Origin of the sequence: Streptomyces sp. NPDC015032, from assembly GCF_043080425.1 — a bacterium.
In the GTDB taxonomy this organism is placed as follows: Bacteria; Actinomycetota; Actinomycetes; order Streptomycetales; family Streptomycetaceae; genus Streptomyces.
The window spans coordinates 187,755-245,425 of record NZ_JBIBVN010000001.1; the positions used below are offsets into that span (position 1 = coordinate 187,755).

A 57,671-nucleotide genomic window follows, 5' to 3' on the forward strand; every position below is an offset into this window, starting at 1 on the left:
TCCCGACCAGCTCTCCGGCGGCGAGAAGCAGCGGGTCGCCATCGCCCGCGCGCTGGTCGGACGCCCCGCACTGCTGCTCGCCGACGAGCCCACCGGAGCCCTCGACAGCGTCTCCGGAGCATCCGTCGTCGACCTGCTGCGCACCCTGAACGCCGACGGCACCACAGTCGTCGTCATCACCCACGACCGCGACCTGGCCGCGTCCTTCCCCCGGCGCATCGGCATCCACGACGGCCGCATCGACTTCGACGAACGCGGCGCGCACCCGGCGGGAGCGGCCCTGTGACGTCCACCCTGCGCCGCACCCGGCTGCGTCCGACGGACCTGCTGCGCCTCGGCATGATCGGTCCGCGCACCCGGAAGATGCGCTCCGCGCTGTCCGCGCTCGGCATCTCGCTCGGCATCGCCGCCGTCATCGCGGTGACCGGCATCTCGCACTCCAACCAGGCGCACCTGCTCGAACGGCTCGACCAGCTCGGCTCCAACCTGCTCACCGTCGCCCCCGGCAAGGGGCCCGACCAGAAGCCGGTGCCGCTGCCGCCCACCGCCGAGAAGATGCTCGCCAACATCGCCCCCGTCCAGCAGGTCACCGCGACCGGGGCCACCCGGGCCCACGTCTACCGCAACGATCTCGTACCGGCGGAACGGACCAGCAGCATCAACGTGCTGGCCGCTCGGCTCAATCTGCTCGGCGTCCTGCGCATGGACATGAAGAGCGGGCAGTGGCTGGACACGGCGAGCGAGAACCTTCCGGTGACCGTCCTCGGCGAGCAGGCCGCGCAACGGCTCGGCGTGGGCGCGCCGGGCGAGCGGGTGTGGCTGGGCGGGCAGTGGTTCGTCGTCGGCGGAATCCTGGCGCCGAACGAACTCTCCCCCGAGCTCGGCACCGCCGCCCTGGTCGGCTGGCCACAGGCCACCGCCCATCTGGGCGCGGACGGCACCGCCGCCACCGTCTACCTCAGGACGTACCCGGAACGCGTCCCCGACGTGCAGGCGGTGGCCGGGGCCACCGCGGACCCCGCCAACCCGAGCACCGTCGCGGTCAGTCGCCCGTCCGACCTGTACACGGCCCGCACCGAGGCGAAGAACGCCCTCACCGGGCTGGTCCTCGCCCTCGCCGGAGTCGCCCTGCTCGTAGGCGGCGTCGGCATCGCCAACACCATGGTGGTGGGCGTGATGGAACGCCGTGGCGAGATCGGACTGCGCCGCGCGCTGGGCGCCCGAGGCGGCCAGATCGCCGCGCAGTTCCTGCTGGAGGCCGTCCTGATGGGCTTCATCGGCGGCGTCGGCGGCCTGCTCGTGGGCGGCCTCACCGTCTACGGCTACGCGTTCACCCAGGGCTGGCCGGCATCGATCCCGCTCTACACGGTCGTCGCCGGACCGCTGGTGTCGGTTCTGGTCGCCGCTGTGGCCGGAATCTATCCGGCGCTGCGTGCCGCCGGAGCGTCCCCGACGGACGCGCTCCGCTCGGCCTGACGGCCCGCACGCCGCCCCGGAGGGGCCGGTGCGGACGAGGCCGCACCTCGGCAGAACCTGCCCGACCGCCACCGCGGAGATCACCGCGGTCATAGGGCCTCTCGTTTGGATCAGGCCGGGCTCGCGGGGCCTGGCACGCACGCTCGCCGCGTTGTCGTCACTCGCCAGGGCTCCTTCCCCAAGCTCTCAGCTGCGTTCGAGCAGGGGAGGCCCCATCCGACTCCCTCCTCCGCCTTGCGATCGCACGCACCAGGTCCCGCTCCCTGATCCGGCCTGATCCAAACGAGAGGCCCTAGTCCGAAGGGCTGATCACGTTCATCCACCTCCTGCTGTTAGCCTGCTCTTGCATATAGGTTGCAATAACAACAGGACAGCAGCTGGAGGTTCGACCCCATGGCCACGTACACGCTCCCGGAACTCCCGTACGACTACGCGGCGCTCGAACCGGTCATCAATCCGCAGATCATCGAGCTCCACCACGACAAGCACCACGCCGCCTACGTGAAGGGCGCGAACGACACGCTGGAGCAGCTGGAGGAGGCGCGCGGCAAGGAGGCCTGGGGAGCGATCAACGGGCTCCAGAAGAACCTCGCGTTCCACCTCTCCGGCCACATCCTGCACTCGATCTACTGGCACAACATGACCGGTGACGGTGGCGGCGAGCCCCTCGCGGCGGACGGTGTCGGTGACCTCGCGGACGCGATCACGGAGTCGTTCGGCTCGTTCGCCGGCTTCAAGTCCCAGCTGACGAAGGCTTCGGCGACCACGCAGGGCTCTGGCTGGGGTGTCCTCGCGTACGAGCCGGTCAGCGGAAAGCTGATCGTCGAGCAGATCTATGACCACCAGGGCAATGTCGGCCAGGGCTCCGTCCCGATCCTGGTCTTCGACGCCTGGGAGCACGCCTTCTACCTCCAGTACAAGAACCAGAAGGTCGACTTCATCGAAGCCATGTGGCGCGTCGTCAACTGGCAGGACGTCGCGAAGCGTTACGCGGCCGCCAAGGAGCGCGCCGACGTGCTGCTGCTCGCGCCCTGACGGCGAGGCGCACGAACGTCCTGCCTCGTGATCGTCTTCTCAACCTTCACCGGGCAGGCGGATGAAGGGGGGACCCTCACCTGGACGTGACAGGTGAGGGTCCTTCTGTCGTGTTGTGCGGCAGGGGCAGGAAGTGGGGTCAGAAGGCGGGATCAGGAGTCGGGATCAGGAAACGGGGGCATGCTTCAGCAGCGTGCTCAGCACCGGCTCGGCATGCGTCCAGAGCACCGACCCGCCCGCGTCCGGCACCAGGTGCCGGACGGCGCCCGGGATGCGCGAGGCCAGTCCGGCCCCGTGGTCGGGCGAGTGACCGGTGTCCTTCTCCCCGTACCAGAGGTCCACCGGTACGTCGATGTCCGACAGTTCGATGTCCCAGCGGCCCATGGCCAGAACCGTGTCCCGGGCATAGCCTGCGGCGGCCCCCTGCGCGAAGGCTTCGTCGAGCGCGCGCCGGTAGGCGGCCGCGAACGCGGGCTGCCGATAGACGGCGAGGTCGCACTCGGGACTGCCGGACATGACCATGTCCCACATCGCCTGCGCGGTGAATCCGGCGAAGACCTGCTCGGCGGCGGCCGGGTCGGACACCGCCAGGCCGACGAGGCCCCGCAGGTCGTCCGGCAGCGCGTCGGCGAAACACGGCGCGGCGATCTCGTCCGCGCCGGAGACCACCGCGAGCGCGCCGACCACCCCGGCAGCGGCGCAGGCGAGGGCGAAGGGCGCACCCTGCGAGTTGCCGACCATCAGGGGCCGCCGCCCCAGGCCGCGCAGGGCGGCGAACGCGCGGATGTCGTCGGCGAAGTCCCCGAAGGTGCGGCCGGGCCGGGGCGAGGAGGCGCCCAGACCCGGGCGGTCGAGCGAGATCAGCCGCACCCCGAGACCGTCCACCACCTCACCGCCGAACCCGAGATGCCTGCTGGTGGCCGCCCCCGGCGACAGCAGCACCGGCACCCCGTCCTCCGGCCCCCACTCGGCCCAGCCCAGCAGCCGCCCTCCCGGCAGCTGCTCGGTACCGATACGAACCGGATCAATCACGTGCAAAGTCATATGCCTGATCATGACCGGATCCGCCGACCGCGTCGAAGGGATTTCCGCCGGCCCCGGACCGGTCCGCTTCAGGGGGCGGCGGTGTCCGGCCAGGAGATGTCGGTCTCGGCCGGCGCGGCATAGTCGATGCCGGGCACGGCGAACCCGTACAGGCGCTGCACTTCGGCGTGGAACCAGCCGAGGTCGGCGAGTTCGGTGATGTTCTCGGTGGTGGCGGCGTTCCACCGCTCGGTGACGGCCGCCTGGACAGCGGGATCGAGTTCCCAGGTGTCCAGGCGCACCCGCCCTTCGTCGTCGAGGTCGAGCGGGCGGACACCGGTGAGCCGGTCCCACAGGTCGGTGAGCTGCCCGATCGGCGGGACCATGGCGTCGCCGAGGACGCCGCGGAGCAGCCCGACGTAGAGGGCGATGCCGGGGATCGCGGTCGAGGACTGGGTGACGGCGGCCGCGTTGACCGAGGTGACCGCGCGCCCGTCGACCAGTTTCGCGAGCCGCTCGTCGAGGGTGCGGGCGGTCTGTTCGAGGTGGGACTTGGCGGCGCCGATGGTGCCCTGCCGGTAGATCGCGGCCGTCAGGGGGGAGCCGATGTAGGAAAGAGCGGCGGTGCTGAAGCCGTCGGCGAGCAGCCCGCGGTCGGCGAGATGGTCGATCCACCGTTCCCAGTCCGTTCCCCCCATGACGGCGACGGTCTGCTCGATGTCGTCGCCGTCGGCCGGCTGCGTCTCGGCCTCCCGCACCTCGCCGGCGCCCCGGTCGTCGAAGACCAGGGTCTTGGTGGTGTACGCCTCGCCGACGGGCTTGAGGACGGACGCATAGGTGGTCCCGGTGTCGGGGTCGGTACGGCGCGGGGCGGCCACCGAGTAGATCAGGTGGTCCAGACGGCCGCCGAAGCGCTCCTCCAGCACCTGGGCGACCTGGTGCTTCATCTCGTCGGAGAACGCGTCCCCGTTGAGGAACACCATGTCGTGACCGTGCCGCCGGGCGAGTTCGGCGGTCGCGGCCGTGCGGTACCAGCCGGCCGTACCGGTACGGCGTCCGGGGGCCTTCTCGAAGCAGACCCCGATCCCACGGATGCCTGCCCGGGCGAGACCGGCGATCGTCGCGGCCAGCCCGTACCCGGCGGAGGAGCCGATGACCAGCGCCACGGGCGCCCGGTCCGGCACCCGGGAAGGAGCGGGAACGGCCTGCCACATGTCCTCCACCAGGCGCTCGCAGCCGGCCGGGTGGGAGTCGAGGAAGAGGAAGCCTCGGTTCTTGGGGGCGATGACGCGTTCGCTCATGGGCTCGGGTCCTTCGGGTCGTCACGGACGAAAAGCGGCGGCGACGCGGAGGCCCGCACCACACCCTGCAATTCTGCGACGGCACGAACACGGACGGTTGCCTCGTCAGGCACAGTAATGTCCAGCCGCTCTTGGAGGCTTTCCACCACTCCATGCGGCCATCGCCACGGCGTCCAGCTCGGGGTGGCGGCCGAAGCCGGCAAGCAGGTCCGCGCCGTGCGCCACCGCGTTGAGCCGGCCGGGCGTCTCGTCGTGGCCGCGCGGATCCTGCTCCGCCGGGTACCCGTTCGGGCAGCCGGCGCCCCGCTCGGCGCGCCCTACCGGCCGTCGGTGACCAGCGCCATCATCAGCCCGTCATACCCCTTGCTGCCGACCGTCTGCAGAGCGGTCGCGCTCAACGTCGGTTCGGCCGCGACGAGTTCGGTGAAGCGGCGCACGCCCTGCACCTTCGGGTCCTCGCTCCCGCCGTCGACCACCTCGCCGTCCCGCACCACGTTGTCCGCGATGATCAGGCTGCCGGGCCGGGTCAGCTTCAGTGACCAGGCCAGGTAGTCGGGGTTGCTCGGCTTGTCGGCGTCGATGAACACGATGTCGAAGGGTCCGTACCCCTCCGCCGCGAGTTCCGGCAGCGTGTCGAGGGCGCGGCCGACGCGGATCTCGACGACCTCCGAGAGGCCGGCCCGCTCGATGTTGGCCCGCGCGACCTCGGCGCACTCCGGGTCGAATTCGAGCGTCACGAGCCTGCCGCCCTCGGGCAGCGCGCGGGCCAGCCAGATCGTGCTGTAGCCGCCCAGGGTGCCGATCTCCAGCACGGTGCGCGCCCCTTGGAGCCTGGCCAGCAGGTGCAGCAGCTTGCCCTGGTTGGCGGCGACCTGCATGGCCGGGAGCCCGGCCTCGTCACTGGCCTCGACGGCCGCGTCCAGAGCTTCGTCCGAACCGACCAGCAGGCCGTTGAAGTAGTCGTCGACCTCGGTCCACCGTGCCAGAGTCACGACATGTTCCCCTCTCGAATGCAGGTAAGTTCCTCAAGGGAACTTATCTCATCCGAGGTGAATGCGATGATGGGCGCCATGAGCGCCCTCCCTGCCGATCCCACCGTCCTTCACCCGATGCCGGACCAGCCCCGGGTCGTGCAGCTGAAGCCCCTGATCAAGTCCGAACTGATCGAGGCAGGCGACTACTCGTACTACGACGACCCCGACGACGCGACGGCGTTCGAGACCCGCAACGTGCTGTACCACTACGGCCCGGAGAAGCTCCTCATCGGGAAGTTCTGCGCGCTGGGAACGGGGGTGCGGTTCATCATGAACGGCGCCAACCACCGGATGGACGGCCCGTCCACGTTCCCCTTCCCCAGCATGGGCGGCTCCTGGGCCGAGCACTTCGACCTGCTGACCGGGCTGCCGAGCAGGGGCGACACGGTCGTCGGCAACGACGTCTGGTTCGGCTACAACTCCCTAGTGATGCCGGGCGTACGGATCGGGCACGGCGCGATCATCGGCGCCGGCGCGGTCGTCACCGGTGACGTACCCGACTACGGCATCGTCGGCGGCAATCCCGCACAGCTGATCCGTACCCGGTACGACGAGGAAACCATCGTCCGGCTCCTGGCGGTCGCCTGGTGGGACTGGCCCATGGAGCACCTCACCCGACACATCCGCACCATCATGTCCGGCAGCGTCGACGACCTCGAAGCAGCGGCCCCGGAGGGGACATCATGACGATCACCGTTCGTGAACTGACCTACTACCCGGTCAAGGGCTGCGCCGGAACCGTGGTCGAATCCGCGCAGGTCCTCGGGACGGGCCTCGAACACGACCGGACGTTCATGGTGGTCGACGCGGGCGACGGCGCCTTCCGCAGCCAGCGCACACACCCTTCGATGGCCGCGATCAGGGTCGAGGTCCTGGACGCCGGGGCGGCGCTGGCACTGTCCGCCGAGGGTGTCGAGTCGTTGCGCCTGAAGGTCGACCGGGACGGTCCGCGCCGCGAGGTCAGCATGTTCGACCGCCCGCTCGGCGCGGCCGTCGACCAGGGGGACGAGGTCGCGGAGTGGTTCTCCGACGCGCTCGGTGCGAAGTCCCGCCTGGTACGGGTGGCCCCCGGCTTCGACCGGGACGGCTGGGGCGACACCCCCGGCAAGGTCAACTTCGCCGACGCGCACGCGGTGCTGGTCGCCTCGACGGCCTCCCTGGACGGCCTCAACGCCCGCATCACCGCCCGGGGCGACGCCGCGCCGGTGCCGATGGACCGTTTCCGCCCCAACATCGTCCTGACCGGCGACGACGAACCGCACTTCGAGGACCGGGTGCGCCGGATGCACCTCGGTTCCGTGGAACTCGCCCATTCCGTACGGGCGATGCGGTGCAACGTCCCGCTCGTCGACCAGCGCACCGGCCGCCGCGCGGGCCCTGAACCCGTCCGGACCCTTGCGACGTACCGGCGCGAGCCGGAGTACAAGAACAAGGTGAGCTTCGGCGCGAAGAACGCGGTGGTCCGCGAGGGCGTGGTGAGCGTCGGGGATGTGGTCGAGGTCGCGGAGTGGCTCGGCGCGTGAAGTCCCCGGACTTCGCCGCCCCGGCGAGGCCGTAAGGGCTGTCCGGCGGATCACGGTGTGGAGAGAGCCATGTGATCGTTCATCTGCCCCTCGTGATGCAATGTTGCTCATGGCAACACTTCTTGATAAGGCACAGACGTTCCGCTCCCTGCATGTGCCGGGCACACCGGTGGTCCTGCCCAATGCATGGGACGTGGCGTCCGCCCGGGTGGTGGCGGACGCCGGTGCTCTCGCAGTCGCGACCACGAGCGCCGGTGTCGCCTGGTCACTCGGCCGCGGCGACGGCGACCACCTGACCCGGGACCAGGCGCTTGGCGCGATCGCCCGGATCACGGCCGCCGTCGACCTGCCGGTCACTGCCGACATCGAACGCGGTTACGCGGCCGACCCGGCCGGCGTGGCCGAGACGGTGCGGGGTGTCCTTGCGGCCGGAGCCGTGGGCATCAACCTGGAGGACACCCTGCGTCCCATTGCCGAGCAGGCCGAACGGCTCGCAGCCGCTCGCAGGGCCGCGGACGAGACCGGCGTCCCGCTGTTCATCAACGCCCGCATCGACACGCACCGCCTGCCACCCGGTGACCGCACCGCTTGGCTGGACGAAACGCTCGCCCGCGCCCGCGCCTACGCGGCGGCCGGCGCGGACGGCATCTTCGTTCTCGGCACACCGGACGCCGAAACGGTCTGGACGCTCGTGTCCTCTCAGCCCTTGCCGGTGAATATCCTGGCCGGCCCCGGCTCACTCCCCGTGTCCGAGCTCGCCGAGTCGGGAGCTGCTCGTATCAGCGCGGGGTCCTCCATCGCCGAGGCAGCGTACGGGCTGGCCCGGCGAGCCGCCCACGAGCTGCTGGAGAAGGGCACGACGACCACACTGGAAGGTGGATTCGACTACGCCGTCCTCAACGCGCTGCTCCTTGCCGAACCCGCGCACTGAGACACGGTCAGGAACGCAGCCACGGTCGGATCGCCGCCACGGTGACCGTGCGCTGCCGTCGTACGGCTCGGGACCGGCCAGCCGTACGCCTGCACCGCGCGGGCGGGGCCGCCGTGATCAACTGGTCCGCGCGCCCCATGCGGACCCTGCCCGTGGGGGCGGTCACCACGATTCCTTGTCCTTGTCCTTGTCCTTGTCCTTGCCGAGGGACTCCCCGAGGTGGGCCATGACGGCCCAGATGATCGCCTTCCGGCACGGGTTCAGGCCCTTGGTCTCGATGTACAGGGTGTTGTCCCCGCCGACCCGGTAGTTCTCCCGGCGGCCGTCCGCCTTGAGCTTGAGGCCTTCCATGCGGCGCCGCAGGTGGGGAACGGTGACGCCGACCTGGTGGTCGTCCACGGTCACCCGGGTGACCTCGTCCCACGGGATCTCGTCCGCGGCGCCCTTGACGTACAGGTACGTGTTGCCGATCTCGATGGGGCCGTACTGGACCTTGCCGCTTTCGGTGGCGAGTTCACGCAGGTCGTGCCGTACGCGCGCCTCGACGACGCGGTCGATGATGTCTCCGAACATCGGCGTCAGGCTGCCCGGGGAGCGCAGGAAGGTACGCAGGAGTCCGGCACCGATGTCGGTCAGGAAGTAGTTGCCGGACAGATCACGGGCGCCCTGGCCGGTCGCCGTCCACAGTCGGGCGACGATCCGGTCCGAGACCGGCCGTATGGCGGACGACCCGAGATGGGTGACATGACGGGTCAGGACCACGTCGCGGAAGTCCTCCCAGCAGTGCGCCCACCGCACCTTGCGCCGGCCCCGGTAGACGATTCCGTCCTCATGCAGGATCAGCCAGGAGGCGAGGGAGTGGGTCAGCTCGTACACGCCCCAGACGAACAGCAGAAGGCAGATGATGTCGAATATGAGGTGCCCGGCGCCCGGCATGGAGTCGGGTATGCCACCGAACATCAGGAAGGCCGCCACCGGGACGGCGGTCAGGGCGAGCTTGCCCATGGTCGGCCGTTCCCGGTAGCGCGCGAGGACCGGTCCCAATTCGGCCGGATCGGCCTTCCGGCGCCGTTCATCGCTCCCTCGGCCCTGATCCGCCACGGTGAAACCTCCCTGATGATTCGTCAGACGAATGTGTGGCGCCGGGAGTTGGCAGACCCTTCCCCGTTCGTCACCGCATGACTCCGATGCTCCTCCCGCAGCCTATGCCCGCCCGGGGCCGGCCGGAGGGCCCGCTCCCCCACAGCCGTTCCGCACGGCACCCACCAGCGCGTCGCCCACATCCGTACGGAAGTACAGCACCGACCGCCCCGCTCTGCGGCGGTCGGCCAGGCCGGAGTCCAGCAGGACCCTGAGGTGGCGGCCCACCGAACCCAGCCCCTGGCCGGTCAGGGCCACCAGTTGGGTGGTGCTCTTCGGGGAGGCGAGGAGGACCAGGACCGCCGCCCGCGCGGGGCCGAGCAGGCGGCCCAGACCGTCCGGCACCCGGTCCCGGCCCGCGTCGGCCAGGGTGCCCGAGCACGGGTAGACGACCGCGTACCGCAGGGCGTCGTCATCCCAGGAGACCCAGCCGCTGCGCTGGGTGACCGGGACGAACAACAGCCGCACACCCGACAGTTGCTTCGGCGGGTAGTCGTGCGCGTTGATCTGGAGCCGGCTCCCGCCGAGCCACCGCATTCCCGGACGCAGACCGCTCAGGGCAGCCGCCCAGCCGCCCTGGCTCAGCTGTCCGGTGCGCGCGACGACGTCCGCCTCGATGATCCGGCGGCGGCGCGGCCAGTCCGGCAGGACCGTGTGCCGCCAGACCCAGTGCAGTACGTCGGCGGCGCGCTGCGCCAGGTCGTCACGGTCCAGGAGTTCCGGGAGCGGACGGCCGCCGAGCGACACGGCCAGGTCGGCGCGGGCGCGCTCGGGCGTGGTGGCCCGGACCGGGACCAGCTCCTCCTCCAGGGACGGCGCGCCCTCGCCCGTCGGCGTGGGGGTGATGAAGTCGGCGTTCCAGCTGCCGCCGAGTGCCGCCGGTACCAGGAGGGCGGCGACCGGGTCGGCGGCCTGTCTCGCCCGGTAGGCGGGCAGATGGGCGTCGAGCCATACCCGTTCGCCGGGGTGCTCGGCCCGTCCCCATTCCAGGGCGTTCAGGGCGGAGATGGTCTCGGCGAGCGGCGACACGACAAACCGGCTCCCTGCGAGCGTGTCCGTGTTGATCTGCCACAGGCCCATGACGTTTCGCCTCCCCGCGAAACAATATCGACGTGCGGGAAGGGCCTCCGAGACTCCCCGCATGTACACCTACCGGGAACTCTTCCGTACGCCGCAGTTCGGACCGCTCTTCGCGACCAACGCCGTTCAGGTCGCGGGGTCGACGATGAGCGGGCTGGCCCTCGGCACTCTCGTCTACGCCGCGACCGACTCGCCGCTGCTTGCCGCCCTGTCCATGTTCGGCTCCTCGCTCGCCCAGGTGATCGGGGCGACCCTGCTGATGTCGGCGGCGGACCGGCTGCCGCCACGGGCCGCGATGTCCGGCATGGCGCTCGCCTTCGGGCTGGCCACCGCCGTGCTTGCCGTCCCCGGGCTGCCGCTGCCGGTGGTCTTCGCGATCATCCTGGTCGAAGGTGTGATCGCCGCCGTGGGCGGTGGGGTGCGGTACGGGCTGCTCAACGAGGTGCTGCCCAAGGACGGTTATCTGCTGGGGCGTTCCGTGCTGAACATGTGCGTCGGCCTGATGCAGATCGGCGGGTTCGCGCTCGGCGGGCTCCTGGTGACGACGTTGTCCGCGCGCGGCACGCTGCTGGTCGCGGCCGCCCTGTACCTGACCGGTGCGGCCGTCGCCCGGTTCGGGCTGGTGCGTCGGCCGCCGCGCGCCACCGGGCGGCCGTCGGTCGCCGCGACGTGGCGGACCAATGCCGTTCTGTGGTCGTCCCGGTCCCGCCGCCGGGTCTATCTCGCGCTCTGGGTGCCGAACGGGCTGATCGTCGGCTGCGAGTCGCTGTTCGTCCCGTACTCCCCGGAGCACGCGGGGCTCCTCTTCGCATTCGGCGCGCTGGGGATGCTCGTCGGGGACACGGTGGCGGGCCGGTTCGTCGCACGGCACTGGCGGGGGCGACTGGCCACGCCGTTGCAGCTGCTCCTGGCCGCCCCGTATCTGCTCTTCGCCGCGCGCCCGGCGCTCCCCCTGGCGTTCGCCCTGGCCGTGCTCGCCTCGGTCGGGTTCTCGGCGAGCCTGCTGTTCCAGGAGCGGCTGATGGCCCTGACCCCGGAGGAGCTCACCGGTCAGGCCCTCGGGCTGCACTCCTCCGGCATGCTGACCATGCAGGGCGTCGCGGCCGCGCTCGCGGGCGCCGTCGCCCAGCGGACCTCGCCGGGGACGGCGATGGCCGTGATGGCGGGGGCCTCTCTCGCGGTGACGCTGGCGCTCGCGGCGGCGGAGCGCCGGGCCGCGGGAGCGGTGGAGGACAGGGCACTTCCCGGGGTCTCGGATGGTGCCCTCACTCGATAGTTTGGGCGCGTGCCTCATCGGGCCTTCAACGGTCCCGATCGGTCTCGGTGCACCTCATACGGACACTCGGTGCACCTCACATGGGCAAAGGGAAATGCATGTTAAAGACGTATCGCACGGTGCAGTTCACGGAGTATGGCGGGCCCGAGGTTCTGCAAGTTGTGGAGCGCGAGGTGCCGCTCCCGGGTCCTGGGGAGGTGCTTGTCGAGGTCCGGGCGGCCGGGGTGAACCCGCTGGACTGGCAGCTGCGCAGCGGGGCTGTCGCGGCGATGATGCCGGTGGCGTTTCCCGCAGTGCCCGGTGGCGACGTCGCCGGTGTCGTGAGGGGCGTCGGCGAAGGCGTGAGCGACTTCGTGGCGGGTGACGAGGTCTTCGGTTCGATCGGTACGGGCGGCTGCGCCGAGTTCGTTTCGGCGCCCGCGGCTCAGCTCGCGCGCAAGCCCGCGAACGTGCCGTGGGAGGTCGCGGCCGGACTGCCGGTGGCGGTCAACACGGCCTTCCAGGCACTCGACGACCTCGGTGTGAAGGCCGGGCAGACGCTGGTCGTGGACGGCGCCGCCGGTGGTGTCGGATCCGTGGCCGTGCAGATCGCCCGGCATCTCGGCGCGACCGTGATCGGTACCGCGAGCGAGCGCAACCATGCCTATCTGCGCTCGCTCGGCGCCGAGCCGGTGACCTACGGCGAGGGGCTCGCCGAGCGGGTCCGTGCCCTCGCGCCGCGCGGCGCGGACGCGGCATTCGACACGGCGGGAAAGGGCTCGTTGCCGGAACTCGTCGATGTGACCGGCGGGCCGGAGCGCGTGGTCACCATCGCCGACCACCGGGCGGAGGAACACGGCGTGCGCTTTGTGTTCGCCGGCGCCGGTGAGATCCGGGGGCGCCTTGAGCGGGCAGCCGCGCTGGTCGTGGCCGGCGAACTCACCCTGTCGGTGGCGCGCACGTACACGCTGTCCGAGGCGGCCGACGCCCACCGGGAGAGCGAAGGCGGCCACGTACGCGGCAAGCTCGTCGTCGTGCCGGGCTGACGCCGACGCTGACGCCGACCTGCCGGGTGTTCCCGGTACGCCCGTACCGGGCCCCGGCAGGAGGTCAGTGCGGCGTGAACGTGTACTCCAGCAGCGGCAGTTCGCGGCCGGGGATCGAGCCCGATGGAATCGCCCCGATCCGTACCGCGCCCATCGCGAGGTAGAACGGCTCCGCGTTCGGGTCGGCGTCGATGGTCAGGCGTACGAAGCCGAGGCGGCGGGCCTCCGTCATGGTGTGCTCGAACAGGAGGCGTCCGATGCCCCGGCCGATCGCGTCCGGGGCGACGAACATCATGCCGAGGGCACCCTCGGGCGGGGCACCGTCCAGAGTGGTGAAGCCCAGGACGCGGCCGTCCTCCTCGGCGACCGTCGTGCGGCGGGGGCCGATGTCGGCCGGGTGCAGGGTGAGTTCGTCGCGGCAGGCGGCGAGGAACGCCTCGTCGTAACCCCAGTGGGCCTTCGATGCCAGTGCCAGCTCGGTCAGCTCCCCCGCCTCGGTCCTGTGCGCCGGTCGTACGTCCATGTCCGCCCCGTTCCTCGGCTCTGTTCCTGCGGCAGCTCGCCGCACCCGTTGTACGCGTGGGCCGCACGGGTGCGGGGCCGGACGGCGGCCCGGCCCCGCACCCGGTCGCCCGGATCAGTCGAAGACCGGGCCCTGCGTACGGGTCCGCTTGATCTCGTAGAAGCCGGGGATCGACGCCACCATCAGCGTGCCGTCCCACAGCTTCGCCGCCTCCTCGCCCTTCGGGGCGGGGGTGACGACCGGACCGAAGAAGGCGATCTGCTCGCCGTTCGCGCCCGGTACGGCGATGACCGGGGTGCCGACTTCCTGGCCGACCTTGTCGATGCCCTCCTTGTGGGAGGCGCGCAGCTCGGCGTCGTAGGCGTCGGAGTCCGCGTACTCCGCGAGCTCGGCGGGCAGGCCGACATCCCCGAGCGCGGCCACGATCGCCTCGCGGGTCGGGCCCTCGCCCTGGTTGTGGAAACGCGTGCCGAGCGCGGTGTACAGGGGGCCGACGACCTCGTCGCCGTGCTTCTGCTGGGCGGCGACCACGACGCGGACCGGGCCCCACGCGTTCTTCAGCCGGTCGCGGTACTCCTCCGGCAGCTCGTCGAGCTTGTCCTCGTTGAGGACGGCGACGCTCATCACATGCCAGCGGACCTCGACGTCACGGACCTTCTCCACCTCCAGCATCCAGCGGGAGGTCATCCACGCCCAGGGGCAGCCCGGGTCGAACCAGAAATCGACAGGGGTCTTGCCGGTCGCCATGCTGTTATCGGACATTTCTCTCCTCGTGAGGGCGTTCGCGCCTGTGCGCGAGAACGCCTCGGACGCACCGGCCATTCCCGTATACCGGGCCGAGTAGCGGCATGGGAGGATCAAACTATTCGAACGTGACACAAAGGAGTGCACCCGTGCCCGGTGAGAACCTGTCCCGCGACGAGGCCCGCGTACGGGCCGAGCTGCTGACGGTCGACAGTTACGAGGTCGGCCTCGATCTGCGTTCCGCCGTCGGTGGGCCCGACGAGGCCGGCGCCGGCCCGCGGACCTTCCGCTCGGTGACGACCATCCGGTTCCGCACCGCGCGGGCGGGGGCGTCGACCTTCGCGGACCTGGTGGCGCCGAGCGTGAACGCGGTGACGCTGAACGGCCGGCCGCTCGACCCCGCCGTCGTCTTCGACGGGACGCGGGTGGCACTGGAGGAGCTGCCGGAGGGCGAGAACGTCCTGGTGGTCGACGCGCAGTGCGCGTACAGCCGGACCGGCGAGGGCATGCACCGGTTCGTCGACCCGGAGGACGGCGAGGTCTACCTCTACACGCAGTACGAGCCGGCCGACTCGCGGCGGGTCTTCACGAACTTCGAGCAGCCCGACCTGAAGGCCCCCTTCCGCTTCGAGGTGACCGCGCCCGAGAGCTGGACGGTCTGGAGCAACGGCGCGGAGGAGTCCCGGGAGGGCGAGGTCCGGCGGTTCGCCGAGACGAAGCCGATCTCCACCTACATCACGGCGATCGTGGCCGGTCCGTACCACTACGTCACCGACTCCTACAGCCGTACGTTCGAGGACGGCACGACGCTGGAGATCCCGCTCGGCGCGCTGTGCCGCAAGGGGCTCGCCCGGCACTTCGACGCGGACGACGTCTTCCTCATCACCAAGCAGGGCCTGGACTTCTTCCACGACAACTTCGACTACCCGTACCCGTTCGGGAAGTACGACCAGGCGTTCGTGCCCGAGTACAACCTCGGCGCGATGGAGAACCCGGGCTGTGTCACGTTCCGCGAGGAGTACATCTTCCGCGGCAAGGTGACGCAGGCGTCGTACGAGAGCCGCGCCAACGTCATCCTGCACGAGATGGCCCACATGTGGTTCGGCGACCTCGTCACCATGCAGTGGTGGGACGACCTGTGGCTGAAGGAGTCGTTCGCCGACTTCATGGGCGCGTTCTCCATGGTGGAGTCGACCCGCTTCAAGAACGGCTGGATCACCTTCGCCAACAACCGCAAGTCCTGGGCGTACCGCGCCGACCAGCTGCCGTCCACGCACCCGATCACGGCCGATATCCGTGACCTGGAGGACGCCAAGCTGAACTTCGACGGCATCACCTACGCCAAGGGCGCCTCGGTCCTGAAGCAGCTGGTGGCGTACGTGGGGCGGGAGGCGTTCCTGGAGGGCGCCCGGCGCTACTTCAAGAAGCATGCCTACGGCAACACTCAGCTGGGCGACCTGCTGTCGGTGCTGGCCGAGACGTCCGGGCGGGACATGACCGCCTGGTCGCGGTCGTGGCTGCAGACCGCGGGCGTCAATTCGCTGACCCCGGTGGCGACGTACGACTCGGCGGACCGGATCACGGAGCTGGCGGTCCTCCAGGAGGCGGCCGAGTCCCACCCGGAGCTGCGGCCGCACCGGGTCGCGGTCGGGCTGTACCGGCGCGCCGCCGACGGCGGCCTGGTGCGGTACGCCCGCGCCGAGGTGGACGTGGCGGGGCCGCGCACGGTGGTCGGGGAGCTGGCGGGGGCCGAGCGGCCCGAGCTGATCCTGGTCAACGACGACGACCTCACGTACTGCAAGGTCCGCTTCGACGAGGTGTCCCTGGCCACGCTCCGGGAGCACCTGGGCGACATCACGGACCCCCTCGCGCGGGCGCTGTGCTGGTCGGCGCTGTGGAACCTGACCCGGGACGGGCTGATGCCCGCCCGTGACTTCGTCTCCCTCGTGCTGGCCTTCTCGGGCCGGGAGTCCGACATCGGTGTGCTCCAGATGCTGCACGCCTGGACCCGGACCGCGCTGGAGCAGTACGCGGCGCCCGGGTGGCGCGAGGAGGGCGCCCGGGCGCTGTCCGAGGGTGCGCTGCGGGAGCTGCGGGTCGCCGAGCCGGGCAGCGAGCACCAGTTGGCGTGGGCGCGGTTCTTCGCGTCGGTCGCCGACTCGGATGCGGACTTCCAGCTGCTGTCCGGGCTGCTCGACGGTTCGGCGCGGATCGACGGGCTCGACGTCGACCAGGAGCTGCGGTGGGCCTTCCTGTCGCCGCTGGCGGCGCACGGGGTGGCCGACGAGTCGGTGCTCGACGCCGAACTGGCCCGCGACGACACGGCGTCCGGGAAGCGGCACCAGGTGCGGTGCCTGGCCTCGCGCCCCTCGGCCGCGGTCAAGGCACAGGCATGGGCGGGGGTCGTGGAGTCGGACGCGCTGTCCAACGCGTTGGTGGAGGCGACGATCAACGGCTTCGATCAGTCGTCGCAGCGGGAGCTGCTGGCTCCGTACGCGGGCAAGTACTTCGACGCGATCGAGCGGGTGTGGGCCGAGCGCTCGATCCAGATCGGGGTGATCGTGGTCAAGGGCCTGTTCCCGGCGCTCCAGGCCGATCCGTCGACGCTGGCGGCGACGGACGCGTGGCTGGCCGCCCACGAGGACGCGGCGCCGGCGCTGCGGCGGCTGGTGCTGGAGGCACGGGACGATCTGGCCCGGGCGCTGCGGGCGCAGGAGTGCGACGCGACGGCGGGAGCCGGGGCCGTGGCCTGACGGACGCATCCGGGGCCGGGCGCCCCGGCTCCGTCCTCATTCGCCGGACGGGCTGGATCTTCCGGCCCGTCCGGGGGTCGGGCATCGTGGAGGCGCCCGGCACCGCAGCAACGGCTCCGTCCTCGGACGCCGGACGGGCTGGGTCTTCCGGCTCGTCCGGGGCGGGCGTCCGGGTGAGCGGTCTGCGGGTGGGACGGGCCTTTTCGGCTGTCGAACGTGCGTACTTTAGGACGGCGTTGTCCTGAATTGTCGACGGGTGTGTAACAGGGGTTAACACCGCGACCGCACGCGGGAAACCCCGGAGCATGACCCAGAACACCCCGCTCTCCCCCCGCCACCTCCCGATCACCGGCGAGGCCCGTCAACGAGTGCTGTCCGCGGCGCAGTTGAGGGCGCACGGTGTGTCCGCCGCGGAGGCCGCCGCGCAGTGCAGGACCGGCGGGCCGTGGCAGCAGCCGCTGCCCGGCGTGTACGTCCTGCACCCGGGACCGCCCACCGGCGAGGAGCGGCTGCGCTCCGCCCTCCTGTACGCCGGACGGCCACCGGCCTCCGGCCGCCGTCCGGACGCGGGCCCGGAGTCCGGGTACGGCGAGGCCATGCTCACCGGGCTCGCCGCGCTCGCCCTGCACGGGTTCGCCGCCGCGCCGCCGCCCGCGTCGGCGGCCAGTATCGATGTGCTGGTGCCGCGCACCCGGCGGCTGCGCTCGGTCCGGTACGTGCGTCTGGTGCGGGCGGCCGAGCCGCCCCGCCCCGGGGAAATGCGCGGCCTGCCCGTGGCACCGGTGGAGCGGGCGCTCGCGGACGCGGTCGCCGGGCTCGGGGGCGCCGCGGCCGTTCGCCGTCTGCTCACCGAGGCGATCCGCGACGGGCACTGCGAGCCGGCCGCCGTCGTGCGTGAACTGAGCCGGGCCGGGGTGCTGGACCGCCCCCACATGGTGGACGCCGTCGACGCGCTGCTCGCCGAGGGCCGGGTGCTGGCGGAGAACCGGCTGTACGACACGGTGCGGTCGTACGGTCTGCCGGAGCCACTGTGGAACGTGGACCTGCGGCTGCCCGGCGGCCCGTATCTCGGCGGGGTGGACGCCTACTGGCCCGAGCATGCGGTCGCCGTGGTGCTCGACACCAGGGCGCCCCGGCACAGCGGGCCCGGCGACGACCGGCACCAGGAGGAGTACGAGGCGCGGTGGCCCGCGTACACCGCCGAGCGGGAGCACCTGGAGCGGCTCGGCATCACTGTCGTCCCTCTTTCCCCGAAGAGGCTCCGCGACGCCGGGGAGCAGCAGGCGGTCGTGGTCCGTACGGCACTGATGGCGGCGGCCGACCGCGAACCGGCCGCGTACGTGATGATCCTGCCTCGCTGAAGTCGGGCCCCAGGGACCTCTTATCGCCCCATTCGTCCCTGATGGCGCATCAGGCCCCCTGGCGGAAGCCCGCCATGTCCACATCTCGCCCCCCACAACTCTCCACAAACCCCTGTCATTTACGAAAGGGTGAGCGGTCATCCGGTACCGAATTCCGGACCTTCTCTTTCACTTCAGGGATGCTGATGACCACCGAGTCCCCCAGTTCCATACCCGGGGCGAGACGCGCGGCCCGAGTCGCGGCTGCCGCCGGCCTGGTGGCCGCGCTGGCCGCCACCGGCGCCGCCCCGGTCTTCGCCGCCGACGACCCCGCCCCCGCCCCGGTCAAGTCCGCCGCCAAGGACACCACGGCCGACAAGCTCGGCACGGCCGACGCCGACATCCTGGCCAAGGCCGAGGCCGAGGGCGAGAAGAACATCACCATGATGGTCGCCACCGCTCCCGGTGCGACCGAGCAGGTCACCAAGCAGCTGGACGCCGTCAAGGGGTCCGTGCTGGGGCGTGCGTACGACAAGCTCGGCTACGTACGGGCCACCGTGCCCACCGCGTCCGCCGAGGCGGCCATCAAGGCGGCCTCCAAGCTGTCGTCCGTCCACGGCATCGATCTCAAGCAGGAGATCAAGCTGGACGACCCGACGCCCGCGGCCGACCGCGCGGCCGGGACCGCGGCGAAGACGAGGTCCACCGGCTCCTACCCGGCGCCGGGCAGGAAGACCCCGGCGAAGAACCCGTACAACCCGTCCTTCGAGACGGGCGCGGTCGACTTCGTCGCGCAGCATCCCAAGGCCGACGGCCGGGGCGTGACCATCGGCATCCTCGACTCGGGTGTCGACCTCGGTCACCCGGCGCTCCAGAAGACCACCACCGGCGAGCGCAAGATCGTCGACTGGGTGACGGCCACCGACCCGGTCAGCGACGGGGACGGCACCTGGCTGCGGATGACGGACGCCGTGTCCGGCCCGACGTTCACGTACGAGGGCCGCACGTACAAGGCGCCCAAGGGCTCGTACAAGATCAAGCTGTTCGCCGAGGCCGTCACCAAGGGCGGCGACATGGCGGGCGACCTGAACCGCGACGGTGACACCACCGACGTATGGGCCGTGCTCTACGACCCGGTCACCGGCACCACCCGCGTCGACCTGAACAACAACGGCGACTTCACCGACGACACCGCCCTGAAGCCCTACAAGGAGAAGCACCAGGTCTCCTACTTCGGCACGGACGACCCGCGGACCGATGTCGTCGAGCGCATCCCGTTCACCGTGGAGACGCGCAAGAACGTCGTGTACAACGCGGCCGGCGACACGTCCGACTACGTGAACATCGGCGTTATCGAGAGCGAGCACGGCACCCACGTCGCGGGCATCACCTCCGCGAACGGCCTGTTCGGCGGCAAGATGAACGGTGCCGCGCCCGGTGCGAAGATCGTCTCCTCGCGCGCCTGCACCTGGTCCGGCGGCTGCACCAACATCGCGCTCACCGAGGGCATGATCGACCTCGTCGTGAACCGTGGTGTCGATGTCGTCAACATGTCGATCGGCGGCCTCCCGCCGCTCAACGACGGCAGCAACGCCCGCGCCGCGCTCTACAAGCGGCTCATCGACATGTACGGCGTCCAGCTGGTCATCTCGGCCGGAAACGACGGCCCGGGTGTCAACACGATCGGTGACCCCGGCCTCGCCGACCACGTCATCTCCGTCGGCGCGTCGATCTCCAAGGAGACCTGGGCCGCCAACTACGGCTCGAACGTCACCAAGCAGTACGACATGATGCCCTTCTCCTCGCGCGGTCCGCGTGAGGACGGCGGCTTCGCGCCGATCCTGACGGCCCCGGGCGCGGCCATCAACACCACCCAGACCTGGCTGCCCGGCAGCCCGGTCAAGGAGTCGGGCTACTCGCTCCCGGCCGGCTACTCCATGCTGCAGGGCACCTCCATGGCCTCGCCGCAGGCCGCCGGTGCGACCGCGCTGCTGCTGTCCGCCGCGAAGCAGCAGCACATCGAGCTGCCCCCGGCCGATCTGCGCACCGCGCTGACCAGCACCGCCACCCACATCAAGGATGTGCCCGCGCACGCCCAGGGCTCCGGTCTGATCAACATCATCGGCGCCTGGAAGCAGATCGAGAAGCAGGGCTCCCCGGCGCACGAGTACTCGGTGAAGGCCCCGGTCGACACCGCGCTCGACCTCGCACTGAAGACCCCCGGCTTCGGCACCGGCCTGTACGACCGCGAGGGCGGCCTGAAGGCCGGCCAGGCCAAGTCGTACGACGTCACGATCACCCGCACCACGGGCCCGGACAAGGCCGTCAAGCACAAGCTGTCGTGGAAGAACAACGACGGCACCTTCAAGCTGACCGGTCCGAGCACGGTCTCGCTGCCGCTGGGCAAGCCAGTGACCGTCAAAGTCCAGGCGAAGCCGGGCAGCGCGGGCGTGCACAGCGCGATCCTGCGGGTCGACGACAGCAGGACCGTCGGTGTGGACCAGCAGATCCTCACCACGGTGGTCGTCTCCAAGGAGCTCGTGAAGCCCGCCTACGCGTTCAAGGCGTCCGGCTCGGTGCAGCGCAACAGCACCACGTCGTACTTCCTGACCGTTCCGGAGGGCGCCAAGACCCTTGAGGTCGCGATGAGCGCGCTGCGCTCGGGCAGCCAGACCCGCTTCATCTCGCTCCACCCGTACGGGGTGCAGATGGAGGACAGCTCCACGATCTTCTGCTACCCGAACTACGAGAACCCGGCCAACACCTGCCGGCCGGACGTCCGCTCCTACAAGGACCCGCAGGCGGGCGTCTGGGAGATCGAGGTCGAGGCACGGCGTACGTCGCCGCTGCTGGACAACCCGTACAAGCTGGACGTCTCGCTGCTCGGTGCGACCTTCGACCCGGCGGTGCAGACCATCGCCGAGGCAAAGATCGGTACGCCGGCCGCGGTGAACTGGAAGGTCACCAACGACGCGGGCAACCTGGAGGGCGCGCTCAAGGGCGGCTCGCTGGGCTCGGCCAAGGTCGACAAGCCGTCGATCAAGACGGGCGACGAGCAGGAGTTCGAGGTCACCATCGGTGAGGGCGTCGAGAAGCTGGACGTCGCCATCGGCGGTACGTCGGACGCCAACGCGGACCTGGACCTGTACGTCTACCGGGGCGACACCGAGGTCGGCAAGTCCACCACGGCCGGCTCCGAGGAGTCGGTCAGCCTGGCGAAGCCGGCCGCCGGTACGTACACCGTCGTGATCGACGGCTACAGCGTTCCGGCCGGGACCACCACGTACGACTACCGCGACGTGTACTACGCACCGTCGCTCGGCACGATCAAGGTCGACGAGTCGAAGGCCGTGAACCTGGCCAACGGCGCCTCGGCCCAGATCGGTGCCGAGGTCTCCGTCGCCGGGACGGCCCCCGAGGGCCGGCAGTTCTTCGGCGAGGTCCACCTGGTGAACGGCCGCGGTACCGCGGCGGGCACCGGCAGCGTCGTGATCGAGAAGGTCACGCCGTAGCAGTGACCACGGCGCAGTGACCACGGCGACCGCGGTCGCCGTGTGATCCGTACGACACGCACGACACGCACGACGGTGGGGCGGGCGCTCTGTGGAGCGCCCGCCCCACCGCTGTGTCCGCCGCCTGCCTGGCGGGCACTGTCCGTACCGCGGACAATCGATTGGACAAGGAAGCCGTGGACATACGCATCATGGATCGGCAACCGTGCCAGTTCGTACGTTTGAAGGAGTCCCTGTGAAGGTCGGAATCGTCGGCGCCACCGGTCAGGTCGGCACAGTCATGCGCAGGATCCTGGCCGAGCGGAAGTTCCCGGCCGACGAGCTGCGGCTGTTCGCCTCCGCGCGCTCCGCCGGCTCCACGATCGAATGGCAGGGCCGGGAGATCACCGTCGAGGACGCCTCGACGGCCGACTACTCCGGGCTGGACATCGTGCTGTTCTCGGCCGGCGGCGCGACGTCGAGGGCGCTCGCCGAGAAGGTCGCCGCGCAGGGCGCCGTCGTGATCGACAACTCCTCCGCCTGGCGCAAGGACCCCGAGGTTCCGCTGGTCGTCTCCGAGGTCAACCCGCACGCGATCGCGAACCGGCCCAAGGGCATCATCGCCAACCCGAACTGCACCACGATGGCCGCCATGCCCGTGCTGCGCCCGCTCCACGACGAGGCCGGTCTCCAGGCGCTGACCGTCGCCACCTACCAGGCGGTGTCCGGCTCCGGCCTGGCCGGTGTCGCCGAGCTGCACAGCCAGGCGTCCAAGGTCGTCGCCGAGGCCGACAAGCTCACCCACGACGGCGGGGCCGTCGACTTCCCCGAGCCGGACGTCTACAAGCGCCCGATCGCCTTCAACGTGCTGCCGCTGGCCGGCGCGATCGTCGACGACGGCTCCTTCGAGACCGACGAGGAGCAGAAGCTCCGCAACGAGTCCCGCAAGATCCTGGAGATCCCGGAGCTGAAGGTGTCCGGCACCTGTGTCCGGGTGCCGGTCTTCTCCGGCCACTCGTTGCAGATCAACGCGCGTTTCGCCCGTCCGGTCGGTGTCGAGCGCGCCTACGAGCTGCTGAAGGACGCCCCGGGCGTCGAGATCTCCGAGATTCCCACCCCGCTCCAGGCGGCCGGCCAGGACGCCTCGTTCGTCGGCCGGATCCGGGTCGACGAGACCGTGGAGAACGGCCTCGCGCTCTTCGTCTCCAACGACAACCTGCGCAAGGGTGCGGCGCTGAACGCGGTGCAGATCGCGGAGCTGGTGGCGGCGGAGCTGAACGGCTGACACGCCCGCGTACGAGCTGACACGCCCGCGTACGAAAGGGCGGCCACCGCGTCCGGTGCGCGGTGGCCGCCCTTTCGTACGTACATCCGTCAGAGGGCGAGGTGCCGCCGCAGGGCGGCGTCGATCTCGGCCATGCGCTGGCGGGGGACCAGACCGACGTGCTTCAGAAACCGCTCCTGAGCCATCGCGCGCACCTGCTCGCACTGCACCTTGGAGTCCTTCGGCAGGCCACACTCCGCCGCCTGGAGCAATACCTGGAAGGGATAGACCCGGGAGGTGTTGCTCGTCAGCGGCACAACGGTGATCACCCCGCGCCCGGTCCGCGCCACCACGGCATTGGCGCCGTCGTTCGAGATGATCACTGACGGGCGGGCCTTGTTGGCCTCACCGCCCCGCACCGGCTCGTAGTCGACCAGATAGATGTCACCGCGCCTCATCGGTCAGCCCGTCTCCCGAGAATTTGTCCCAGAACGCAGCGTCCTCGCCCGCGTCCCATTCCGCGAATGCGGCCTCGTAGTCGGCCTCCAGATTCGAGGCACGCAGCAGCTCGATGGCGGCGTGTATCACCGCGGACCGGGAATCAGCATCCGTCTTCGCGGCGTACTCGTCGACGAAGGCGACATCCTCCTGCGGCAGACTCACACTGATCTTCATACTGTCGATGCTACCGCGGTAGTAGATGTCTAGCTACTCCACATCGGCAGGTGGCATGGAAGGATGGCTGCAAACGTCACACACCAAGGAGATGACCGCGTGCCTGGCACCAATCTGACCCGCGAAGAGGCACAGGAGCGGGCGCGCCTGCTGACCGTGGACGCGTACGAGATCGATCTCGACCTCTCCGGAGCGCAGGAGGGCGGCACCTACCGGTCCGTGACCACCGTGCGCTTCGAATCCGCCGAAGCCGGTGCGGAGACCTTCATCGACCTGGTCGCCCCGGCCGTGCACGAGGTCGAGCTGAACGGCAGGTCGCTGGATGTCGCGGCGGTGTTCCGCGACTCGCGCATCGCTCTCCCGCACCTGGCCGCGGGCTCCAACGAGCTGAAGGTCGTCGCCGACTGCTCGTACACCAACACGGGCGAGGGCCTGCACCGCTTCGTCGACCCGGTCGACGAGCAGGCGTACCTCTACACGCAGTTCGAGGTGCCGGACGCCCGCCGGGTCTTCGCCAGCTTCGAACAGCCCGACCTGAAGGCGACCTTCCAGTTCACCGTGAAGGCGCCGGCGGGCTGGACGGTCATCTCGAACTCCCCCACGCCGGAGCCCCGGGACGACGTCTGGGTCTTCGAGCCGACGCCGCGCATCTCGACGTACATCACGGCGCTGATCGTCGGCCCGTACCACGCGGTGCACAGCAGCTACGAGAAGGACGGCCGGTCCGTTCCGCTCGGCATCTACTGCCGCCCGTCGCTGGCCGAGTACCTCGACGCGGACGCGATCTTCGACGTCACGCGGCAGGGCTTCGACTGGTTCCAGGAGAAGTTCGACTACGCCTACCCGTTCGCCAAGTACGACCAGCTGTTCGTCCCGGAGTTCAACGCGGGCGCGATGGAGAACGCGGGCGCGGTCACCATCCGCGACCAGTACGTGTTCCGTTCGAAGGTGACGGACGCGGCGTACGAGACGCGGGCCGAGACGATCCTGCACGAGCTGGCCCACATGTGGTTCGGCGACCTCGTCACCATGGAGTGGTGGAACGACCTGTGGCTGAACGAGTCGTTCGCCACGTACACGTCGATCGCCTGCCAGGCATACGCGGAGGGCTCGAAGTGGCCGCACTCCTGGACCACGTTCGCCAACTCCATGAAGACGTGGGCGTACCGCCAGGACCAGCTGCCCTCCACGCACCCGATCATGGCGGACATCCGTGACCTGGACGACGTGCTGGTCAACTTCGACGGGATCACCTACGCCAAGGGCGCCTCGGTCCTGAAGCAGCTGGTGGCGTACGTCGGCATGGACGAGTTCTTCAAGGGCGTCCAGGCGTACTTCAAGGCGCACGCGTTCGGCAACACCCGCCTGTCCGATCTGCTGGGCGCGCTGGAGGAGACCTCCGGCCGCGACCTGAAGGCCTGGTCGAAGGCGTGGCTGGAGACGGCGGGCATCAACATCCTGCGCCCGGAGATCGCCACGGACGAGAACGGCCATGTCACGTCGTTCACCGTCCTCCAGGAGGCCCCGGCCCTCCCCGCCGGCGCGAAGGGCGAGCCGACGCTGCGGCCGCACCGCATCGCGATCGGCTGCTACGACCTCGACACCGCCGGCTCCGGCAAGCTGGTCCGTACGAACCGGATCGAGCTGGACGTCGACGGCGCGCGCACGGCCGTTCCGTTCCCGGCCGGCACCGCCCGGCCCGCCGTGATCCTGCTCAACGACGACGACCTCTCGTACGCGAAGGTCCGGCTCGACGAGGAGTCGCTGCGCGTCGTCACCGAGCACCTCGGCGACTTCACGGAGTCCCTCCCCCGTGCCCTGTGCTGGGCCTCCGCGTGGGACATGACCCGTGACGGCGAGCTGGCCACCCGGGACTACCTCGCCCTGGTGCTCTCCGGCATCGGCAAGGAGTCGGACATCGGCGTCGTCCAGTCGCTGCACCGTCAGGTGAAGCTGGCGCTGGACCTGTACGCGGCACCGCAGTGGCGCGAGGCCGGGCTGACGCAGTGGACCGAGGCCACGCTCGCACACCTGCGGGCGGCGGAGCCGGGCAGCGACCACCAGCTGGCCTGGGCCCGCGCCTTCGCGGCCACGGCCCGTACCCCGCAGCAGCTGGACCTGCTGCAGTCACTGCTCGACGGCAGGGAGACCGTCGAGGGTCTGGCCGTCGACACGGAGCTGCGCTGGGCGTTCGTCGAGCGGCTCGCCGCGACCGGCGTGCTCGAAGAGGACGAGATCGCCGGCGAGTACGAGCGCGACAAGACGGCGGCGGGCGAGCGCCACGCGGCCACCGCCCGCGCGGCCCGCCCCACCGAGGAGGCGAAGGCGGAGGCATGGGCCTCGGTCGTCGAGTCCGACAAGCTGCCGAACTCCCTCCAGGAAGCCGTCATCGCCGGCTTCGTCCAGACCGACCAGCGCGAGCTGCTCGCCCCGTACACGGAGAAGTTCTTCGCGGCGGTCAAGGGCGTCTGGGAGTCGCGCAGCCACGAGATGGCGCAGCAGATCGCCGTCGGCCTGTACCCGGCCGTCCAGGTCTCGCAGGCCACCCTGGACACCACGGACGCCTGGCTGTCCTCGGCGAAGCCGAGCGCGGCCCTGCACCGGCTGATGTCGGAGTCGCGCGCGGGCGTGGAGCGCGCCCTGAAGGCCCAGGCCGCGGACGCGGCGGCTACGGCGTGACAGCCGAACGGTGAAGCAGTGAAGGGCGCCTCCCGCGACAGCGGGGGCGCCCTTCCTGCTGCTGTCCCCATCCGGCCCCGGCCCCGCCCGTCCGGACACACGTGTGCGCCGCACGGTACGGGGTACCTGCGGCGCACACGCGAGGAGGCGTGGGTGCTAGGGCCTTTCGTTTGGATCAGGCCGGATCAGGGAGCGGGGTCCGGTGCGTGCGATCGCAAGGCGGAGGAGGGAGTCGACGCGGAGCGTCGGCGACCGACGACAACGCGGCGAGCGTGCGTGCCGGACCCCGCGAGCCCGGCATGATCCAAACGAAAGGCCCTAGGCCTGCTTCTTGGACTTGTCGAAGATCATGACCAGGCCCGCGATGACCACGAACAGGGCGATGGGGGCCACGACATACAGGCCGATGGTCTCCATCGCGCTCAGGCCCGGACCGGGGTCGTCACCGGCGTCGCGGGTGAGCGCGAGCGCGGGGGACGACATGAGCAGCATCATCAGCGTCGTTCCGGCCGCGACGGCGCCGGCGCGCATAGCGTTCTTCTTGTCCACGGTGCAAACGTAGCGAATGCCTGTGACGGGCGCGCGCCCGGGGGGGGTGCCGTACTGCGTTCCGCGCGATTCCGCGGAGGCTCATGGATGGTCCTCCCGGGGCCGGAAGATCTCCATCAGCCGGTGCAGGCGGGGTGCGGCGGCCAGCTCCTCCAGGGTGACCGGGCGCACCTCCGCGTCTGCGACGGGCAGGCGCCAGTTGGGGTACTGGTCCCAGGTGCCGGGGAGGTTCTGCGGGCGGCGGTCGCCGAGCGTGTCGGGCAGCCAGACGCCGATCATGCGGGCGGGGGTGCACAGCAGGAAGCGGTGCACGGCGCGGACGGCACCCTCCTCGTCGCCCTCGCCCTCCGGGAGCAGGCCGCGCCGGGAGAGGTACCCCAGCCACTCGGCGGTGTCGGTCGCGTCCGTCCTCAGCTCCTCCGCCAGGCCGCGGGTGAGCAGGCCGAGGCGGTGGCGCAGGATCACATGGTCGCCGGTCAGCCGGGCGGCGGTGGACGGCAGATCGTGCGTGGTGGCGGTGGCCAGGCAGCCCTCGCGCCACTCCTCGGGAGCCAGCGGGCGGCCGCTGCGCGCCCAGTCCCGTTCGAACCAGAGCACGGAGGTGCCGAGCACGCCGCGCCGGGCCAGCACCTCGCGGACCCCCGGCTCGACGGTGCCGAGGTCCTCCCCCATGACGACCGCGCCCGCCCGGTGCGCCTCCAGGACGAGGACGGCCAGCATCGCCTCGGCGTCATGGCTGACATAGGTGCCCTCGGTGGGCGGCCGCCCCTCGGGCACCCACCAGAGCCGGAACAGACCCATGACGTGGTCGATGCGCAGGGCGCCCGCGTGGGCGAGGAGCCCGCGCAGCAGTCCGCGGTACGGGGCGTAGCCGGAGGCGGCGAGGGCGTCGGGGCGCCACGGGGGCAGGCCCCAGTCCTGGCCGCGGGCGTTGAAGGCGTCCGGGGGCGCGCCGACGGACATGCCGTGCGCGAAGGCGTCCTGCTGGGCCCAGGTGTCGGCGCCGCCGGGGTGCACGCCGACGGCGAGGTCGTGGACGATGCCGACGGCCATTCCGGCGTCCAGGGCGGCGCGCTGGGCGGCGGCGAGCTGGCCGTCGGTCAGCCAGGCGAGCCGGCAGTGGAAGTCGACCCGGTCCAGCAGTTCACGGCGGGCGCGGGCGGTCTCCTCGGAGCGGGGATCGCGGAGCGCGGCCGGCCAGGTGTGCCAGTCGGAGCCGTGCACCTCGGCGAGGGCGCTCCACAGGGCGTGGTCCTCCAGGGCCTGTCCCTGCTCGGCCAGGAAGTCGCAGTAGGCGGCGCGGCGGCCCGGGGTGAGGGGTACGTCCCGGACGAGTTCGAGGGCCTGGCGCTTGAGCTCCCAGACGGCGTCCCGGTCGATCAGGGCGCCCTTGTTCAGGACGGTGTCGCTGAGCGTCGCCGCGTCCTGCCGCAGATCGTCGAGGGTGCCCCGGTCCGGCACGTGACCGTACTCGGGGATGGACTCGACGTGCAGATGGACGGGGTCGGGGAAGCGCCGTGACGACGGGCGGTACGGGGAGGGGTCGGTGGGGCTGCCGGGCACGGCGGCGTGGAGCGGGTTGACCTGGACGAAGCCGGCGCCGAGGGTCCGCCCGGACCAGGCGGCCAGGTCGGCGAGGTCCCCGAGGTCGCCCATGCCCCAGGAGCGGGCGGAGAGCAGGGAGTAGAGCTGGACCAGGAAGCCGTGGCTGCGGGCGGGCGGCCGGGGCACGTGGGGCGGGGCGACGACGAGCGTGCAGCTCGCGCTCCGGCCGCCCGGCCCGCGTACGGTCAGCCGGTGCACGCCGAGCGGTGGTTCGACCCACCATTCGACCCGGGCGGGGGCCGGGGACCCGGCCGTCACGGCGCCGCCTCCCACCCTCTCGTCCGCGCACACCTCCGCACCCGCACCCGCACTCGCACCCGTACGCGTATGCGCACCCGTGTCCGTGTCCCCGTCGGCCGCGCCCCGTCCCGGGGCGGCCGGGTCCGGCCGGTCGGCCGGGATGCGCATCCGCGGGTGCGCGGGCGATCCGGCGTCCTCCAGTCCGATGTCGAGCGTGGTGCCGGGCGGCAGGGCGGTCAGTGCCGGGGGCAGCGGCTCCCCGGTCCACACCACGAGCGTCGGCGGGAGCAGCCGGGACCGGCCCGATGACGCCGAGGACGCCGATGACTCGGCGGCGGCGAGCGATTCCCGTACCGCTCCGGGTGTGGCGGCGTCCACACCGAGCGAGGCGAGCACGGCGACGACCGTGTCATCGGGGACGGACACCGTGCGGTCGGCGGACGGGGAGTAGGAGGTGGCGACGCCGTGCAGTGCGGCGAGCCGGGACAAGCCCATTCAGACTCCTGGGGACTCCATGCCCCACCCGGCGCCGGAGGCGGCCGGCTCGCTGGTCAGCGGGGCGTTGGCGGCGAGCGGGGGTTCGCTGGTCAGTGGCGTGGCGTCGGCGAGCGGCGGCTCGCTGGTGAGGGGTATCGCATCGGCGAGCGGCGGCTCGCTCGTCAGCGGACCGGACGCGGGAGCCTGGAGCGCGCCGGGCGGCGCGGCAAAAGCGGGTGCCTGTTTGGGGAGGGCGGAGAGCAGGAGCTGCGCGGGTGCGGGCATGGTGGCCTCCTGGCCGTGGCGGAACAGGACACAGCTGGCCTACCCAGCGGACTCGACCGCAGACGTAGGCGTTATCACAACGAGTTCAACGTGCTCCGGGTCACATTCCGTTCCCCGGAGGCCACTTCTCCGTAAGTCGTCCGCCATTTCCGGCCATGGGACGTGATCTTTGGCGTCACCCCTCGGTGGCCGACTGCCTTTCACCTCACCTGCCGCATCGGGCATGTGCGGCACAACCACCCCGCACATTGACACCCTCGCGCGCGGGTGGTGGGCTCGGAGCCCACCGGCGGATCAAGGGAGAAGAGCGATGGGGCTCAGGCGCAGAAGGCAGGCGGCGGCCGTCGCGGCAGCCGTGCTCGGCGGGCTGCTCTCCGCGACTGTCCCGGCCGCCGTCGCGGCTCCTTCGGCGCCCGGCTCCCCCGCCGTCAGCGCCGCCGGCCGCACGGACGACGGCACCGTCCCGGCCGTGTGGCCGCGCCCCCAGTCCATCGAGGCGTCCGGGCCGTCCGTGGCGCTCACCGACCCCGCCGAGGTCACCCTCGTGGCCGACGCGCACGCGGTTCCGTATGCCGTCGACGCGCTCCGGCAGGTCCTGCGGGACGCGGGCGTACGGACCGTGCACGAGGCGCTGCCCGGCCGCGGCCCCGTCGTCCGGCTCGGCGGCGACAGCGCCCGGGACGCCCTGCGTACGCTGCGCGCCCCCGCCCGCGGCGATCTGCCCCCCGGTGGCTACCGGATCGCCGTCGGCCGGGACGCGGGCCGGGACACCGTCGCCGTGGACGGCGTCGGCGAGGACGGCCTCTTCCACGGCGTGCAGACACTGCGTCAGCTGATCCGGGACGGAAACATCGCGGGTGTGACCGTCAGGGACTGGCCGGCGTCCGCCGTACGCGGGATGACCGAGGGTTTCTACGGGCAGCCCTGGACCCGGGCGGAACGGCTGGCGCAGATCGGCTTCATGGGGCGTACGAAGCAGAACAGGTATCTGTACGCGGCGGGCGACGACCCGTACCGGCAGGCCCGTTGGCGCGATCCCTACCCCGCCGGCCGGCACGACGACTTCCGGGCGCTGGCCGAGCGGGCCCGCGCCGAGCATGTGACGCTCGGCTGGGCCGTCGCCCCCGGCCAGGCCATGTGCATGTCGTCGGCGAACGACGTGCGGGCGCTGACGAAGAAGCTCGACGCGATGTGGGCGCTGGGTGTGCGGGTCTTCCAGCTCCAGTTCCAGGACGTCAGCTACAGCGAGTGGCACTGCGACAGCGACGCCGACACCTTCGGCAGCGGCCCCGAGGCGGCGGCCAGGGCGCAGGCGCGGGTGGCGAGCGAGGTGGCGCGGCACCTCGCAGAGCGTCATCCGGGCGCGGAGCCGCTGTCGGTGATGCCGACGGAGTTCTACCAGGACGGGGCGACGGAGTACCGCACGGCGCTCGCCGGGGAACTGGACGACCGGGTCCAGATCGCCTGGACCGGGGTCGGTGTCGTGCCGAGGACCATCACCGGCGAGGAACTGGCCGGTGCGCGGGCCGCGTTCCGGCACCCGCTGGTCACGATGGACAACTACCCGGTCAACGACTACGCGCAGGACCGCATTTTCCTCGGCCCGTACACCGGCCGGGACCCGGCGGTGGCCATCGGTTCCGCGGCGCTGCTCGCCAACGCGATGGAGCAGCCGTCCGCCTCCCGCATACCGCTGTTCACCGCCGCCGACTTCGCGTGGAACCCGAAGGGCTACCGGCCGCAGGAGTCCTGGCAGGCGGCGATCGACGATCTGGCGGGCGGCGACGCCCGCACCGGGGACGCGCTGCGCGCGCTGGCCGGGAACAGCGCGACGTCCGTGCTGGGTGGTGACGAGTCGGCGTATCTGCGGCCGCTGCTGGACGCGTTCTGGACGTCCCGTACGACGGCCGACGCCGCGGCGCAGGCCGCTGCGGCGCGCAGGCTGCGGGCGGCGTTCACCGTGATGCGGGAGGCCCCGCAGCGGCTGAAGGACCTGGCCGACGGCCACCTCGGCGACGAAGTGCGGCCGTGGAGCGAGCAGTTGTCCCGGTACGGCCGGGCGGGCGAGCTGGCCGTCGATCTGCTGTGTGCCCAGTCGCGCGGCGACGGCGCCGCCGCGTGGCAGGCGTCGCTGGCGCTGGAGCCGGTGCACAAGGCCGCGAAGGCGAGCGGCGCGACGGTCGGCAAGGGCGTCCTCGGCCCGTTCCTGGACCGGGTGCGCCGGGAGGCGGACGCCTGGACGGGTGCGGACCGCGAGGCCGGTACGGTGACCGAGGCCGCGGGCAGCTACACGGTCCGGCTGGACCGGTCCCGTCCGGTGGAAGCCGTGACGGCGATGACCGTGCCCGGCGGCGGCCCGGCGGCCGGCGCGACGCTGGAGGCCCATGTGCCCGGCGAGGGCTGGCGCGGCCTCGGCCCGGTGTCGGCGACCGGCTGGACCCAGACTCCGGTCAAGGGGCTGCGGGCCGACGCGATCCGGATCAGCCGGCCCGCCGGCGGGCCGTCCACGCCCCCGGTGATCACGGGCACGCTGCCGCCCATCGTCCCGGAGAACCGGGCGGAGAACCGCCTGGGCGGCGGCCCGGGAAGCGGTGCTTCCGGGAGCGCGCCGGCCCGGTCCTTGCAGGTGCGCGCGCTCGTACCGTGGTTCGGCGACGAGCCCGCCGCCCGGCTCGATCTCGCACGCGGCGAGACGGACGCCGAGATCGGCGGCGGGCCGCAGCGGGTCGCGGCCCGGCTGGCCGCCCGGCGCCCCGCCGAGGTGCGGGGCGTGCTCACCGCACGGGCTCCCGAGGGCATCGAGGTGAGCGTCCCGAAGCGGACGAGGGTGCCACGCGGTTCCCGTACCGAAGTCCCCGTCGAGATCACGGTCCCCGCGGGCACCCCGGCCGGTGAGTACGAGGTGCCGATCGGCTTCGGCGACGAGAGCAGCACGCTCACCGTCCGGGCCTACCCGCGCACCGCGGGCCCCGACCTGGTGCGCACCGCCACCGCCTCCTCGTCCGGCGACGAGACCCCGGACTTCCCGGCAGCGGCCGCCTCCGACGGCGACCCGGAGACCCGCTGGTCCTCACCGGTCGAGGACGGCGCCTGGTGGCAGGCGGAACTGCCGCGGCCGGCCCGGATCGGCCGGGTGGTGCTGCACTGGCAGGACGCCTACGCCTCCCGCTACCGCGTCCAGGTCTCCGCCGACGGCCGCAACTGGCGCACGGCGGCGACCGTGCGTGACGGCGGGGGCGGGCGCGAGTCGGTCCGGATGGACGCGAAGGGCGCCCGCTTCCTCAGGATCCAGGGCGATGCCCGGGCGACCGAGTTCGGCTACTCGCTCTGGTCGGTCCAGGCGTACGCCGTCGCCCGGTCGGAGTAGCGCGACGGCCCCTGCCGCCCCCGGAAGCGGCCGGCCGGCCCCGGGGACGACAGAGGCCCGGATCTCTCAGGCTGAGATGCCGTCGATCCGGGCCATCGCGTCGTCCGCGCCGAAGGGTTGCAAGTACGGCAACCAGCGCGGGTCGCGGTGTCCCGTCCCGATGATCCGCCAGGCGAGGCCCGTCGGCGGGGCGGGCTGCTGGTGCAGCCGCCAGCCGAGCTCCGGCAGGTGGCGGTCCGCCTTGACGTGGTTGCAGCGGCGGCAGGCCGCCACCACGTTGTCCCAGGCGTGCTGTCCGCCGCGGCTGCGCGGAATGACGTGGTCGACGCTGGTCGCGGCGGCGCCGCAGTACATGCAGCGCCCCCCGTCCCGGGCGAAGAGCGCTCTCCGGGTCAGCGGTACGGGCCCCCGGTAGGGAACCCGTACGAACCGTTTCAGACGGACGACGCTGGGGGCCGGGACGGCCCGAGTGGCGCTGTGCATGAAGGCGCCCGACTCCTCAAGACAGATGGCCTTGTTTTCGAGCACGAGGACGAGAGCGCGGCGGAGCGGTACGACGCCGAGCGGCTCGTACGACGCGTTGAGAACCAGGACATGCGGCACGACGGATGCCTCCTTGTACGCCGGCGGCGCGTGGCTCGCGCCGGGACGATCCGCTCTCAGTTTCTCCTCACGCCTGGTCGGAGCGCCACCACGTGCAGGTAACGGGCCGGGAGGATTTTTTCTCCGCACCCGGTCGCCACCCGGTCGCCGGTACCGCCGCCACCGGCCGGAAGAGGTGATTCGGGGCCGGGGCCGCCCGGGCCGTGGCCGAATGTGCGATCGGCCACATGCTGCCGCCGCGCCCCTCGTGAGACGTGTCTCTCTCCCCGGTCACGGCAACGGAACACCCCCGATACCCCGTTAGTGTGGTCGGTCTGCCGTCGCCCACCTGGAGGTTCCACCGTGTTCCCGTCCGCCCTGTTGGCCGCAGCTTCGTCGCCCGGACCGGGTGGCTCGCTGGACGAGGCCGCCGAGCAGGCCGGCAACGCCGCGGGCTGGGTCGAGGAGAACTGGTCCACCTGGCTGAACACCGGTCTGCGCATCGTGCTCATCGCCGCGGTGGCGATCGTGTTGCGCATCGCGATCCGTCGTGCTCTCACCAAGCTCATCGACCGGATGAACCGCAGCGCCCAGGCGGTGGAGGGCACCGCGCTGGGCGGGCTGCTGGTCAACACGGAACGCCGCCGTCAGCGCTCCGAGGCGATCGGTTCGGTGCTCCGCTCGGTCGCGTCGTTCCTGATCCTCGGCACGGCCGCCCTGATGATCCTGGGCGCGTTCCAGATCAATCTCGCCCCGCTGCTGGCCTCCGCCGGGGTGGCCGGTGTCGCACTCGGTTTCGGTGCGCGCAATCTGGTCACCGACTTCCTCTCCGGCGTCTTCATGATCCTGGAGGACCAGTACGGCGTGGGCGACACCATCGACGCGGGCGTCGCCTCCGGCGAGGTCATCGAGGTCGGCCTGCGGGTCACCAAGCTGCGTGGCGACAACGGCGAGATCTGGTACGTCCGCAACGGCGAGGTGAAGCGGATCGGCAACCTCAGCCAGGGCTGGTCCACGGCCGGCGTCGATGTGACGGTGCGCCCCACGGAGGACCTGGGCAGGGTCCGTACGGTGATCACCGAGGCCGCCACGGCGATGGCCAAGGAGGACCCGTGGAACGAGCGCCTGTGGGGCCCCGTGGAGGTCCTGGGCCTGGACGCCGTGACGCTGGACTCGATGACGGTCCGGCTGACCGCGAAGACGATGCCGGGCAAGGCGCTGAGCGTGGAGCGCGAGCTGCGCTGGCGGATCAAGCTGGCGTTCGACGAGGCGGGCATCCGGATGGTCGGCGGCGTCCCGGCCCCGGTGGACGAGCCGTCCGCGGCCGACCCGACGGCCGCCATGGCCGCCCCGTCCGCGTACGCGTCGGCGACCTCCCCGCAGTCGCTGGCCGCGACGCCGATCCCGCCGCCGAACATGGCGAAGTAGAACCGGCTGGTCCGGATGTGTGAGGGGCGCCCCGCGAAGTCTGCGGCGCGCCCCTCACCCGTATGCCGGCGAGCGGGCCGATGCGCTCTCGACCCGGTTCGTCCATGACCTGATGGGGAATGCGCAAGGCAGGATCCGGACGTTCCAAAAGCGCCCCAGGTAACGCTTTGGTTGCCAGCGCGGTGCTGCCCATTGACGCCCCGGTGACGTACGCATACCGTCCTTTCACCGAATAGGAAACTTTCCTAACAGAGGGCAGGTGCAGTGCTCATGGCCGGAACCACACCGGGTACCCCCCGCGTTCTGCGGGCCATGAACGACCGGGCCGCCCTCGATCTGCTGCTGGAGCACGGGCCCCTCTCCCGCACCAGGATCGGGAAGTTGACGGGGCTCTCCAAGCCCACCGCTTCGCAGCTCCTCTCGCGGCTGGAGGCGGCCGGGCTGGTCGTCGCCACCGGGACCGTGGCAGGGCGGCCCGGACCCAACGCCCAGCTGTACGCGGTGAACGCGCGGGCCGCCCATGTCGCGGGGCTGGACGTGAACGCCCGCCGGATCGTCGCCGCCGTCGCCGATGTGACCGGTGAGACGGTCGGGGAGTTCGAGCTGCGCACCCCGGGGCGGCGCGCCGACAGTGTGGTGCGCCAGGTGGCGGACGCACTGGACGGCGCGGTCAAGGACGCCGGGCTCACCCGCTCCGACGTGCACCGGGTCGTCATCGGCACCCCGGGCGCCTTCGACCCGGGCACCGGGCGGCTGCGGTACGCCTCGCATCTTCCCGGCTGGCACTCCCCCGCCCTGCTGGACGAGCTGGCCGCCTTTCTGCCGATGCCGGTCGAGTACGAGAACGACGTGAACCTGGTCGCGGTGGCCGAGCAGCGGCTCGGCGCGGCGCGCGGGCACGACGACTTCGTCCTGCTGTGGAACGAGGAGGGGCTCGGTGCCGCCCTCGTCATCAACGGACGGCTGCACCGCGGCTTCACCGGCGGCGCCGGCGAGGTCGGCTTCCTGCCGGTGCCGGGCGTCCCGCTGGTCCGCCAGGTCACCAAGGTGAACGCGGGTGGTTTCCAGGAGCTGGCGGGCGCGCAGGTGCTGTCCCGGCTGGCCCGGAAGCTCGGCATCGACGATGCGACGGTCAGCGCCCCGGGCACCCATCACGAGGTCGCGGCCGGTCTGATCGCCCGGGCCGCCGAGGCCGCGGAGGCGGGTGAGGGCGGCCCGTACCCCCGGCTCCTCGATCTGTTCGCGACCGGCCTCGCGACCGGCCTCGCCTCGATGGTCGCCGTACTGGACCCGGAGGTCGTCGTGCTGTCCGGCGAGCTGATCGCGGCCGGCGGGGAACCGCTGCGCGGCCGGGTGGAGTCCGAGCTCGTCGAGCTGGCGGCCTCCCGGCCCCGGCTGATCGCCGGTGCCGTCACGCACCGCCCCGTCCTGCGCGGCGCGCTGGAGAGCGCACTCGCCACCACCCGTGACGAAGTCTTCGACACGTCGCACTGATCCCCTGCCCGTCCCCTCGCCTCCACCATCGCCCTGCTCCGTCCCCATCCTTCATCGGGAGTCACCGCCATGTCGGGAAACCGCCGGAAGACGGCCGCCGCGCTCGCCGCGACCGCCGCGATGTCGCTGTTCGCCTCCGCCTGTACGGGGCAGAGCAACTCCGGTGCCAGTGATGACGCGTCCAAGGACACGACCATCAACTTCTGGCACGGCTGGAGTGCCCCGAACGAGGTCAAGGGGATCCAGGACACCGTCGACGCCTTCCAGAAGGCGCACCCCAACATTCATGTGAAGGTCGTCGGCAACATGACCGACGACAAGATCAACCAGGCGCTGCGGGCGGGCGGTTCGAATGCCCCGGACGTCGTTTCGTCGTTCACCACGAACAATGTCGGCAAGTTCTGTTCGTCGAAGGCGTTCGTCGATCTGAACCCCTTCCTGAAGAAGGACGGGATCGACCCGGACAAGACGTTCCCCAAGGCGATGAACGAGTACACGCAGTTCGACGGTGTGCGCTGCACCGTGCCGCTGCTCGGTGACGCGTACGGCCTCTACTACAACAAGGACGCCTTCAAGGCCGCCGGCATCACCAGTCCGCCGAAGACCTGGTCGGAACTGGCCACGGACGCCAAGAAGCTGACGAAGACCAAGGGCGACTCGTACGAGCAGCTCGGCTTCATGCCGAACTACCACGGCTACGAGTCGACGACCGAGCACTACCTCGGCGGCTGGAACCCGAAGTACTTCGACGCGGACGGCAAGTCGAACATCGCCAAGGACCCGGCGTTCGCCGCCATGCTCACCACCCAGAAGAAGCTGGTCGACGACCTGGGCGGCTACGAGAAGCTGGAGAAGTACCGCACGTCGTTCGGTGACGAGTGGGGCGCCAAGCACCCGTTCCACACCGGCCAGGTGGCCATGCAGCTGGACGGCGGGTGGCGGCTCGGGATGGCCGAGGAGACCAAGCCGGGGTTCGAGATCGGGGTGGCCCCGATGCCCGTCGCCGACAACGAGGCCGACACCTACGGCAAGGGCTATCTGACCGGCACCGTCGCCGGTATCGCCGCCACCTCGCAGAAGCAGAACGCGGCCTGGGAGCTGGTGAAGTTCATGACGACCGACACCGACGCGGTGGTGAACTTCGCCAACGCGATCCATAACGTGCCGTCCACGCTGGACGCGCTGAAGTCGCCGAAGCTGAAGTACGACCCGCGGCTCAAGACGTTCCTGGACATCGCCGCGAACCCGCAGAGCACCACCACGCCTCCCTCGGTGAACGGCGGCGCGTACCTGGTGTCCCTGCAGAACCTCGGATTCGACATCGAGAAGGGCAAGCAGACGGACATCGAGGCGGGCCTGAAGAAGACCGCCGAGGAGATCGACGCGGCGATCGCACAGGCGAAGTAGCGGCGCGATGAGCACTATGACGACTCCAAGTCCGAGTCCGAGTACGAGTCCGAGTACGAACACGTACGCGCTCCGTTCGAAGCGCCGCCGGTCGGCGCTTCGCACGGCGGCCTTCATGTCGCCGTGGCTGATCGGGTTCTGCGTCTTCTTCGCCTACCCGCTGATCTCCACGCTCTACTTCTCCTTCACCAGCTACGACGGCTTCGCGGCCCCGGAATTCAGCGGGCTGAAGAACTGGTCGTTCGTCTTCGACGACTACCCGCTGTTCTGGCCCGCACTGCGCAACACGCTCTGGCTGGTCGTGGTCATGGTGACCTGCCGGGTGGTGTTCGGCCTCGGCATCGGGCTGCTGATCACCAAGATCAAGACGGGCACCGGGGTCTTCCGGACCCTGTTCTACCTGCCGTACCTGGCCCCGCCCGTCGCGGCGACGCTCGGCTTCGTCTTTCTGCTCAACCCGGGTACGGGGCCGGTCAATTCGCTCCTCGGCGATCTGGGGCTGCCCACGCCGGGCTGGTTCACCGACGCCACCTGGTCCAAGCCGGCGCTGACCGCGCTCGCGGTGTGGGGGGTGGGCGACCTGATGGTGATCTTCATGGCCGCGCTGCTCGACGTGCCGAAGGAGCAGTACGAGGCGGCGGAGCTGGACGGGGCGTCCGCGTTCCAGCGGTTCCGCTTCGTCACCCTGCCGAACATCTCGCCGATCGTGATGTTCGCCGTGGTCACCGGGATCATCCAGACGATGCAGTACTACACCCAGCCGCTCGTGGCGGGGAAAGTCGCCTCGGGCGTGATAGGCGGCTCCGGGCAGCAGTTCGAACCGGGCTATCCCGACAAGTCGACACTGACGCTTCCGCAGCTCGTCTACAACCTCGGCTTCCAGCGCTTCGACTACGGCTCCGCCTGCGTGGTCGCGCTCGTCCTCTTCGTACTCGCCATGGCGTTCACCGCACTGCTGATGCGGCGCCGCAGCGGGCTGATCCAGGCAGGTGAGTGACGTGGCGCAGGCCCTCGACACCCTCAAGGCGGCCGACGGCGCGGCCGAACCGGCCACCCCGGCCGAACGCATGGCACGCCGCAAGGCACTGCTGAACTGGATCGCCGTGCACGCGCTCGGCGTCGCGGCCGCGCTCTTCTTCGTGCTGCCGTTCGTCTTCCTGCTGCTCACCTCTCTGATGAGCGATCAGCAGGCGCTGACCCGCGATCTGTGGCCGCACCCCTTCGAGTGGAGCAACTACCGGAAGGTGTTCGACACCCCGGGCTTCCTGACCTGGTGGCGGAACACCCTGCTGTACGCGGGGCTCGGCACCGTTCTCACCGTCGTGTCATCGGTGCCCGTGGCGTACGCGCTCGCCAAGTTCCGCTTCCGCGGGCGGCATCTGTCGCTGATGCTCGTCATCTCGATGATGATGCTGCCGCCGCAGGTCGTCGTCATCCCGATGTATCTGTTCTGGGCGAAGCAGCTGGACATGTCCGGCACGCTCTGGCCGCTGATCATCCCGATGGCCTTCGGTGACGCGTTCTCCATCTTCCTGCTGCGGCAGTTCCTGCTGACCATCCCGAACGAGTACCTCGACGCGGCGAAGGTCGACGGCTGCGGTGAGTTCCGCACGCTGATGCGGGTCGTCGTACCGATGGCCAAGCCGGGCATCGCCGCCGTCGCACTCTTCCAGTTCTTCTACGCCTGGAACGACTACTTCGGCCCGCAGATCTACGCCTCCGAGAACCCGGCCGCCTGGACCCTCAGTTACGGCCTGGAGTCCTTCAAGGGCGCACACCATACCGACTGGAACCTGACCATGGCCGCGACCGTACTGGTCATGGCCCCCGTGATCCTCGTCTTCTTCTTCGCCCAGAAGGCGTTTGTCGAGGGCGTCACACTGACCGGAGTAAAGGGCTGACCTATGAAGCTCGCAGTAGTTGGTGGCGGGTCCACCTACACACCTGAACTGATCGACGGCTTCGCCCGGCTGCGGGACACGCTGCCCATCGAGGAGCTGGTGCTCGTCGACCCGGCGGCCGACCGTCTCGAACTCGTCGGCGGCCTCGCCCGGCGGATCTTCGCCAAGCAGGGCCACCCGGGAAGGATCGTCACCACCTCGGACCTCGACGCGGGCGTCGCCGACGCCGACGCCGTCCTGCTCCAGCTGCGCGTCGGCGGCCAGGCCGCCCGCAACCAGGACGAGACCTGGCCGCTGGAGTGCGGCTGCGTCGGCCAGGAGACCACCGGGGCCGGCGGCCTCGCCAAGGCGATGCGCACCGTCCCGGTCGTCCTGGACATCGCCGAGCGGGTCCGCCGCACCAACCCGGACGCCTGGATCATCGACTTCACCAACCCGGTCGGCATCGTCACCCGGGCGCTGCTCCAGGCCGGGCACAAGGCCGTCGGCCTGTGCAACGTGGCCATCGGCTTCCAGCGGAAGTTCGCCCGGCTCCTCGACGTCACCCCCGGTGAGGTGCACCTCGACCATGTCGGGCTCAACCACCTGACCTGGGAGCTCGGCGTCCGCCTCGGCGGCCCCGACGGCGAGAACGTCCTGCCGAGGCTGCTCGCCGAGCACGGCGACACCATCGCGGACGATCTGCGCATGCCCCGGGCGATCGTCGACCGGCTCGGCGTCGTCCCCTCGTACTACCTGCGTTACTTCTACGCGCACGACGCGGTCGTACGGGAGCTCGGCACCAAGCCGTCCCGGGCGGCCGAGGTCGCCGCGATGGAGAAGGAACTCCTCGCCATGTACGGCGACCCGGCGCTGGACGAGAAGCCCGCGCTGCTCGCCAAGCGCGGCGGTGCCTTCTACTCGGAGGCCGCGGTGGACCTGGCGTCCTCGCTGCTCGGCTCGGGCGGCAGCCCGGTGCAGGTGGTCAACACGTACAACAGGGGGACGCTGCCGTTCCTGCCGGACGACGCGGTGATCGAGGTGCAGGCCCGGGTCGACGGCACGGGTGCGACGCCGCTCGCCGTTCCCCAGCTGAACCCGCTGTACGCCGGTCTGATCGCCAATGTGACGGCGTACGAGGACCTCGCCCTGGAGGCCGCGCTCCGCGGTGGCCGGGACCGGGTGTTCAAGGCACTGCTCGCCCACCCGTTGATCGGCCAGATCGAGTACGCCGAGGCGCTCACCGACAAGCTGATCGCGCACAACCGGGAGCACCTGGCGTGGGCGTGAACGCTTCGGTCCTCGCGATCGACGCGGGGAACAGCAAGACCGATGTGGCGCTGATCGGCGAGGACGGAACAGTACTGGCGACGGCCCGCGGCGGTGGCTTCCAGCCGCCGGTCGTGGGCGTCGAGGCGGCCGTGGACATGCTCGGTGCGGCCGTCGGCCGGGTGCTGGAGCTGTCGGGCGCGCCGGCCGGCTCCGTCGCGCATGTGTCGGCCTGCCTCGCCAACGCCGACCTCCCGGTGGAGGAGGAGCAGTTGGCGCGGGCGCTGCATGCCCGTGGCTGGGGGGCCACGGTGGAGGTGCGCAACGACACCTTCGCGATCCTGCGTGCGGGCGTCGACGAGCCGCGGGGGGTGGCCGTGGTCTGCGGTGCGGGGATCAACTGTGTCGGCATGGTGCCGGACGGGCGGACCGCGCGCTTCCCCGCCATAGGCCGGATTTCCGGTGACTGGGGTGGCGGTTCGGGGCTGGCCGAGGAGGCGATGTGGTTCGCCGCGCGGGCCGAGGACGGCCGCGGTGAGCCGACCGAGCTGGTCCGCACCCTGCCCGCGCACTTCGGGCTCGACTCGATGTACGGGCTGATCGAGGCACTGCATCTGGGCCGGGTCGAGTTCGAGCGCCGGCACGAGCTGACCCCGGTGCTCTTCGCGACCGCGGCGGCCGGGGACCCGGTGGCGGGCGCGCTGGTGGACCGGCTGGCGGAGGAGGTCGTCGCGATGGCGTCGGTCGCGTTGCGCAGGCTCGGCCTGCTGGAGAAGGAGACGCCGGTGGTGCTGGGCGGCGGCGTGCTGGCGGCCCGTCACCCGCAGCTGGACCACAGGATCGGCGAACTCCTCTCGGCACAGGCGCCGAAGGCCGCGGTCCGGGTGGTGACGGAGCCTCCGGTGCTGGGGGCCGCGCTGCTCGGCCTCGATCACACGGGGGCGGCAGCCGGGGTGCACGAGAGGCTGCGTGCGCAGTACAGCTGATCCGTACGGGCTCTCAGAGCCTCTCGGGCGTCCCGCGGCGTTTCACGTCGCGGGACGCCTCTTGCGTACGGGAACCGATCAGTTGTCCCGGACGTGTTCACGGGTGGGGAGATCGGTCCACTTCCGGGTCCGGTCCGCCGATCGGCTTGATCGGCGGCGCGGCCCTTGATCGAATGCGGGTGACCGTGTCCGTGGACCGATGCGGAATCCGGACGTTCGTGGTGTGGATGCCGGTCCCTGCGGCCATACTTCTGGCCGGGCACCAGCCCCCGATCGGCCGGGGACCGGGCCACCGTCAGTGACCGAGGGGGAGGTCGAGTGACATACCCGCCGAATGTACGCACGGCGCCGCGCCACGCACGGGCGCAGCCGCCCGTGCCCGCGACCGTACCCGCTCCGCCGCGGCGCGGCGCCCTGTCCGAGACGACGGAACGGCTGCGAACCGCGGCGACGACCGAACCGGGCAGGCTCCGGATCATCGGGGCCGCGCTGGCCCTGCTCGTCGTCGCGTTCGGGGCCGTGACGACGTTAGAGATCACCGACCGGGCGGCCGCCGCCGACGACGTGGTGAGCCGCAGCCAGCCGCTGAGCGCCGGCGCGGCGGACATCTACCGCTCGCTGGCCGATGCCGACACCGCGGCGGCGAGCGGCTTCCTGGCCGGGGCGCAGGAACCGCGCGATGTCCACGACCGGTACGACAGGGACATCAAGGAGGCGTCCCGGCTGCTGGTGAAGGCCGCGGCCAACACGGACGCGTCGACCGATTCCGGGCACGAGATCACCACGCTCAACGAGGAACTCCCCCGGTACACGGGCCTGATCGAGCGGGCCCGTGCCAACAACCGGCAGGGCCTGCCGCTGGGCGGCGCCTATCTCCGGTACGCGAACCAGAAGATGACCAACGTCCTGCTGCCGGCCGCCGAGCGGCTGTACACGGCGGAGACCGGCCGGCTGGGCCAGGACAGCGATACGGCCAGGGCCTGGCCGTGTCTCTCGCTCGGGTTCGGTGTCGTGGCGCTGGCCGCGCTGTTCTGGGCGCAGCGGCGCAACTACCGCAGGACGAACCGGGTCTTCAACCATGGGCTGCTCGTCGCGACCGCCGCGTCCACCGTGCTGCTGCTGTGGCTCGCCATGGGGCACACGGTGGCGCGGTCCGCACTGCGGGACGCCGATGTGCAGGGGCAGCAGTCCCTCGATGTTCTCAACCACGCGCGGATCGACTCGCTGAAGGCCCGCGCCAATGAGAACCTCACTCTGGTCGCCCGAGGTGCGGTACTCACCGCGGACGGCAGGAACGACAAGTACGAGACCGACTACAACACGGGCATGAAGGCCCTCGGCGAAGAGCTGAGCAAGGCCGGCAGGCTCGCCGACGACTCCCAGGGGAGCGGGCCGGTGGCGAACGCCATCAACGGTGTCTCCGAGTGGCAGGGCCGCCATCGGACCGCCCGCACGACCGATGACAGCGGCGACTACGAGGGCGCGCTGAAGCAGATCATCGGGGCGAAGGACTCGACGGGTGAGTCCTTCAACCGGGTGGACGAGGCGCTGGAACAGGCGCTCGCCCATGAGCAGGGCCAGTTCACCCGGGCCGCGAAGGACGGGCGCGGGGCGCTGGGCGGGCTGCCGGCGGGGGCCGCGGCGCTGGCCGCGCTGGGTGCCGTCGCCGCGGTCATCGGGGTCAACCGCAGGCTCTCGGAGTACCGGTGAGAGGGGGAGCGATGACCAGGACGCGCACGCGCGGCGGGCTGCGCGGCTGGGGCGGGGTGACGGGCATGGCCGTGGCCTGCGCGGTGACGGCCTCGCTCACCCTGCTGCCGCTCTCCCACGGCGGCGTCGGCGCCTTCGGCGGTGACGTCTCGGGGCCGGGTGCGGCACAGGCGGTGCAGGCCCGGGCCGGCAACTGCACGGACCCGGAGGCGAGCCTGCCGCCGTCGTCCGGCAGTGGTCCGAACATCGAGAAGATCAAGCGGCGCGGAAAGCTGATCGCGGGTGTCGACCAGAACAGTTTCAGCTGGGGATACCGCGATCCGGAGACCCGCAGTCTCGAAGGCTTCGACATCGATCTGGTGCGGGCCATCGCCAAGGACATCCTGGGCGATCCCGACGCGGTGATCTTCCGGGCCATCCCCACCAACCAGCGCATCGCCGCCCTGGAGAACGACAAGGTCGATGTCGTCGTCCGGACGATGACCATCAACTGCGCCAGGCTGGACCAGGTCTCGTTCTCCACCGCCTATTTCCAGGCCGGGCAGCAGGTCCTCGCGCCGAAGAAGTCGACGATCACCGGGTTCGACACGTCCCTGGCCGGCAAGCGGGTCTGCACCGCCGAGGGCTCCACCGCGTACGAGGCGCTGGAGAAGCAGTCGTTCGGCGCGGTCTTCAAGGACCCGCACGACGGCACGGGCGCGGACGAGGACCAGCTCACCGTCCCCAACCAGCTGGACTGCCTGGTGCGGCTCCAGCTGGGCGAGGTCGACGCGATCGTCACGGACAACGCGCTGGCGGCCGGCCAGGCCGCCCAGGACCCGGCGGTCGAGCTCAAGGGTGACAAGCCGTTCACCACCGAGTACTACGGCGTGGCGGCGAAGCTCGGTGCGAACGATCTGGTGGCCCGGGTCAACCAGGTACTGGTCGACTACCGCAGCGGTGGAGCGGACAGCCCCTGGATGGTGTCGTACCGGAAGTGGCTGGAGGCCGGTCTGCCGGGGATGAAGGCGCCGCCGGCACCCAAGTACCGGAGCAACTAGTGCCGGGCCGGCCGGATGCGCGCGACGGCGCGGACCAGGCCGGCGAGGCAGTGGCACTGATCCTGCCGGGCCCGTCCCGGCAGGAGGAGCGGAGAGGTGATCGATGAGCGTCGCGGGCCCCTTCCCCGGCTACGCGGGGAGGTCCCCCGGCCCGGTCATGGACCGGGACGAGGCGGACCGCGCTCTGGCCCGGCTGGGCGCGGAGCACGAGGCGATCGAGACCTCGCTCCTCGCCCTGCAGGACCACGCGGGCCGCCGGCTCCTGGAGGGCGCCGATCTGACCGGCGTCACCAAGGAGCGCTGGGCCACCACCGAGCACTCGATCGCGCTGCTGTGGGGGTATTTCGACGCCTACGCGGGGGCGCTGGCCGAGGCCCGCGCGATAAGGGCCCGCCGGCGTCACCCCAACCGGGACGACCTGGTGGCCCTCACCGAACTGCTGCGCGGCCAGGGCGTCATCGTGGCACACGCGGCCGGCCGTCCCGGTCCGTCGGTCACCGGTCCGGCCAAACTCTCCGAGCGGTTCACGCTGGAGGAGCTGGTCGCCCGGATGAACGACCTGTACGCCCGCTCGCTGGACATGGTCGTCGCCTCCGACTCCGTGTGGTCCGCGCTGCCCGCCCGGATCGATCTGCTCGCCGCCGAGCTGCACCGCACCCGCTCGCTGGCGCACTCCGTCGGTGTCCGGCCCGGTGAGCACCCGGCGGGTGACGACCTGGAGGCGATCACCCACGAGCTGGCCACGCTGCGGGTGCAGGTGATCTCCGATCCGCTGGCCTTCTGGCTGTCGGGGCCCGGCAGTTCGGCACCGGGCGGCGGACGGCCCGACACGACGCGCTACGACCGGGCGGCCCGCGCCCTGGACGACGTGCGCCGCGAGATCGAGGCGGTGCTCGCGGTCCGTCAGGACGCCGAGCAGCGGCTGGTCCAGCTGCGTGACGTCCTCTCACGTGCGGACCGCACCCTCACCGAGGCCCGGTCGGCGCGCGGCGAGGTGCTGGCGAAGATCGCCGCTTCCGAGGTGCCCGCGGTCAGCGGTCCGGCGACCGCGCTCCAGGAGCGGCTGGCCGCCGCTTCGGAGTACCGCAGGCACGCCCAGTGGCACCGGCTCTCGCCGCTGCTGGAGACGCTGGAGCGGGAGGCCGAGGAGGAGTTGCTGCGGGCCCGCGAGTCGCTGACCGCGGTCACGGCCCCGCTGGCCGTCCGTGCGGAGCTGCGCGGCAGGCTCGACGCGTACAAGGCGAAGGTCGCCCGGCACGGTCTGGCCGAGGACCCGCTGCTGATCGAGCGGTACGACGCGGCGCGCCGGATGCTGTGGAGCGCGCCGTGCGATCTGCGGGTCGCCGCGCAGGCGGTGCTGCGCTACCAGGAGACGGCGGCCGAACTGCTGTCCCAGAGCCGGGCCCCGGGACCGGAGGACCGGCGATGAGTACCGAAGAGCGCAAGGCGCAAGGGCCGCCGCGGCGGCGGGGCGAGCAGGGGGACGGACCATGAGTACGCAGTGCCAGCGCCCCGCGTGCGAGGGCAGTTACGAGGACATGGGCGGCGGTGAGCTGTACTGCGACACCTGCGGTCTGGCTCCGGTCGTCTCCCCGAACGGCATGGTGAGTTCGCCGCCGACCGGAATCGCGGGCGGCGGCGCGAGCAGCACGAACGGCCGGGGCGGTGACAGCAGTTCGCGGGCCTCGTCCCGGGCGTCCTCCCGTTCCTCGTCCCGCTCGTCGACGTCACGGCGTTCCGTTTCGGGGCGGCTCTCGCGCTCGCTGTCCGGTGGCACCACGTCCCCTTCGGTGTCGGTGCGTTCCTCCGGTTCGTCCACGGGCTCGTCCGCCCGGGGCAGGCTGGGCGTGGGCCTGGTGCAGGTTCCGGACGTGCCGCGTCCCGACCCGCGCTCGGCGGTGATGGGGAACCCGGAGGTGCCGGAGCGGAAGCGGTTCTGTTCGCGTTCCGACTGCGGGGCCCCGGTGGGCCGGGCCCGCGGCGAACGGGCGGGGCGCACGGAGGGGTTCTGCACCAAGTGCGGTCACCCGTACTCCTTCGTGCCCAAGCTCGGCGAGGGCGACATCGTGCACGGCCAGTACGAGGTCGCGGGGTGCCTGGCGCACGGCGGGCTCGGCTGGGTCTATCTCGCGGTCGACCGTGCCGTGTCGGACCGCTGGGTGGTCCTCAAGGGGCTGCTCGACACCGGTGACCAGGACGCCATGGCGGCCGCCATCTCGGAGCGCCGCTTCCTCGCCGAGATCGAGCACTCCAACATCGTCCGGATCTACAACTTCGTCGAGCATCTCGACCAGCGCACCGGCTCGCTCGACGGCTACATCGTGATGGAGTACGTCGGCGGCAAGGCGCTCAAGGAGATCGCGAACGAGCGCCGCACCCCGGCCGGGAAGCGCGATCCGCTGCCGGTCGACCAGGCGTGCGCGTACGGCATCGAGGCGCTGGAGGCGCTCGGTCATCTGCACAGCCGCAACCTGCTCTACTGCGACTTCAAGGTCGACAACGCGATCCAGACCGAGGACCAGCTGAAGCTGATCGACATGGGCGCGGTCCGCAGGATGGACGACGACGAGTCGGCGATCTACGGCACGGTGGGGTATCAGGCGCCGGAGGTCGCGGAGGCCGGCCCGTCGGTCGCCTCCGATCTGTACACGGTCGCGCGGACGCTGGCAGTGCTCACCTTCGACTTCCAGGGCTACACCAACGTCTTCGTGGACTCGCTGCCGGACCCGGACAACATCGAGGTCTTCCGGACCTACGAGTCGTTCTACCGGCTGCTGGTGCGGGCCACCGACCCGGATCCGACGCGACGGTTCGCCTCGGCGGCGGAGATGGCGGAGCAGCTGACGGGTGTGCTGCGCGAGGTGGTGGCGCTGCAGACGCGCCGGCCGCGGCCGGCGCTGTCGACGCTGTTCGGTACGGAAGTGCGGGTCACGGACACCCAGTTGTTCGCCGAGCTGACGGGCGATGTGTCGCGGCTGGGGGCACGGGCTGCCGCTCCGGCGGCGTCCGGGCGCTTCGGCCGGCGGCGCACCGGGGCGGGGGCCGCTGCCCCGGTCCCGCCCGCGGTGTCTCCCGCCGGACCGGGGCCGGGCGCGCTGCCCACGGGTGCGCCGCCCGCGGCCGGTCACCCCGCGCCGGGTACCGCCCCGCCGGCCGCGCCGCCCACGCCGCCCACGCATGTCCGGGCCGGCGGCCCCGCGGAGGCGAACGGCGCGGCCCCCGGGAGCGGCGCGCCCTTCCCGTACGCGCAGCCGCAGGCCGCGATTCCGGCCCCGCGCGTCCCGGCCGGCGCCCCCGGAGCGCCGTCGGGTCCGTACGCCCCCGAGGGCCCCCGGCCGGCCGGGCTCGACGTGCCGTCCACCTCGCTCGCGCTGCCCGTGCCCCGGGTCGACGCGACCGACCCCAACGCGGGCTTCCTCGCCGGGCTGATGACCGCCGCCCCCGCCGAACTGATCACCGCGCTCCAGGGCGTACCCGTGCCGTCGCTGGAGACCCGGCTGCGTGAGCTGCGGGCCCGCCTGGAGCTGCACGAACTCGGTGCTGCGGGGCAGGCCCTGACGGAGCTGGAGAACACGTACGCGGACGACTGGCGGGTCGTCTGGTACCGCGGCGTCACCTCGCTGGTGACCGGCGACCACGAGAACGCGGCGCTCTCCTTCGACGCGGTGTACGACGCGTTCCCCGGCGAGCCGGCGCCCAAGCTGGCGCTGGGGATCTGTGCGGAGGTCCTGGGCCAGCTGGACAACGCCGCCGAGTACTACCGGCTGGTGTGGATGACCGACCCCGGCTTCGTCAGCGCCGCGTTCGGCCTGGCCCGGGTGCGGATCGCCGCCGGGGACCGGGCCGGGGCCGTCAGCGCGCTGGAGTCCGTACCGGAGGCGTCGATCCACTACACGGCGGCCCGGGTCGCCGCGGTGCGGGCCCGGCTCCGTGACCGGGCCCCGGACGAGCCGCTGATCACCGATCTGGTGGCCGCGTCGGCCCAGGTGTCGGGGCTGGTCGGCCTGGGTCTGGACGCGGTGCGCCGGGAGCGGTTGTCGACGGAGGTGCTGGGTACGGCGCTCGACTGGATACTCTCGAGTGGTCCCACGGCTCCGCCCTCGGCCCCGCAGTCGCACGCGTCTGCCGGACCGGGCAGACCGGAGACACTGCTCGGCAGTGAGCTGGACGAGCGTGGCCTGCGTTTGGGGCTGGAGCGTTCGTACCGGATGCTCGCCCGGCTCGCGGAGCCCGGCGACGAGAGGATCGAACTGGTGGAGCGGGCCAACCGTTTCCGCCCCCGGACGTGGGTGTGAAAATGTCGCAGAAACCCGAGGAGACGGCCCTGTCGAAGTGCCCCGGCTGCGAGGAGCCGCTGGAGCCGGGGGACTTGTTCTGCGGCGCGTGCGGGTACGACCTCTCGGCCGTGCCCGAACCGCCGCAGGACCACCCGACGATCGCCATGGCCGCGCCTGCGGAGAACGGTGCGGCGGCGGCCGCCCGCACTCCGGCAGAGCACCCGGCGGCGGACCGGTCCGACGGATCGGACAGGTCGAACGGATCGGACGGGTCGGACGGGTCGGACGGGTCGGACGGGTCGGACGGACCGAACGCGCGGGACGGATCGGGCGACTTCGAGCTGGCCGCGCCGGGGACCGTACCCGGAGCCGCACCGCAGGCCGTGCCCGGAGCCTCGTCCCCCCCGTCGGCCGAGACGTCCGCGCCCGACCCCCGTACCCCCGCCGCCGAGCTGCCCGCCACGCCGCCGGCCGGCACCAAGGTGTGCGTGGCCTGCCGGGCGGGCCGGGTCGACACCGACGGCTACTGCGAGAACTGCGGTCACGCCCAGCCGCGCGAGCGCGACCACATGGAGCAGGAGCTCGAATCGGTGGCCGCCGTCAGCGACCGGGGCCTGCGCCACCACCGCAACGAGGACTCGTTCGCGGTGTCGACCACCGCTCTGCCCGACGGTTCACCGGCCGTCGTCGCGATCGTCTGCGACGGTGTCTCCTCGGCGAGCCGCCCCGACGAGGCGTCGGCGGCGGCCGCGAGCGCCGCCAACGAAGCACTGCTGGAGTCGCTGCCGCGCGGCACCCATCCGCAGCAGGCGATGCACGAGGCGATCGTCGTGGCCGCCGAGGCGGTCAACTCCCTGGCCCGGGAGCCCGGCCGGGCCGCGGAGCAGGAACCGCGCCGCCACCAGAACGCCCCGGCGTGCACGCTGGTCGGCGCAATCATGGCGGGCGGCCTGCTGGTCGTCGGCTGGGTCGGCGACAGCCGCGCCTACTGGGTGCCCGACGACCGCGCCTGCCCGCCCGCCCGGCTGACCGAGGACGACTCCTGGGCCGCGCAGATGGTGGCGGCGGGTCTGATGAACGAGGCCGAGGCGTACGCGGACGAGCGCGCCCACGCCATCACGGGGTGGCTCGGCGCCGACGCGTACGAACTGGAGCCGCACACCGCGTCCTTCAAACCGGACCGGCCCGGTCTCGTGGTGGTGTGCACGGACGGTCTGTGGAACTACGCGGAGTCGGCGGCCGAGATGGCCGCGGTGGTGCCGGCCGACGCGCAGCTGCGGCCGCTGCACGGCGCCCAGGTGCTGGTGGGGCACGCGCTCGACGGTGGGGGCCACGACAACGTAACAGTGGCCCTGCTGCCGTTCGCGGTGGTGCCGCAGGGGGCAGGATCGGCGTGCGGCGACACATGAGTCCCGTTCCGTAACGCTTGATTCCGTTTCCGCCCGTCCGCTTCGTCCCGTCACCTCAGCCCGCACTCATCCGTTTCCGCCCGCATGCCTTCCCTCACAGCTGTCTTCATCCGACACCTGGAGTCCCGAGGAGCCGATCAGATGGCCAACTTCTCCAAGTCGAACGTGCCGCAGTTCTTCGTCGAGGTGTACCAGAACGAATATCTGCCGGAGGGCGGTCGCGAGGTCAACGCGATCGTCACGGTCACCTCGACCGGAGGCGGCACCACCGGCGGAGTCCCGCTGTCCGGTGCGGCCGCGACGCCCCCGGGCGTGCCGGGGCAGGCGTCGGGCGCCGCCGTGGTGATCATGGTCGACTGCTCCGGGTCGATGGACTATCCGCCGGCGAAGATGCACAATGCCCGCGACGCGACGGCGGCGGCGATCGACACCCTGCGCGACGGCACCTCGTTCGCCGTGGTCGGCGGCACGCACGTCGCCAAGGAGGTCTACCCGGGCAACGGCAGGCTGGCCTTCGCCGACGCGCGGACCAAGGCCCAGGCGAAGCAGGCCCTGCGCGCGCTCAGCGCCGACGGCGGTACGGCGATCGGCACCTGGCTGCGGCTGGCCGACCGGCTGCTCGGCGCCGCCGATGTGGCGATCCGGCACGGCATCCTGCTCACCGACGGCCGCAACGAGCACGAGGCGCCGGAGGACCTGCGGGCCGCGCTGGAATCCTGCGCGGGCCGTTTCACCTGTGACGCCCGCGGTGTCGGCACCGACTGGGAGGTGAAAGAGGTCACAGACGTGGCGTCCGCGCTGCTCGGCACGGCCGACATCATCGCCGACCCGGCGGGGCTGGCCGCGGACTTCACGCAGATGATGGAGAACGCGATGGGCAAGGAGGTCGCGGATGTCGCGCTGCGGCTCTGGACGCCCGTCGGGGTCGAGATCGCGTTCGTGAAACAGGTCGCACCGGCCGTCGTCGATCTGACCGGCCGCCGCACCGAGGCGGGCCCCCGCGCCGGGGACTATCCCACAGGTTCCTGGGGCGACGAGTCCCGCGACTACCACGTGTGCGTCCAGGTGCCGGAGGCGGGGATCGGGCAGGAGATGCTGGCGTCCCGGGTCTCGCTGATCCTTCCCGACCCGTCGGGCGGCGTGCCGCAGACGCTTTCGCAGGGCCTCGTACGAGCGGTGTGGACAGCGGACATGGCCGCGTCCACCTCGATGAACCCGCAGGTCGCGCACTACACCGGCCAGGCGGAACTGGCACAGGTCATCCAACAGGGGCTCGATGCCCGCAAGTCCGGAGACTTCGACGACGCCACCGCGAAACTGGGCCGCGCCGTGCAGCTGGCGTCGGCGTCCGGGAACGAGGACACTGCGAAACTGCTTTCGAAGGTGGTGGACGTCGTCGATGCCGCGACCGGTACTGTGCGACTGAAGGCGAAGGTGGCGCAAGCGGACTCGATGACACTCGAAACACGCTCGACCAAGACCGTTCGCGTCAAGAAATAACCGCACAGCCACACGGCCGCGCAGTCGGGCCGACCGGCCGGAGCGATCCGGGTCCGGGTGGCGAAGAGCAGGAAGAATCCACGGCCCCCGGGGCCGGACGAGGAGAGGGGGAAGCACCGACATGCCGACCTGCCCGAACGGACACCAGTCGGGTTCCGACGACTGGTGCGAGGTCTGCGGCCATCGCATGACCGGGGCGGGCGCGCCTGCGGGTGCCGTCCCCCCGCCGCCTCCCCCGCCGCCCGCTCCCGGTTACGGCCACCCGCAGGGCTCCGGCGCGGACGCGACCCAGCCGGCCGAGCTCTGCCCGCAGTGCCGCACGCCACGTGAGGCGATGGCGCCGTTCTGCGAGGAGTGCCGCTGGAACTTCCTCACGAACACCGCGACGTCGTACACCCCGCTGGCGCCGTCCCACAGCGTTACCGGCCCCCCGCCGGGTCTCAACCTGCCGCCGGGCTTCCAGGCCCAGCAGCCGCCGGGCCCTCCGCAGCAGCGCGACCCGTTCGAGTACCAGGGCTCGCGGCCCTCGCAGGTGAACCGGCCGGCCGAGCCGCTCTCCGCCGACCAGGGCGGCCGCCCCGGGCCCGCGCCACAGGGGCCCCAGTCGCCGCAGCCGCCACAGCCTTTCCAGCAGCAGGGGCCGCCGCCTCCGCCGCCCTTCCAGCAGCAGTCGGCACCGCCCCCGCCGTTCCAGCAGCAGTCCGCGCCGCCCCCGTTCCAGCAGCAGTCGGCGCCGCCCGCGTTCGATCAGTCCAGTCCGCCCGGTCCGCAGCCGGTCGCCCCGCAGCCGCCCGCCCCGCAGCAGGTACAGCCGCCGCGGTCCGGCGGCGACGACGACTGGATGCTGTCGCCGCCGTCCTCGCCCCAGGCTCCGCAGCCACCGGCCCCGGCGCAGCAGCAGCCGCCCGTCCCGGGGCAGAACCAGAACCAGCCGCCCGCGAGCTGGACCGCGGTCATCGCCCCGGACCGTGAGTACTTCCTGGCGATGATGCAGCGCAGCGGCCCCGAGGCGACCGGGCTCAACCTGCCCGCGTACTCCCCGGAGCAGCAGCTTCCGCTGGCCGGCAGCCAGATCACCATCGGCCGCCGCAGGCACAGCACCGGTGAGTCCCCCGACATCGATCTGTCCGTGCCACCGGAGGACCCGGGCGTCTCGCACCAGCACGCGGTGCTGGTGCAGCAGCCCGACGGCGGCTGGGCCGTGGTCGACCAGAACTCCACCAACGGCACCACGCTCAACGGCGCCGAGGACCCGATCCAGCCGTACGTCCCTATCCCGCTCCAGGACGGCGACCGGGTGCATGTCGGGGCGTGGACGACGATCACGGTCCGGCGGGACTGAGAGCCTGTCGGGTGACCTCTGATCGGGCGGGCCGCGCTACCCGCTGGGCAGTGGCCAGACGTACGGCCCCTCGGGGTCGTCCAGCCAGGCCCACTGCCGCCCGTCCCGGACCGTGACGCCGAACCTCTCCCGTTCGGGGCGGCGCTCGCGCTGCCAGAGGGAGAGGGCCTCGCGGGGGTCGAGGGCGGCCCCGGTCAGCGCCAGCAGGAACTGGAAGAGCTGGTTCTCGCCGATGCGCCGGGGCAGTGTGCCCGGGTGCGGGCGCCGTTCGGGCCGCGACGGCGTGCCGCGCAGCGGTACGAAGTACGCGGGTGTGTGCAGGAACCGGCCCTCGGCGTACTTTCCGCGTTCTCCTTCGTGCACCCCCAGCGCGATCAGCCCGGTGGCGAACGGCGCCAGTATCCGTGCGTCCGGCGCGCACTGGCCCAGCCATGCCTGCGGAACGCACGGCAGGGTGCAGGTCGCGATGATCCGGTCGTACGGGCCGCGCGGAGGCCAGCCCCGGGTCCCGTCCCCGGTGATCACCGTCGGGCGGTATCCGGCCGCCGCCAGATGCCGACGGGCCGACTCGGTGATCTCCGGGTCGAGGTCGACGGTGGTCACGGCGTCGTCGCCGAGCCGGTGCGAGAGCAGCGCCGCGTTGTAGCCGCTGCCCGCGCCGATCTCCAGGACCCGCTGCCCGTCCCGTACGGCCAGCTCTTCGAGCATCCGGGCCATCAGCGACGGCTGGCTGCACGACGAGATCAGCTCGCCGTCCCGGATCCGGGTGGCCAGCGCCCCGTCCGCGTACGCCCCGCCCAGCCACTGGGCCCGCCTGATCGGGTCGGGGTCCTCGCACCACAGACGGTCCGCTCCGCCGGCCACGAAGTAGTACGGCACGAAGAGGTGCCGCGGCACCTCCTCGAAGGCGGCCCGCCACCGCGGGTCGGTCAGCACCCCGCCGGCCACGATCCCGCGCACCATCGCCCACCGCTCCTCGGCGGCGTCCGCGGCGAAGGGATCGGGGCGCGCGTCATTCATACCTCCACCTTCCTGCGCCGGGGGCCCCGGAGCCAGGAACCTGGCCGGAGTCCTAGGACCCCGGACCTCGGCCGGTGCGTCTGCGACGATGGACGGGTGACTGAGATTCCGCGCGACACGCTGCAGGAGCAGACCTTCTACGAGCAGGTCGGCGGCGAGGAGACCTTCCGGCGCCTGGTGCACCGCTTCTACCAGGGGGTCGCCGAGGACCCGCTGCTCCAACCGATGTACCCGGAGGAGGATCTGGGCCCGGCCGAGGAACGGTTCAGGCTGTTCCTGATCCAGTACTGGGGCGGGCCCCGTAGCTACAGTGAGCGGCGCGGACATCCGCGGCTGCGGATGCGGCACGTCCCGTTCCGGGTGGACCGTGCGGCGCACGACGCGTGGCTGAGCCACATGCGGGTCGCCCTCGACGAGCTCGGGCTGGCGCCGGAACACGATCGGCAGTTGTGGGACTACCTCACGTACGCTGCCGCGTCGATGGTGAACACCGAGGGCTGAGGACCCGCCCCGTTCTTCTTCACCGGCTCCAACGGCTCCAGCGGCGTATACGAAATGCGTGAGCCCCTCACCGGATAACGGTCACGATCCCATCAAGTTGTGCGCACAAGTGCTTTCCAATGGCAGGTACGTCCTGAAAGCATCCGGGGAACGCCGGGGGGCGTATGTGCGGTGAGGGTCCAGGGGGGCACGTGTGACGGGGTTCGTCTTTCTTCGGGTGAGGGCCTACCGGCTCCTGCTCGCCGCTGCCGTGCTCGCCGTGCTGCTCACGACATCGGTACTGGCCGCGCTCACCGCCTTCTCCGGTTCCATCGGCGACGCGGCGCTGCGCCACTCCCTCACCCACCGGTCGGCGGCCGCCGCCTCCCTCGTCATGTCCGCGCAGGTGGAACCCGCGCAGCGGGACACGGCCGACGCGGCGGCCCGGAAGGTCGCCCGCGACACCTTCGACGGCCTTCCCGTGACCGTCCGGACGCTGGAGACGTCGGCGGCGTACGCGCTGCCCCGCGATCCGCGGGCCCCGGCCGTCCGGGGCGGCAACCCGGATCTCACCCACTTCGCCTCGCTCGACCGCAGCCGCGTCCGGCTCGCCGAGGGCCGCATGCCGGCGGCGGGGAGCGGCAGGACCGGCGATCCGGTCCAGGTCGCCCTGCCGCGCACCGCCGCCCAGGCCCTGAAGCTGGGGCCCGGCTCGCGGCTGACCCTCACCGACCGGCTGGACGACAAGCCGCTGCGCGTGCTGGTCACCGGGGTGTACGAGGTGTCCGACCAGACCGATCCGTACTGGCAGCTGGACGAGCTCGGCGGGCGCGGCGTCCGGAAGGTCGACTTCACGACATACGGTCCGCTGCTCACCGACCCCTCCGTGACCGGATCCGGACGGGTCAGCTCCGGCGAGTTGTCCTGGCTGGCGTCCGCCGACTTCCGCACCGTCACCACGGACCGGATGGACGCACTGCACAGCGCCGCCACGGCCGCGCCGAAGAAACTTCCCTCCACGCCCGAGTTCAGGAGCGGGGCCACCGTGCGGACCTCGCTCCCCCAGGTACTGGAGCAGATCGACCGGGCGCTGCTGGTCTCCCGCTCGACGGTGATGATCGTGGCCGTCCAGCTGGTGATGCTCGCCGGGTACGCGCTGCTGCTGGTGGCCCGGCTGCTGAGCAGTGAACGCGACGGAGAGACCCGGCTGCTGCGGGCCCGCGGCGGATCGCGCGGCCGCATCACCGCGCTCGCCGCGATCGAGGCCCTGCTGCTCGCCCTGCCCGCCGCGCTGGTCGCCCCGCTGCTCGCCGGGCCGCTGACCCGGCTGCTCGCGGACCGCGGCGGGCTGTCCCGGCTCGGGCTGCGGCTCGACGGGGGTGCCACCGCCTCCGTGTGGCTGGTCGCCGTCGTCACCGCGCTGACGTGTGCGCTGGCCGTCGTGGCGCCCGCGCTGGCGGCCGGTTCCGGGGAACGCGGTTCCCGCCGTGCCGTGGCACTGCCCGCGCCGCTGAGGGCGGGCGCCGACATCGGCCTGCTGGTGATCGCGGCCGTGGCGTACTGGCAGCTCGACCGCCAGACGACGGGGTCGGGCGGCGGTGCGCTGAGCGGCGACCGGCAGGGCGGTCTGGGCGTGGACCCGCTGCTGGTCGCCGCGCCGGCCCTGCTGCTGCTCGCGGGCACCGTACTGACGCTGCGGCTGCTGCCGCCCGCGGCCCGGCTCGCGGAACGCCGTGCGGCGGGCGGCCGGGGACTGATCACGGCCCTGGCCGGCTGGCAGTTCAGCAGGCGCCCGCTGCGCAATGCCGGGCCGGTGCTGCTGCTGGTCCTGTCGGTGGCGATGGGCATGCTGGCGGTCGGGCAGCGCGCGTCCTGGGACCGTTCGCAGGCCGACCAGGCGGACTTCAGGGCCGGTGCGTCGCTGCGCATGGTGGGCGGTGTCGAGGGCGATCCGGCGAAGGCGGGCGCGTACGCGCGGATGCCGGGCGTACGGGACGCCGCGCCCGCGTTCCGTACGACCGCGGAGCTCTCCGGTGATCGCACGGCCGAGGTCCTCGTCCTGGACACCGCGCACGCCACCGAGCGGATGCTGATGCGCGACGACCTCGGCGACCGGCCGAAGGAGCAGCTGTTCGACTCCCTCGCCCCGCCGAGGACGGCACAGGCCGGGCTGGCGCTGCCGAAGAACAGCGAGCAGGTCCGGTTCGACGCGCGCATCACCTCGGCCGGGGCGGCCGGGCGGCCGTCGTCGTCCGGCACCGGGCCGCTCATCACCGTGCTGCTGGAGGACCGGTACGGCCTGCCGTACCGGGTGCAGGCCGGAACCGTGTCCGTCGACGGGAAGACGCATCCGCTGGCGTTCACGGTGGCGGCCGCGGGCGACTTCGCCGTGACCGGGTTCGAGCTGGACGGCAAGCGCCCGTCCGGCCCGGGCCGGACGCACCGGTTCGACATCAGCGGCCTCCGGGCCGTGACGGCCGACGGGGCCGAGCAGCCGGTCGCGGTTCCCGGCGGTTTCGGCTGGGACGCGACGCTGAGCGACATCGGATTCAGTGAGACCGAGCCCGACAGCCGGCCGGTGGACGCGACCGCCTCCGCGCAGACCCCGCTGGCCCTCGGGTACGAGACCGAATCCGCCACGGACGCCGAACCGATGGAGTGGGCGCCGTCCTTCAGCGTCCGGGCCACCGTGCACCGCGGCGCGGCCCCGGCGCTGAACGCCATCGCCACCGACGCGTACCTGGAGGCGGCCGGGGCGAAGAAGGGGCAGAGCGTCGATGTCACCCTGGCCGGCGAAACGGTCCGGGTGAAGATCGTCGACGCGGTACGCCGGCTGCCCACCACGGGCCCCGGCTCCGACGCCTCCGGAGCCGGCTCCGACCGGGCCCGGGACGGTGGCGCCCTGCTGCTCGACTTCAGGGCCGTCGGCCAGGTCTTCGCCCACCGCCCGGGCGCCGCGCTCACCGCCAACGAGTGGTGGCTGAGCACCGCCCCCGGAAAGGCCGGAAAGG

The 57,671-nt window shown here is 71.7% G+C and carries 44 protein-coding genes (2 of these 44 cut by a window edge); 30 read left to right on the forward strand and 14 right to left on the reverse strand.

Going from position 1 to position 57,671, the window contains the following annotated elements:
- From ACF08M_RS00820 to ACF08M_RS00830, 3 genes are all read left to right on the forward strand, one after another.
- Positions 1-286 carry the end of an ABC transporter ATP-binding protein gene (locus ACF08M_RS00820; protein WP_392183087.1) on the forward strand. The gene continues 443 nt to the left of window position 1, outside the view, so 286 of the gene's 729 nt are visible here — the last part of the coding sequence; its start codon lies off the left edge, out of view; its stop codon occupies positions 284-286.
- The gene (locus tag ACF08M_RS00825; protein ID WP_392183088.1) at positions 283-1,476 is read left to right on the forward strand and encodes an ABC transporter permease; all 1,194 of its coding nucleotides are present in this window, start codon (positions 283-285) and stop codon (positions 1,474-1,476) included. Before ACF08M_RS00820 ends, ACF08M_RS00825 begins: the two co-directional genes overlap by 4 nt.
- A 393-nt stretch (positions 1,477-1,869) precedes the next feature.
- Positions 1,870-2,511 (forward strand): superoxide dismutase, encoded by a 642-nt coding sequence (locus ACF08M_RS00830; protein ID WP_392183089.1) that lies wholly within the window; start codon positions 1,870-1,872, stop codon positions 2,509-2,511.
- Positions 2,512-2,676: 165 nt separating this feature from the next.
- On the opposite strand, the gene ACF08M_RS00835 is transcribed toward ACF08M_RS00830, so the two are convergent.
- From ACF08M_RS00835 to ACF08M_RS00845, 3 genes are all read right to left on the reverse strand, one after another.
- Positions 2,677-3,555, reverse strand: coding sequence for an alpha/beta fold hydrolase (locus ACF08M_RS00835; protein ID WP_392183090.1), 879 nt, complete (start codon positions 3,553-3,555; stop codon positions 2,677-2,679).
- A gap of 68 nt (positions 3,556-3,623) precedes the next feature.
- The gene (gene fabV / locus ACF08M_RS00840) at positions 3,624-4,835 is read right to left on the reverse strand and encodes an enoyl-[acyl-carrier-protein] reductase FabV (protein WP_392183091.1); all 1,212 of its coding nucleotides are present in this window, start codon (positions 4,833-4,835) and stop codon (positions 3,624-3,626) included.
- Between the two features lie 317 nt (positions 4,836-5,152).
- Entirely contained in the window at positions 5,153-5,827 is a 675-nt protein-coding gene (locus ACF08M_RS00845; RefSeq protein WP_392183092.1) for an O-methyltransferase, read from the reverse strand.
- Between the two features lie 78 nt (positions 5,828-5,905).
- Between ACF08M_RS00845 and ACF08M_RS00850 the strand changes: the two genes are divergently transcribed.
- The 3 genes from ACF08M_RS00850 to ACF08M_RS00860 all read left to right on the forward strand — a co-directional run bounded on the left by ACF08M_RS00850 (position 5,906) and on the right by ACF08M_RS00860 (position 8,323).
- Positions 5,906-6,556, forward strand: coding sequence for a CatB-related O-acetyltransferase (locus ACF08M_RS00850; RefSeq protein ID WP_392183093.1), 651 nt, complete (start codon positions 5,906-5,908; stop codon positions 6,554-6,556).
- Positions 6,553-7,392: an MOSC domain-containing protein gene (locus ACF08M_RS00855; RefSeq protein WP_392183094.1), complete on the forward strand. Its 840-nt coding sequence runs from the start codon at positions 6,553-6,555 to the stop codon at positions 7,390-7,392. The genes ACF08M_RS00850 and ACF08M_RS00855 overlap by 4 nt, the downstream gene beginning before the upstream one ends.
- A gap of 109 nt (positions 7,393-7,501) precedes the next feature.
- Positions 7,502-8,323, forward strand: coding sequence for an isocitrate lyase/phosphoenolpyruvate mutase family protein (locus ACF08M_RS00860; protein WP_392183095.1), 822 nt, complete (start codon positions 7,502-7,504; stop codon positions 8,321-8,323).
- A gap of 162 nt (positions 8,324-8,485) precedes the next feature.
- Here ACF08M_RS00860 and ACF08M_RS00865 read toward each other — a convergent pair whose 3' ends face one another.
- Positions 8,486-9,424 (reverse strand): hypothetical protein, encoded by a 939-nt coding sequence (locus tag ACF08M_RS00865; RefSeq protein WP_392183096.1) that lies wholly within the window; start codon positions 9,422-9,424, stop codon positions 8,486-8,488.
- Positions 9,425-9,526: 102 nt separating this feature from the next.
- Positions 9,527-10,543 (reverse strand): ArsR/SmtB family transcription factor, encoded by a 1,017-nt coding sequence (locus tag ACF08M_RS00870; protein ID WP_392183097.1) that lies wholly within the window; start codon positions 10,541-10,543, stop codon positions 9,527-9,529.
- 61 nt (positions 10,544-10,604) lie between these two features.
- Here ACF08M_RS00870 and ACF08M_RS00875 point away from each other — a divergent pair, with 61 nt between their 5' ends.
- Positions 10,605-11,819, forward strand: a complete 1,215-nt coding sequence (locus ACF08M_RS00875; protein WP_392183098.1) for an MFS transporter — start codon at positions 10,605-10,607, stop codon at positions 11,817-11,819.
- Between the two features lie 98 nt (positions 11,820-11,917).
- On the forward strand, positions 11,918-12,844 hold the full coding sequence (locus tag ACF08M_RS00880) for an NADP-dependent oxidoreductase (protein ID WP_392183099.1): 927 nt from the start codon (positions 11,918-11,920) through the stop codon (positions 12,842-12,844).
- A gap of 64 nt (positions 12,845-12,908) precedes the next feature.
- Here the strand turns inward: ACF08M_RS00880 and ACF08M_RS00885 are convergent, their stop codons facing one another.
- Both ACF08M_RS00885 and ACF08M_RS00890 read right to left on the reverse strand, forming a co-directional pair.
- Complete coding sequence (locus ACF08M_RS00885) at positions 12,909-13,367, reverse strand: GNAT family N-acetyltransferase (protein ID WP_392183100.1); 459 nt, start codon at positions 13,365-13,367, stop codon at positions 12,909-12,911.
- A gap of 114 nt (positions 13,368-13,481) precedes the next feature.
- The gene (locus ACF08M_RS00890) at positions 13,482-14,129 is read right to left on the reverse strand and encodes a DsbA family protein (protein WP_392183101.1); all 648 of its coding nucleotides are present in this window, start codon (positions 14,127-14,129) and stop codon (positions 13,482-13,484) included.
- Between the two features lie 131 nt (positions 14,130-14,260).
- Here ACF08M_RS00890 and pepN (ACF08M_RS00895) point away from each other — a divergent pair, with 131 nt between their 5' ends.
- The 4 genes from pepN (ACF08M_RS00895) (at position 14,261) to ACF08M_RS00910 (ending at position 22,980) form a co-directional block, all read left to right on the forward strand.
- Positions 14,261-16,864, forward strand: a complete 2,604-nt coding sequence (gene pepN, locus ACF08M_RS00895; protein ID WP_392183102.1) for an aminopeptidase N — start codon at positions 14,261-14,263, stop codon at positions 16,862-16,864.
- Positions 16,865-17,169: 305 nt separating this feature from the next.
- On the forward strand, positions 17,170-18,225 hold the full coding sequence (locus ACF08M_RS00900; protein ID WP_392183103.1) for a hypothetical protein: 1,056 nt from the start codon (positions 17,170-17,172) through the stop codon (positions 18,223-18,225).
- 179 nt (positions 18,226-18,404) lie between these two features.
- Complete coding sequence (locus tag ACF08M_RS00905) at positions 18,405-21,716, forward strand: S8 family serine peptidase (protein ID WP_392183104.1); 3,312 nt, start codon at positions 18,405-18,407, stop codon at positions 21,714-21,716.
- A 235-nt stretch (positions 21,717-21,951) separates the two neighbouring features.
- Positions 21,952-22,980 (forward strand): aspartate-semialdehyde dehydrogenase, encoded by a 1,029-nt coding sequence (locus ACF08M_RS00910; protein WP_392183105.1) that lies wholly within the window; start codon positions 21,952-21,954, stop codon positions 22,978-22,980.
- Between the two features lie 89 nt (positions 22,981-23,069).
- On the opposite strand, the gene ACF08M_RS00915 is transcribed toward ACF08M_RS00910, so the two are convergent.
- Together ACF08M_RS00915 and ACF08M_RS00920 are read right to left on the reverse strand one after the other, a co-directional pair.
- Complete coding sequence (locus ACF08M_RS00915; protein ID WP_392183106.1) at positions 23,070-23,417, reverse strand: type II toxin-antitoxin system PemK/MazF family toxin; 348 nt, start codon at positions 23,415-23,417, stop codon at positions 23,070-23,072.
- Positions 23,404-23,634: a type II toxin-antitoxin system ParD family antitoxin gene (locus ACF08M_RS00920; RefSeq protein ID WP_392183107.1), complete on the reverse strand. Its 231-nt coding sequence runs from the start codon at positions 23,632-23,634 to the stop codon at positions 23,404-23,406. Before ACF08M_RS00920 ends, ACF08M_RS00915 begins: the two co-directional genes overlap by 14 nt.
- Positions 23,635-23,733: 99 nt before the next feature.
- On the opposite strand from ACF08M_RS00920, the gene pepN (ACF08M_RS00925) reads away from it, so the two are divergent.
- Positions 23,734-26,313 carry an aminopeptidase N gene (gene pepN, locus ACF08M_RS00925; RefSeq protein ID WP_392183108.1) on the forward strand — a complete coding sequence of 860 codons (2,580 nt, stop codon included), beginning with the start codon at positions 23,734-23,736 and terminating at the stop codon, positions 26,311-26,313.
- Positions 26,314-26,631: 318 nt separating this feature from the next.
- Here the strand turns inward: pepN (ACF08M_RS00925) and ACF08M_RS00930 are convergent, their stop codons facing one another.
- The 3 genes from ACF08M_RS00930 to ACF08M_RS00940 form a co-directional block, all read right to left on the reverse strand.
- On the reverse strand, positions 26,632-26,862 hold the full coding sequence (locus tag ACF08M_RS00930; protein WP_351078307.1) for a hypothetical protein: 231 nt from the start codon (positions 26,860-26,862) through the stop codon (positions 26,632-26,634).
- Positions 26,863-26,943: 81 nt separating this feature from the next.
- A complete protein-coding gene (gene malQ / locus ACF08M_RS00935) occupies positions 26,944-29,202 on the reverse strand; it encodes a 4-alpha-glucanotransferase (protein WP_392183109.1) in 2,259 nt (752 codons plus the stop codon).
- Positions 29,203-29,469, reverse strand: coding sequence for a hypothetical protein (locus ACF08M_RS00940; protein ID WP_392183110.1), 267 nt, complete (start codon positions 29,467-29,469; stop codon positions 29,203-29,205).
- A 310-nt stretch (positions 29,470-29,779) separates the two neighbouring features.
- Between ACF08M_RS00940 and ACF08M_RS00945 the strand changes: the two genes are divergently transcribed.
- Positions 29,780-32,836 (forward strand): beta-N-acetylglucosaminidase domain-containing protein, encoded by a 3,057-nt coding sequence (locus ACF08M_RS00945; protein WP_392183111.1) that lies wholly within the window; start codon positions 29,780-29,782, stop codon positions 32,834-32,836.
- A 66-nt stretch (positions 32,837-32,902) separates the two neighbouring features.
- Here ACF08M_RS00945 and ACF08M_RS00950 read toward each other — a convergent pair whose 3' ends face one another.
- On the reverse strand, positions 32,903-33,439 hold the full coding sequence (locus ACF08M_RS00950) for an HNH endonuclease (RefSeq protein ID WP_018552807.1): 537 nt from the start codon (positions 33,437-33,439) through the stop codon (positions 32,903-32,905).
- A gap of 342 nt (positions 33,440-33,781) precedes the next feature.
- Here ACF08M_RS00950 and ACF08M_RS00955 point away from each other — a divergent pair, with 342 nt between their 5' ends.
- The 14 genes from ACF08M_RS00955 (at position 33,782) to ACF08M_RS01020 (ending at position 53,160) form a co-directional block, all read left to right on the forward strand.
- Positions 33,782-34,846, forward strand: coding sequence for a mechanosensitive ion channel family protein (locus ACF08M_RS00955; RefSeq protein WP_392183112.1), 1,065 nt, complete (start codon positions 33,782-33,784; stop codon positions 34,844-34,846).
- Positions 34,847-35,116: 270 nt separating this feature from the next.
- Positions 35,117-36,340, forward strand: a complete 1,224-nt coding sequence (locus ACF08M_RS00960; protein ID WP_392183113.1) for an ROK family protein — start codon at positions 35,117-35,119, stop codon at positions 36,338-36,340.
- A 69-nt stretch (positions 36,341-36,409) separates the two neighbouring features.
- Positions 36,410-37,747, forward strand: a complete 1,338-nt coding sequence (locus tag ACF08M_RS00965) for an ABC transporter substrate-binding protein (RefSeq protein WP_392183114.1) — start codon at positions 36,410-36,412, stop codon at positions 37,745-37,747.
- 115 nt (positions 37,748-37,862) lie between these two features.
- Positions 37,863-38,744: a carbohydrate ABC transporter permease gene (locus tag ACF08M_RS00970; RefSeq protein WP_392183115.1), complete on the forward strand. Its 882-nt coding sequence runs from the start codon at positions 37,863-37,865 to the stop codon at positions 38,742-38,744.
- A gap of 70 nt (positions 38,745-38,814) precedes the next feature.
- Positions 38,815-39,648, forward strand: a complete 834-nt coding sequence (locus ACF08M_RS00975) for a carbohydrate ABC transporter permease (protein WP_392183434.1) — start codon at positions 38,815-38,817, stop codon at positions 39,646-39,648.
- Between the two features lie 3 nt (positions 39,649-39,651).
- Complete coding sequence (locus tag ACF08M_RS00980) at positions 39,652-40,917, forward strand: 6-phospho-beta-glucosidase (protein WP_392183116.1); 1,266 nt, start codon at positions 39,652-39,654, stop codon at positions 40,915-40,917.
- Complete coding sequence (locus tag ACF08M_RS00985; RefSeq protein ID WP_392183117.1) at positions 40,908-41,882, forward strand: N-acetylglucosamine kinase; 975 nt, start codon at positions 40,908-40,910, stop codon at positions 41,880-41,882. The genes ACF08M_RS00980 and ACF08M_RS00985 overlap by 10 nt, the downstream gene beginning before the upstream one ends.
- Positions 41,883-42,200: 318 nt before the next feature.
- The gene (locus ACF08M_RS00990) at positions 42,201-43,592 is read left to right on the forward strand and encodes a hypothetical protein (RefSeq protein WP_392183118.1); all 1,392 of its coding nucleotides are present in this window, start codon (positions 42,201-42,203) and stop codon (positions 43,590-43,592) included.
- A gap of 11 nt (positions 43,593-43,603) precedes the next feature.
- Complete coding sequence (locus ACF08M_RS00995) at positions 43,604-44,632, forward strand: glutamate ABC transporter substrate-binding protein (RefSeq protein WP_392183119.1); 1,029 nt, start codon at positions 43,604-43,606, stop codon at positions 44,630-44,632.
- A 103-nt stretch (positions 44,633-44,735) separates the two neighbouring features.
- On the forward strand, positions 44,736-46,061 hold the full coding sequence (locus ACF08M_RS01000; protein WP_392183120.1) for a hypothetical protein: 1,326 nt from the start codon (positions 44,736-44,738) through the stop codon (positions 46,059-46,061).
- Positions 46,062-46,122: 61 nt separating this feature from the next.
- Positions 46,123-48,927: a tetratricopeptide repeat protein gene (locus ACF08M_RS01005; protein WP_392183121.1), complete on the forward strand. Its 2,805-nt coding sequence runs from the start codon at positions 46,123-46,125 to the stop codon at positions 48,925-48,927.
- Positions 48,928-48,929: 2 nt separating this feature from the next.
- Entirely contained in the window at positions 48,930-50,318 is a 1,389-nt protein-coding gene (locus ACF08M_RS01010; protein WP_392183122.1) for a protein phosphatase 2C domain-containing protein, read from the forward strand.
- 141 nt (positions 50,319-50,459) lie between these two features.
- On the forward strand, positions 50,460-51,818 hold the full coding sequence (locus tag ACF08M_RS01015) for a VWA domain-containing protein (RefSeq protein ID WP_392183123.1): 1,359 nt from the start codon (positions 50,460-50,462) through the stop codon (positions 51,816-51,818).
- Between the two features lie 121 nt (positions 51,819-51,939).
- On the forward strand, positions 51,940-53,160 hold the full coding sequence (locus ACF08M_RS01020; RefSeq protein WP_392183124.1) for an FHA domain-containing protein: 1,221 nt from the start codon (positions 51,940-51,942) through the stop codon (positions 53,158-53,160).
- 36 nt (positions 53,161-53,196) lie between these two features.
- Here the strand turns inward: ACF08M_RS01020 and ACF08M_RS01025 are convergent, their stop codons facing one another.
- The gene (locus ACF08M_RS01025) at positions 53,197-54,180 is read right to left on the reverse strand and encodes a methyltransferase domain-containing protein (RefSeq protein ID WP_392183125.1); all 984 of its coding nucleotides are present in this window, start codon (positions 54,178-54,180) and stop codon (positions 53,197-53,199) included.
- Positions 54,181-54,276: 96 nt separating this feature from the next.
- On the opposite strand from ACF08M_RS01025, the gene ACF08M_RS01030 reads away from it, so the two are divergent.
- Both ACF08M_RS01030 and ACF08M_RS01035 read left to right on the forward strand, forming a co-directional pair.
- On the forward strand, positions 54,277-54,681 hold the full coding sequence (locus ACF08M_RS01030) for a globin (protein WP_392183126.1): 405 nt from the start codon (positions 54,277-54,279) through the stop codon (positions 54,679-54,681).
- A gap of 193 nt (positions 54,682-54,874) precedes the next feature.
- Positions 54,875-57,671, forward strand: partial view of an FtsX-like permease family protein gene (locus ACF08M_RS01035; protein ID WP_392183127.1) — the 5' portion only. The gene runs 521 nt beyond the window's last position; 2,797 of the gene's 3,318 nt are visible here — the first part of the coding sequence; the start codon lies at positions 54,875-54,877; its stop codon lies off the right edge, out of view.

Excerpts from the sequence above, each read along its gene's own strand:
- ACF08M_RS01025 (WP_392183125.1), bottom strand. The coding sequence starts at position 54,180 with ATGAATGACGCGCGCCCCGATCCCTTCGCCGCGGACGCCGCCGAGGAG.
- fabV (WP_392183091.1), bottom strand. The coding sequence starts at position 4,835 with ATGAGCGAACGCGTCATCGCCCCCAAGAACCGAGGCTTCCTCTTCCTC.
- ACF08M_RS00900 (WP_392183103.1), top strand. The coding sequence starts at position 17,170 with ATGACCCAGAACACCCCGCTCTCCCCCCGCCACCTCCCGATCACCGGC.
- ACF08M_RS01020 (WP_392183124.1), top strand. The coding sequence starts at position 51,940 with ATGCCGACCTGCCCGAACGGACACCAGTCGGGTTCCGACGACTGGTGC.
- ACF08M_RS00860 (WP_392183095.1), top strand. The coding sequence starts at position 7,502 with ATGGCAACACTTCTTGATAAGGCACAGACGTTCCGCTCCCTGCATGTG.
- ACF08M_RS01015 (WP_392183123.1), top strand. The coding sequence starts at position 50,460 with ATGGCCAACTTCTCCAAGTCGAACGTGCCGCAGTTCTTCGTCGAGGTG.
- ACF08M_RS00835 (WP_392183090.1), bottom strand. The coding sequence starts at position 3,555 with ATGACTTTGCACGTGATTGATCCGGTTCGTATCGGTACCGAGCAGCTG.
- ACF08M_RS00940 (WP_392183110.1), bottom strand. The coding sequence starts at position 29,469 with ATGCCCGCACCCGCGCAGCTCCTGCTCTCCGCCCTCCCCAAACAGGCA.
- ACF08M_RS00855 (WP_392183094.1), top strand. The coding sequence starts at position 6,553 with ATGACGATCACCGTTCGTGAACTGACCTACTACCCGGTCAAGGGCTGC.
- ACF08M_RS00970 (WP_392183115.1), top strand. The coding sequence starts at position 37,863 with ATGTCGCCGTGGCTGATCGGGTTCTGCGTCTTCTTCGCCTACCCGCTG.
- ACF08M_RS00850 (WP_392183093.1), top strand. The coding sequence starts at position 5,906 with ATGAGCGCCCTCCCTGCCGATCCCACCGTCCTTCACCCGATGCCGGAC.
- ACF08M_RS00880 (WP_392183099.1), top strand. The coding sequence starts at position 11,918 with ATGTTAAAGACGTATCGCACGGTGCAGTTCACGGAGTATGGCGGGCCC.
- ACF08M_RS00920 (WP_392183107.1), bottom strand. The coding sequence starts at position 23,634 with ATGAAGATCAGTGTGAGTCTGCCGCAGGAGGATGTCGCCTTCGTCGAC.
- ACF08M_RS00885 (WP_392183100.1), bottom strand. The coding sequence starts at position 13,367 with ATGGACGTACGACCGGCGCACAGGACCGAGGCGGGGGAGCTGACCGAG.
- ACF08M_RS01010 (WP_392183122.1), top strand. The coding sequence starts at position 48,930 with ATGTCGCAGAAACCCGAGGAGACGGCCCTGTCGAAGTGCCCCGGCTGC.
- ACF08M_RS00945 (WP_392183111.1), top strand. The coding sequence starts at position 29,780 with ATGGGGCTCAGGCGCAGAAGGCAGGCGGCGGCCGTCGCGGCAGCCGTG.
- ACF08M_RS01005 (WP_392183121.1), top strand. The coding sequence starts at position 46,123 with ATGAGTACGCAGTGCCAGCGCCCCGCGTGCGAGGGCAGTTACGAGGAC.
- malQ (WP_392183109.1), bottom strand. The coding sequence starts at position 29,202 with ATGGGCTTGTCCCGGCTCGCCGCACTGCACGGCGTCGCCACCTCCTAC.
- ACF08M_RS00975 (WP_392183434.1), top strand. The coding sequence starts at position 38,815 with ATGGCACGCCGCAAGGCACTGCTGAACTGGATCGCCGTGCACGCGCTC.
- ACF08M_RS00965 (WP_392183114.1), top strand. The coding sequence starts at position 36,410 with ATGTCGGGAAACCGCCGGAAGACGGCCGCCGCGCTCGCCGCGACCGCC.
- ACF08M_RS00905 (WP_392183104.1), top strand. The coding sequence starts at position 18,405 with ATGCTGATGACCACCGAGTCCCCCAGTTCCATACCCGGGGCGAGACGC.
- ACF08M_RS00995 (WP_392183119.1), top strand. The coding sequence starts at position 43,604 with ATGACCAGGACGCGCACGCGCGGCGGGCTGCGCGGCTGGGGCGGGGTG.
- ACF08M_RS00960 (WP_392183113.1), top strand. The coding sequence starts at position 35,117 with ATGGCCGGAACCACACCGGGTACCCCCCGCGTTCTGCGGGCCATGAAC.
- ACF08M_RS00980 (WP_392183116.1), top strand. The coding sequence starts at position 39,652 with ATGAAGCTCGCAGTAGTTGGTGGCGGGTCCACCTACACACCTGAACTG.
- ACF08M_RS00890 (WP_392183101.1), bottom strand. The coding sequence starts at position 14,129 with ATGTCCGATAACAGCATGGCGACCGGCAAGACCCCTGTCGATTTCTGG.
- ACF08M_RS00875 (WP_392183098.1), top strand. The coding sequence starts at position 10,605 with ATGTACACCTACCGGGAACTCTTCCGTACGCCGCAGTTCGGACCGCTC.
- ACF08M_RS00870 (WP_392183097.1), bottom strand. The coding sequence starts at position 10,543 with ATGGGCCTGTGGCAGATCAACACGGACACGCTCGCAGGGAGCCGGTTT.
- ACF08M_RS00830 (WP_392183089.1), top strand. The coding sequence starts at position 1,870 with ATGGCCACGTACACGCTCCCGGAACTCCCGTACGACTACGCGGCGCTC.
- ACF08M_RS01000 (WP_392183120.1), top strand. The coding sequence starts at position 44,736 with ATGAGCGTCGCGGGCCCCTTCCCCGGCTACGCGGGGAGGTCCCCCGGC.
- ACF08M_RS00915 (WP_392183106.1), bottom strand. The coding sequence starts at position 23,417 with ATGAGGCGCGGTGACATCTATCTGGTCGACTACGAGCCGGTGCGGGGC.